Annotated in this window: 54 protein-coding genes (1 of these 54 only partly in view); 28 read left to right on the forward strand and 26 right to left on the reverse strand. The window is 67.8% G+C overall.

The window, feature by feature from the left end; genetic code table 11:
• The 4 genes from A6M56_RS02230 to A6M56_RS02245 form a co-directional block, all read right to left on the reverse strand.
• On the reverse strand, positions 1–989 hold a 989-nt coding region (locus tag A6M56_RS02230), incomplete at its 3' end, for a YheT family hydrolase (protein WP_286757709.1).
• A 36-nt stretch (positions 990–1,025) separates the two neighbouring features.
• On the reverse strand, positions 1,026–1,466 hold the full coding sequence (locus A6M56_RS02235) for a YybH family protein (protein WP_045787788.1): 441 nt from the start codon (positions 1,464–1,466) through the stop codon (positions 1,026–1,028).
• A gap of 47 nt (positions 1,467–1,513) precedes the next feature.
• On the reverse strand, positions 1,514–2,539 hold the full coding sequence (gene waaF, locus A6M56_RS02240; protein ID WP_102080766.1) for a lipopolysaccharide heptosyltransferase II: 1,026 nt from the start codon (positions 2,537–2,539) through the stop codon (positions 1,514–1,516).
• A gap of 61 nt (positions 2,540–2,600) precedes the next feature.
• Positions 2,601–2,798 (reverse strand): zinc-finger domain-containing protein, encoded by a 198-nt coding sequence (locus A6M56_RS02245; protein WP_045786055.1) that lies wholly within the window; start codon positions 2,796–2,798, stop codon positions 2,601–2,603.
• A gap of 322 nt (positions 2,799–3,120) precedes the next feature.
• Between A6M56_RS02245 and A6M56_RS02250 the strand changes: the two genes are divergently transcribed.
• The 11 genes from A6M56_RS02250 to A6M56_RS02300 all read left to right on the forward strand — a co-directional run bounded on the left by A6M56_RS02250 (position 3,121) and on the right by A6M56_RS02300 (position 14,195).
• Positions 3,121–3,915: an AzlC family ABC transporter permease gene (locus A6M56_RS02250; protein WP_286757710.1), complete on the forward strand. Its 795-nt coding sequence runs from the start codon at positions 3,121–3,123 to the stop codon at positions 3,913–3,915.
• A complete protein-coding gene (locus tag A6M56_RS02255; protein WP_045786057.1) occupies positions 3,912–4,235 on the forward strand; it encodes an AzlD domain-containing protein in 324 nt (107 codons plus the stop codon). Before A6M56_RS02250 ends, A6M56_RS02255 begins: the two co-directional genes overlap by 4 nt.
• Before the next feature lie 60 nt (positions 4,236–4,295).
• Complete coding sequence (rarD, locus tag A6M56_RS02260) at positions 4,296–5,192, forward strand: EamA family transporter RarD (RefSeq protein ID WP_102080768.1); 897 nt, start codon at positions 4,296–4,298, stop codon at positions 5,190–5,192.
• Positions 5,193–5,322: 130 nt separating this feature from the next.
• Entirely contained in the window at positions 5,323–6,534 is a 1,212-nt protein-coding gene (locus A6M56_RS02265; protein ID WP_062739019.1) for a phosphoglycerate kinase, read from the forward strand.
• A 48-nt stretch (positions 6,535–6,582) separates the two neighbouring features.
• The gene (gene pyk, locus A6M56_RS02270; RefSeq protein WP_045786060.1) at positions 6,583–8,022 is read left to right on the forward strand and encodes a pyruvate kinase; all 1,440 of its coding nucleotides are present in this window, start codon (positions 6,583–6,585) and stop codon (positions 8,020–8,022) included.
• Between the two features lie 81 nt (positions 8,023–8,103).
• Positions 8,104–9,168, forward strand: a complete 1,065-nt coding sequence (gene fba, locus A6M56_RS02275; RefSeq protein WP_045786061.1) for a class II fructose-bisphosphate aldolase — start codon at positions 8,104–8,106, stop codon at positions 9,166–9,168.
• A 113-nt stretch (positions 9,169–9,281) separates the two neighbouring features.
• Entirely contained in the window at positions 9,282–10,217 is a 936-nt protein-coding gene (locus A6M56_RS02280) for a phosphoribosylaminoimidazolesuccinocarboxamide synthase (RefSeq protein WP_257984091.1), read from the forward strand.
• Between the two features lie 16 nt (positions 10,218–10,233).
• Positions 10,234–10,743: a 5-(carboxyamino)imidazole ribonucleotide mutase gene (gene purE / locus A6M56_RS02285; protein WP_045787789.1), complete on the forward strand. Its 510-nt coding sequence runs from the start codon at positions 10,234–10,236 to the stop codon at positions 10,741–10,743.
• Positions 10,744–10,762: 19 nt separating this feature from the next.
• Positions 10,763–11,998, forward strand: a complete 1,236-nt coding sequence (locus A6M56_RS02290) for a 5-(carboxyamino)imidazole ribonucleotide synthase (protein ID WP_045786063.1) — start codon at positions 10,763–10,765, stop codon at positions 11,996–11,998.
• A 14-nt stretch (positions 11,999–12,012) separates the two neighbouring features.
• Positions 12,013–13,023, forward strand: a complete 1,011-nt coding sequence (locus A6M56_RS02295; RefSeq protein WP_102080770.1) for an L-threonylcarbamoyladenylate synthase — start codon at positions 12,013–12,015, stop codon at positions 13,021–13,023.
• Between the two features lie 140 nt (positions 13,024–13,163).
• Positions 13,164–14,195, forward strand: a complete 1,032-nt coding sequence (locus A6M56_RS02300; protein WP_045786065.1) for an SGNH/GDSL hydrolase family protein — start codon at positions 13,164–13,166, stop codon at positions 14,193–14,195.
• A 73-nt stretch (positions 14,196–14,268) separates the two neighbouring features.
• Here A6M56_RS02300 and mobB read toward each other — a convergent pair whose 3' ends face one another.
• The 4 genes from mobB to ku form a co-directional block, all read right to left on the reverse strand.
• The gene (gene mobB, locus A6M56_RS02305; RefSeq protein WP_045786066.1) at positions 14,269–14,784 is read right to left on the reverse strand and encodes a molybdopterin-guanine dinucleotide biosynthesis protein B; all 516 of its coding nucleotides are present in this window, start codon (positions 14,782–14,784) and stop codon (positions 14,269–14,271) included.
• On the reverse strand, positions 14,781–16,340 hold the full coding sequence (gene dacB, locus A6M56_RS02310) for a D-alanyl-D-alanine carboxypeptidase/D-alanyl-D-alanine endopeptidase (protein WP_286757713.1): 1,560 nt from the start codon (positions 16,338–16,340) through the stop codon (positions 14,781–14,783). Before dacB ends, mobB begins: the two co-directional genes overlap by 4 nt.
• 154 nt (positions 16,341–16,494) lie before the next feature.
• Positions 16,495–19,116 (reverse strand): DNA ligase D, encoded by a 2,622-nt coding sequence (gene ligD, locus A6M56_RS02315; protein ID WP_286757715.1) that lies wholly within the window; start codon positions 19,114–19,116, stop codon positions 16,495–16,497.
• A gap of 18 nt (positions 19,117–19,134) precedes the next feature.
• A complete protein-coding gene (gene ku / locus A6M56_RS02320; protein WP_102080772.1) occupies positions 19,135–20,043 on the reverse strand; it encodes a non-homologous end joining protein Ku in 909 nt (302 codons plus the stop codon).
• A 183-nt stretch (positions 20,044–20,226) separates the two neighbouring features.
• Between ku and A6M56_RS02325 the strand changes: the two genes are divergently transcribed.
• The 3 genes from A6M56_RS02325 (at position 20,227) to A6M56_RS02335 (ending at position 22,792) form a co-directional block, all read left to right on the forward strand.
• Positions 20,227–21,411, forward strand: coding sequence for an MFS transporter (locus A6M56_RS02325; RefSeq protein WP_102080773.1), 1,185 nt, complete (start codon positions 20,227–20,229; stop codon positions 21,409–21,411).
• A gap of 195 nt (positions 21,412–21,606) precedes the next feature.
• Positions 21,607–21,966, forward strand: coding sequence for a hypothetical protein (locus A6M56_RS02330; RefSeq protein WP_045786071.1), 360 nt, complete (start codon positions 21,607–21,609; stop codon positions 21,964–21,966).
• A gap of 19 nt (positions 21,967–21,985) precedes the next feature.
• Positions 21,986–22,792 carry a hypothetical protein gene (locus tag A6M56_RS02335; protein WP_045786072.1) on the forward strand — a complete coding sequence of 269 codons (807 nt, stop codon included), beginning with the start codon at positions 21,986–21,988 and terminating at the stop codon, positions 22,790–22,792.
• On the opposite strand, the gene A6M56_RS02340 is transcribed toward A6M56_RS02335, so the two are convergent.
• From A6M56_RS02340 to A6M56_RS02350, 3 genes are read right to left on the reverse strand one after another with little or no spacing between them, the layout of a single operon-like run.
• A complete protein-coding gene (locus A6M56_RS02340; protein WP_045786073.1) occupies positions 22,789–23,223 on the reverse strand; it encodes an MgtC/SapB family protein in 435 nt (144 codons plus the stop codon). The genes A6M56_RS02335 and A6M56_RS02340 overlap by 4 nt on opposite strands.
• Positions 23,220–23,987 carry a DUF1045 domain-containing protein gene (locus A6M56_RS02345; protein WP_045786074.1) on the reverse strand — a complete coding sequence of 256 codons (768 nt, stop codon included), beginning with the start codon at positions 23,985–23,987 and terminating at the stop codon, positions 23,220–23,222. Before A6M56_RS02345 ends, A6M56_RS02340 begins: the two co-directional genes overlap by 4 nt.
• Positions 23,988–23,992: 5 nt before the next feature.
• Positions 23,993–25,168, reverse strand: a complete 1,176-nt coding sequence (locus A6M56_RS02350) for an alpha-D-ribose 1-methylphosphonate 5-triphosphate diphosphatase (protein ID WP_102080774.1) — start codon at positions 25,166–25,168, stop codon at positions 23,993–23,995.
• A 174-nt stretch (positions 25,169–25,342) separates the two neighbouring features.
• Between A6M56_RS02350 and A6M56_RS02355 the strand changes: the two genes are divergently transcribed.
• Both A6M56_RS02355 and A6M56_RS02360 read left to right on the forward strand, forming a co-directional pair.
• Entirely contained in the window at positions 25,343–28,057 is a 2,715-nt protein-coding gene (locus A6M56_RS02355; RefSeq protein ID WP_045786076.1) for a sensor domain-containing protein, read from the forward strand.
• 124 nt (positions 28,058–28,181) lie between these two features.
• Positions 28,182–29,594: a methyl-accepting chemotaxis protein gene (locus A6M56_RS02360; RefSeq protein ID WP_062739496.1), complete on the forward strand. Its 1,413-nt coding sequence runs from the start codon at positions 28,182–28,184 to the stop codon at positions 29,592–29,594.
• Positions 29,595–29,921: 327 nt separating this feature from the next.
• On the opposite strand, the gene A6M56_RS02365 is transcribed toward A6M56_RS02360, so the two are convergent.
• The 4 genes from A6M56_RS02365 to A6M56_RS02380 all read right to left on the reverse strand — a co-directional run bounded on the left by A6M56_RS02365 (position 29,922) and on the right by A6M56_RS02380 (position 34,219).
• A complete protein-coding gene (locus A6M56_RS02365) occupies positions 29,922–31,244 on the reverse strand; it encodes an MFS transporter (RefSeq protein ID WP_102080776.1) in 1,323 nt (440 codons plus the stop codon).
• A gap of 168 nt (positions 31,245–31,412) precedes the next feature.
• On the reverse strand, positions 31,413–32,759 hold the full coding sequence (locus A6M56_RS02370) for an amidase (protein ID WP_102080777.1): 1,347 nt from the start codon (positions 32,757–32,759) through the stop codon (positions 31,413–31,415).
• Positions 32,760–32,781: 22 nt separating this feature from the next.
• On the reverse strand, positions 32,782–33,459 hold the full coding sequence (locus tag A6M56_RS02375) for a DUF2848 domain-containing protein (protein ID WP_102080778.1): 678 nt from the start codon (positions 33,457–33,459) through the stop codon (positions 32,782–32,784).
• Positions 33,460–33,505: 46 nt separating this feature from the next.
• Complete coding sequence (locus A6M56_RS02380; protein ID WP_045786081.1) at positions 33,506–34,219, reverse strand: GntR family transcriptional regulator; 714 nt, start codon at positions 34,217–34,219, stop codon at positions 33,506–33,508.
• Positions 34,220–34,384: 165 nt separating this feature from the next.
• Between A6M56_RS02380 and A6M56_RS02385 the strand changes: the two genes are divergently transcribed.
• The 3 genes from A6M56_RS02385 to A6M56_RS02395 all read left to right on the forward strand — a co-directional run bounded on the left by A6M56_RS02385 (position 34,385) and on the right by A6M56_RS02395 (position 37,420).
• Positions 34,385–35,662: a flavin-dependent oxidoreductase gene (locus tag A6M56_RS02385; RefSeq protein WP_102080779.1), complete on the forward strand. Its 1,278-nt coding sequence runs from the start codon at positions 34,385–34,387 to the stop codon at positions 35,660–35,662.
• A gap of 31 nt (positions 35,663–35,693) precedes the next feature.
• Positions 35,694–36,827: an ABC transporter substrate-binding protein gene (locus tag A6M56_RS02390; protein ID WP_062739501.1), complete on the forward strand. Its 1,134-nt coding sequence runs from the start codon at positions 35,694–35,696 to the stop codon at positions 36,825–36,827.
• A gap of 74 nt (positions 36,828–36,901) precedes the next feature.
• Positions 36,902–37,420 (forward strand): MarR family winged helix-turn-helix transcriptional regulator, encoded by a 519-nt coding sequence (locus A6M56_RS02395; RefSeq protein ID WP_102080780.1) that lies wholly within the window; start codon positions 36,902–36,904, stop codon positions 37,418–37,420.
• A 43-nt stretch (positions 37,421–37,463) separates the two neighbouring features.
• On the opposite strand, the gene A6M56_RS02400 is transcribed toward A6M56_RS02395, so the two are convergent.
• Positions 37,464–37,814: a hypothetical protein gene (locus tag A6M56_RS02400; RefSeq protein WP_045786085.1), complete on the reverse strand. Its 351-nt coding sequence runs from the start codon at positions 37,812–37,814 to the stop codon at positions 37,464–37,466.
• Between the two features lie 351 nt (positions 37,815–38,165).
• Between A6M56_RS02400 and A6M56_RS02405 the strand changes: the two genes are divergently transcribed.
• A complete protein-coding gene (locus tag A6M56_RS02405) occupies positions 38,166–39,383 on the forward strand; it encodes a cyclic di-GMP phosphodiesterase (protein WP_045786086.1) in 1,218 nt (405 codons plus the stop codon).
• Positions 39,384–39,392: 9 nt separating this feature from the next.
• Here the strand turns inward: A6M56_RS02405 and A6M56_RS02410 are convergent, their stop codons facing one another.
• The gene (locus A6M56_RS02410; protein ID WP_180964283.1) at positions 39,393–39,563 is read right to left on the reverse strand and encodes a hypothetical protein; all 171 of its coding nucleotides are present in this window, start codon (positions 39,561–39,563) and stop codon (positions 39,393–39,395) included.
• A 231-nt stretch (positions 39,564–39,794) separates the two neighbouring features.
• Between A6M56_RS02410 and A6M56_RS02415 the strand changes: the two genes are divergently transcribed.
• The 3 genes from A6M56_RS02415 to A6M56_RS02425 all read left to right on the forward strand — a co-directional run bounded on the left by A6M56_RS02415 (position 39,795) and on the right by A6M56_RS02425 (position 43,559).
• A complete protein-coding gene (locus A6M56_RS02415) occupies positions 39,795–40,781 on the forward strand; it encodes a DUF6685 family protein (RefSeq protein WP_102080781.1) in 987 nt (328 codons plus the stop codon).
• A gap of 145 nt (positions 40,782–40,926) precedes the next feature.
• Positions 40,927–41,298 carry a hypothetical protein gene (locus A6M56_RS02420; RefSeq protein WP_102080973.1) on the forward strand — a complete coding sequence of 124 codons (372 nt, stop codon included), beginning with the start codon at positions 40,927–40,929 and terminating at the stop codon, positions 41,296–41,298.
• An 83-nt stretch (positions 41,299–41,381) separates the two neighbouring features.
• Entirely contained in the window at positions 41,382–43,559 is a 2,178-nt protein-coding gene (locus A6M56_RS02425) for a TonB-dependent receptor (RefSeq protein ID WP_045786088.1), read from the forward strand.
• A 38-nt stretch (positions 43,560–43,597) separates the two neighbouring features.
• Here A6M56_RS02425 and A6M56_RS02430 read toward each other — a convergent pair whose 3' ends face one another.
• Both A6M56_RS02430 and A6M56_RS02435 read right to left on the reverse strand, forming a co-directional pair.
• On the reverse strand, positions 43,598–44,230 hold the full coding sequence (locus tag A6M56_RS02430; protein WP_045786089.1) for a hypothetical protein: 633 nt from the start codon (positions 44,228–44,230) through the stop codon (positions 43,598–43,600).
• 112 nt (positions 44,231–44,342) lie between these two features.
• Positions 44,343–44,927, reverse strand: coding sequence for a hypothetical protein (locus tag A6M56_RS02435; RefSeq protein ID WP_045786090.1), 585 nt, complete (start codon positions 44,925–44,927; stop codon positions 44,343–44,345).
• A gap of 179 nt (positions 44,928–45,106) precedes the next feature.
• Here A6M56_RS02435 and A6M56_RS02440 point away from each other — a divergent pair, with 179 nt between their 5' ends.
• Positions 45,107–45,397, forward strand: a complete 291-nt coding sequence (locus A6M56_RS02440; RefSeq protein WP_062739504.1) for a hypothetical protein — start codon at positions 45,107–45,109, stop codon at positions 45,395–45,397.
• On the forward strand, positions 45,394–45,603 hold the full coding sequence (locus A6M56_RS02445) for a lysozyme family protein (protein WP_045786092.1): 210 nt from the start codon (positions 45,394–45,396) through the stop codon (positions 45,601–45,603). The genes A6M56_RS02440 and A6M56_RS02445 overlap by 4 nt, the downstream gene beginning before the upstream one ends.
• Positions 45,604–45,626: 23 nt before the next feature.
• On the opposite strand, the gene A6M56_RS02450 is transcribed toward A6M56_RS02445, so the two are convergent.
• On the reverse strand, positions 45,627–45,965 hold the full coding sequence (locus tag A6M56_RS02450) for a hypothetical protein (protein WP_238587599.1): 339 nt from the start codon (positions 45,963–45,965) through the stop codon (positions 45,627–45,629).
• Positions 45,966–46,159: 194 nt separating this feature from the next.
• On the opposite strand from A6M56_RS02450, the gene A6M56_RS02455 reads away from it, so the two are divergent.
• Positions 46,160–47,623 carry an aminotransferase-like domain-containing protein gene (locus tag A6M56_RS02455; protein ID WP_045786094.1) on the forward strand — a complete coding sequence of 488 codons (1,464 nt, stop codon included), beginning with the start codon at positions 46,160–46,162 and terminating at the stop codon, positions 47,621–47,623.
• 9 nt (positions 47,624–47,632) lie between these two features.
• Here A6M56_RS02455 and A6M56_RS02460 read toward each other — a convergent pair whose 3' ends face one another.
• Genes A6M56_RS02460 through A6M56_RS02475 form a run of 4 tightly spaced genes read right to left on the reverse strand, consistent with a single transcriptional unit; the run spans position 47,633 to position 51,445 of the window.
• Positions 47,633–48,295, reverse strand: coding sequence for a PqiC family protein (locus A6M56_RS02460; RefSeq protein ID WP_062739506.1), 663 nt, complete (start codon positions 48,293–48,295; stop codon positions 47,633–47,635).
• The gene (locus A6M56_RS02465; RefSeq protein ID WP_045786096.1) at positions 48,292–49,935 is read right to left on the reverse strand and encodes a PqiB family protein; all 1,644 of its coding nucleotides are present in this window, start codon (positions 49,933–49,935) and stop codon (positions 48,292–48,294) included. The genes A6M56_RS02460 and A6M56_RS02465 overlap by 4 nt, the downstream gene beginning before the upstream one ends.
• Entirely contained in the window at positions 49,932–50,669 is a 738-nt protein-coding gene (locus A6M56_RS02470; protein WP_027678083.1) for a paraquat-inducible protein A, read from the reverse strand. The genes A6M56_RS02465 and A6M56_RS02470 overlap by 4 nt, the downstream gene beginning before the upstream one ends.
• A complete protein-coding gene (locus A6M56_RS02475) occupies positions 50,666–51,445 on the reverse strand; it encodes a paraquat-inducible protein A (protein WP_062739507.1) in 780 nt (259 codons plus the stop codon). The genes A6M56_RS02470 and A6M56_RS02475 overlap by 4 nt, the downstream gene beginning before the upstream one ends.
• A 238-nt stretch (positions 51,446–51,683) precedes the next feature.
• Here A6M56_RS02475 and A6M56_RS02480 point away from each other — a divergent pair, with 238 nt between their 5' ends.
• Complete coding sequence (locus A6M56_RS02480) at positions 51,684–52,196, forward strand: hypothetical protein (protein ID WP_045786099.1); 513 nt, start codon at positions 51,684–51,686, stop codon at positions 52,194–52,196.
• A gap of 18 nt (positions 52,197–52,214) precedes the next feature.
• On the opposite strand, the gene fghA is transcribed toward A6M56_RS02480, so the two are convergent.
• Both fghA and A6M56_RS02490 read right to left on the reverse strand, forming a co-directional pair.
• Complete coding sequence (fghA, locus tag A6M56_RS02485) at positions 52,215–53,078, reverse strand: S-formylglutathione hydrolase (RefSeq protein ID WP_045786100.1); 864 nt, start codon at positions 53,076–53,078, stop codon at positions 52,215–52,217.
• Positions 53,079–53,089: 11 nt separating this feature from the next.
• Positions 53,090–54,196, reverse strand: a complete 1,107-nt coding sequence (locus A6M56_RS02490; RefSeq protein WP_102080782.1) for an S-(hydroxymethyl)glutathione dehydrogenase/class III alcohol dehydrogenase — start codon at positions 54,194–54,196, stop codon at positions 53,090–53,092.
• Between the two features lie 228 nt (positions 54,197–54,424).
• Between A6M56_RS02490 and A6M56_RS02495 the strand changes: the two genes are divergently transcribed.
• Positions 54,425–55,698 carry the 5' portion of a methyl-accepting chemotaxis protein gene (locus A6M56_RS02495; protein WP_082063016.1) on the forward strand. Its footprint extends 529 nt past the window's final position, so the window shows 1,274 of its 1,803 coding nt (coding positions 1–1,274); it begins with the start codon at positions 54,425–54,427; its stop codon lies off the right edge, out of view.

Here is a 55,698-nt window from a genome sequence, read left to right on the forward strand (position 1 = left end):
CCTCCGCGGCCGTCGCGCAGCAGGAAGCCGACATGGCCGCCGTGCAGTGGCTGGGCCAGCACGATGTCCGGCGACACGTCCGCCGGGCCGGGCAGGGGGCGACCGGGCAGGAACGGGTCGTTGCGCGCGTTCAGCACCAGCGTCGGCACGCGCACGTCGCGCAGCACGGGCTTGGACGACGCGCGCGTCCAGTAGTCGAGCACATCACGGAAGCCGTGCAATGGCGCGGTGACGAGGTTATCGAACTCGCCGAGCGTGCGTGTAGCCATCATGGCGGCGCGGTCGTACAGGCCCGGGTGCTGCTCCAGCTTGGCATTCGCCTTGGCCTTGAGCGTACGCAGGAACATGCGCGTATAGACCATGTTGAAGACCTTGGACAGCGCCGCGCCTCCAGCGCGCATGTCCAGCGGCGCAGAGACCGTCGCCGCCGCGCTCACACACCGCGCATCGGCACCGTGTTCGCCGAGATAGCGCAGCAGCGCATTGCCGCCCAGCGAGATGCCCACCGCCAGCAGCTTGCGGCCCTGCGGCTGGCAAACCGTCCGATACAGGCGCTCCACGATCCACGCGATCTCCGCGCCATCGCCGCAGTGGTACATGCGCGGCGCGAGGTTCATCTCGCCCGAGCACCCGCGGAAATGCGGGATGACGCCCGGCCACCGGCGCGCACGCAGCGCGTCCATCAGCAGCCGCGCATAATGGCTGCGCGAGTCGCCTTCGAGGCCGTGGAACATGACGACCAGCGGCGCATGGGCATCCGTGCCGTGCGTGGTCCAGTCGAGGTCGATGAAGTCGTGGTCCGGCGTGTCCCACCGCTCGCGCCGATACGTGATGCGCGGAAAGCGCCACAGGCGCGCCGGCACGATCGTCTGCGCATTGCCGCCGATCAGCCACCACGGCGAGCGGAACGCGTGCGGCTCGAACGGCCCCGCAAGCAGGGCGCCCAGATCCAGCTCAAGGGGAGCAGCGTGGCGAGACGGGGGACTCATCGGAAGAAATCGGCTGCCACACCGCGCGCGGCCGGCTCAGTGCAGGGAGTGCGTGACGCTGGAGATGGACGCCGCCACGCGCTCTTCAGCGGCCTGGCTGGAATGCACGTGCGCGATGCGCCAGCCTTCGTGGTTCTGCATCAGCACGTACGTCGTATGCACGTACAGGTCGGCTTCGGTGGCCGTGGCGGAAAAGCGCAGCGCCTCGGTCGACTCGAAGATCGACACGCCCAGCGACGAATGCACCTGCTGGCTGAGGCACTCGATCCACACCGGGTTCTTTTCGACCAGCGCATCCAGGCAGCCGCGCAGTTGCTCATGGCCGTGCAGCCGCTGGCCGTCGGGCAGGATGAAGCTCACCGAGTCTTCGTCCAGCCACAGCTTGAGCGCGCCATCGGCATCGCGGCGCTTGAGCGCTTCGCGATAGGCTTCGAGGATGTCCTCGGCGGCTTCGAACAGGCGGGCAAATCGTGGCATGGTGGTGGCGTGGAAGGAGGCGTGCGGAAAGGCCGCATGCAATGGCGTCAAAGCGGCTGCAGCAGCCGTCGCAGTTCATGAAACACCATCTCGGGGCCGATGTCGCGCAGGCAGCGCAGATGGCCCAGCGGGCATTCACGCGCAAAGCACGGGCTGCACTCCAGATGGAGCCACATGATACTCGCAGCCGGTGACAGCGGCGGGGTGTGGCGCGGGTCGCTCGAGCCGAACACGGCAACCTGCGGGCGCCCCAGGGCGGCGGTCACGTGCATCAGGCCGGAGTCGTTGCAGATGGCGGCCTCGGCGCGGGCAAGCAGTTCGATGGCCTCGTCGAGCGAGGTCTCGCCGCAGAGGTTGCGCACGAACGGGGCGCGCTCGACGATGGCGTCGGCCGTTTCGCGATCCTTGCCGGACCCGAGCGCGACGATCTGCGCATACGGGAACGAGCGGCGCAGCATCTGTGCGAGTTCAGCAAAGTGCTCGGCGGGCCAGCGCTTGGCCGGGCCGTATTCCGCGCCGGGGCAGAAGGCGATCAGCCGTGCATTGCCGGGAATGCCGAACTTGGCCGACGTGGTCGCCACGCGCTGTACATCCACATTCAGCTTCGGATCGGGCAGCGTGTCGGGCAGCTTGGCGCCAGGCTTGAAGGCCAGCGCCGCGTAGTGCTGGACCATGGGCGGGCGCTCGGCCTTGGGCGGATTCGGGTAACGCACGTTGAGCACGCCCAGCCGCGATTCACCCTTGTAGCCAATGCGCAGTGGAATGCCGGCCAGCCACGGAATCAGGGCGCTCTTGAACGAGTTCGGCAGCACGTAGGCCGCGTCGAACGTTTCGTTCTTGAGCTGCTGCGCAAACATCGTGCGGCTGCCGAGCTGCAGCTTGCCGTGCGCCAGGTCGGTCGGTAGCACACGCGCGATTTCCGGCATGCGCGCGAGCACGGGCGCCACCCACTTCGGTGCGATGGCGTGGATCTGCGCGCGCGGGTGCCGCGCCTTCAACTGCGCAAACAGCGGCTGCGCCATCAGCGCGTCGCCGATCCAGTTGGGGGCGATGACCAGAATCTTGCGCATCATCCGTTCGCCACACGGTTTGCCGGACGCGCGTCGCGCCGGAGGTGCTGCAGGGGAAGACGGCTCAATGGTGGCCCTTCAGTTCAACGCCGGGAGCCAGCTTGTAGACGGTGCCGCAGTACGGGCATTTGGCTTCGCCCGTATCGGCGATGTCGAGGAACACGCGCGGGTGGTAGTTCCAGGCCGGCGTCTTGGCGGTCGGGCAGTGCAGCGGCAGGTCGTCTGCGCCGATTTCGATCGTGGAAGCGGTTTGCGTCGTCATGGTGAGTGAGGAGTGCCGGCGTGGTCTGACGGGAGTCAGCCACGCTTGAAGTGCCGACAAAGGCGAAATTGTAAGGGGTGGGCGCGGCCCCGCCAACGCCGATTGTTGCACTGCGTGGTGCACGGCTGAATCGTCACGCGCGGGGGGGCGTCTGCGCATCGGCGTTAAGCAGATGCTTAACATCAAAAGTATAATCGCGTGTTTCCTCCGAGCCTTCCATGTCGCCCCCGACGTTCCCGCCTTTTCCCGTGCATTCGGGCGCTGACTGCGCCCGCAGTACGGTCGCGCAAAAAGAGATGCATTCATCGCTTTTGAGGGCATCATGGCGCTAGTGCGGTGGGGCGCGGCGCTGCAACGCCGCTGGCTGGCGATCGACGCCGACGAGCGCGCCGGTTTCATTGCCGGCGTGCGGGCCTATGCGCCCTCGACGCTGCCGGTCTTTGCGTGGGGTGCGGTGACGGGCGTGGCGATGAGCAAGTCGGTGCTGACCATCCCGCAGGCGATCGGCATGTCGCTGCTGGTGTATGCAGGCTCGTCGCAGCTGGCCGTACTGCCGTTGCTGGCGGCCGGGCTGCCGATCTGGACGGTGCTGCTCACGGCGTTCATCGTCAACGTGCGCTTCATCATCTTCAGCGCGGGGCTGATGCAGCATTTCGGCCATCTGCCCTTTGTGCGGCGCGTGGTGCTCGGGTCGTTCAACGGCGACCTGCCGTTCGTGCTGTTCACCCAGCGGTATCCATCGGCCGCGCGGGAAGCCGGTAAGGAAGGCTATTACTGGGGCATGGTCCTGCTGAATTTCGTGGTGTGGCAGGGGTCGTCCATCCTGGGCATCGTCGCGGCGAGCCTCTTTCCGGATGCGTGGGGCCTGGCGCTGGCCGGGACCCTCGCACTGATTCCTGTCATGGTGTCGACCATTCGTTCCCGTGCCACGCTCATGGCGGTGGCCGTGGCCGCGGTGCTGGCGTTGATCGCCTTCAAGCTGCCATATCGATTGAGCCTGGTGATTGCCGTCACCGGCGCGATGGCGGCCGGTCTGGCGGGCGACGAAGCCGCGGCACGCCTGCAATGGCAGCGCCGCCGCGCCGCACAGGCGAGCGGCGAGCGGGAGGACGCATGAGCACGCTGGAGATCTGGCTGGTCATTCTGGGCATGACGGTGGTGACCATTTTCACGCGCTCGCTTTTTCTGGCGGTGGGCGACCGCATGGCGCTGCCCACGCGCCTGCAGCACGCGCTGCGCTTTGCGCCGGCGGCCGCGCTCATCGCCATCGTGCTGCCCGACCTGCTGTGGAACCAGGGCCATTTCGATCCGAGCTGGAACAACCCGCGCCTGATGGCCGGCATTGCAGCCACGGTGTTTTACGTGGCGACGCGGCGCATGCTGGGCATGATCTTCGTCGGCATGGGCGTGTTTACCGTGCTGCGGCTCTGGGGATAGAAGCTGCGCCCAATCAACGCGTCAATTCCGACGTGAACCGACCCTCATGGAGACACAAGCGTGCCCGCTTCCACCCGCAACGGCGTGATCTTCGCCTTCCTGGCCTACACGATGTGGGGCTTGTTCCCGCTGTACTTCAAGCTGCTCAAGGCGGTGTCGCCGGTGGAGATCCTGTCGCACCGGGTGATCTGGTCGTTGGCGGTGATGGTGGTGATCCTGCTGGTGAAACGGCACTGGGCGTGGCTGTGGGCGTTGCGCGCGCAGCCCCGCGTGGTGGGGCGGTATGCCGCCAGCACGGCATTGCTGGCGGCCAACTGGCTGACGTACATCTGGGCGGTCAACCACGACCACGTGCTGGAGGGGAGCCTCGGCTACTTCATCAACCCGCTGGTGGTTGTGATGCTGGCCGCGCTGGTGCTGGGCGAGCGGCTGCGGCCGGTGCAGTGGATCTCGGTGGCGCTGGCCGCGGCCGGCGTTGCGTGGCTCACCTGGCAGGCTGGGACGCTGCCGTGGATTGCGCTGGCGCTCGCCTTTTCGTTCGGCTTCTATGGCCTGTTGCGCAAGACCTCGCCACTGGGTGCGCTCGAAGGGCTGACGCTCGAGACGCTGCTGCTGTTTCCGCTGGCGCTGGCCTACCTCGGCTGGCTGGCGGCACAGCACCAGAACGCCTTTCTGGCCGCATCGCCGCACGTCCAGCTGCTGCTGGCGCTGGCCGGCCCGCTGACGGCGCTGCCGCTGCTGCTGTTTGGCGCCGGCGCGCGGCGTATTCCGCTGTCGCTGCTGGGCCTGCTCCAATACGTGAGCCCAACGCTGCAGCTGCTGCTCGGCGTGTGGCTGTACAACGAGCCTTTCGCGGGGCCGAAGGTGACGGGCTACGTGCTGATCTGGATCGGCCTGGCCGTGTATTCCGCCGAAAGCTGGATGTGGCTGCGCCGCCGCACGCCGCTGCCGGCATAGCGTCCTGCAGGCTCCCGGCCGATCGGCCTCGGCAGGACGGTGGAGCCGGCAGGACGCCGCCGCGAAACGCACGTTTTGACCAGGCGCATCGGGTAAAATCGCCGTTTTCCGCGATTCTTCCGTAGCTGCCATGCCTCACGTCCTGCGTCTGTCCGATCTCATCTCCGAAGGCAAGCTTGCCGGCAAGCGCGTGTTCATCCGCGCCGACCTGAATGTGCCGCAAGACGATGCCGGCAACATCACCGAAGACACCCGCATCCGCGCCTCCGTGCCGGCCATCCAGGCGGCCCTGGGCGCCGGCGCCGCCGTGATGGTGACCTCGCACCTGGGCCGCCCGACCGAGGGCGAATTCAAGCCGGAAGACTCGCTGGCACCGGTCGCCAAGCGCCTGTCCGAGTTGCTCGGCCGTGACGTGAAGCTCGTCCAGAACTGGGTCGACGGCGTGGATGTCGCGCCCGGCCAGGTCGTGTTGCTGGAAAACTGCCGCGTCAACAAGGGCGAGAAGAAGAACAGCGACGAACTGGCCCAGAAGATGGCCAAGCTGTGCGATCTCTACGTCAACGATGCATTCGGCACCGCCCACCGCGCGGAAGCCACCACCCACGGTATTGCCAAGTTTGCCCCCATCGCCTGCGCCGGCCCGCTGCTGGCGGCTGAGCTCGACGCGCTGGGCAAGGCGCTGGGCCAGCCGGCCCGCCCGCTGGTGGCCATCGTCGCGGGCTCCAAGGTCTCGACCAAGCTCACGATTCTCAAGTCGCTGGCCGACAAGGTGGACAACCTGATCGTCGGCGGCGGCATCGCCAACACGTTCATGCTCGCGGCGGGCCTGAAGATCGGCAAGTCGCTCGCCGAGCCGGACCTGGTGGGCGATGCCAAGGCCATCATCGACCTGATGGCCGCACGCGGCGCGTCGGTGCCCATCCCGGTCGATGTGGTCTGCGCGAAGGAATTCAGTGCCACGGCAGCCGCCACCGTCAAGGACGTGAAGGATGTGGCGGACGACGACATGATCCTCGACATCGGGCCGAAGACGGCCGCGCGGCTCGCCGAGCAGCTGAAGTCCGCCGGCACGATCGTGTGGAACGGTCCGGTCGGCGTGTTCGAGTTCGACCAGTTCGGCAACGGCACCAAGGTGCTGGCCGAGGCCATTGCTGCCTCGTCGGGCTTCTCGATCGCGGGTGGTGGCGACACGCTGGCGGCCATCGCCAAGTACAACATCGCCGATAAGGTGGGCTACATCTCCACCGGCGGCGGCGCATTCCTGGAGTTCCTGGAAGGCAAGACGCTGCCGGCCGTGGAGATCCTGGAGCAGCGTGCCCGAAGCCAGACCGCGCAGGCCTGAGGGCCCCTCGCTTCCTTCGCCCATCCCACCAACGAGACACCGCCGCCCATGACCCGCGCCACCAAGATCGTCGCCACCCTCGGCCCGTCATCCAACACGCTGGAAATCCTCACGCGGATGATCGCGGGCGGTGTGGACGTGGTGCGGCTCAACTTTTCGCACGGCACCGCGCAAGACCACGTGGCACGCGCCGAGCTGGTGCGTGAGGCGGCGCGCTCGGTGGGCCGCGAAGTGGCCATCATGGCCGACCTGCAGGGCCCGAAGATCCGCGTCGGCAAGTTCGAGAACGGCAAGATCACGCTCAACCCCGGCGATCGCTTCACGCTCGATGCGCGTTGCGAACTCGGCAACCAGGAGCGCGTCGGCCTCGACTACAAGGAACTGCCCCGCGACGTCGGCCCCGGCGACCTGCTGCTGCTCAACGACGGCCTGATCGTGCTGCAGGTCGAGCGCGTGGTGGGCGAAGAGATCGAAACCATCGTCAAGGTGGGCGGCGATCTCTCCAACAACAAGGGCATCAACCGCCAGGGCGGCGGCCTGTCGGCGCCGGCGCTGACGGCCAAGGACATGGAAGACATCAAGACCGCGATGGCGCTGGGCGCCGATTACGTCGCGGTCAGCTTCCCGAAGAACGCCACCGACATGGAGATGGCGCGCCAGCTGGCCGCCGTGGCCGGCGCGCCGCACAACCACAAGACCCGCATGATCGCCAAGATCGAGCGTGCCGAGGCCATCCGCCCCGGCGTGCTCGAGGAGATCCTGGCCGCGTCCGACGGCATCATGGTCGCGCGCGGCGACCTAGCCGTGGAGGTGGGCAACGCGGCCGTGCCGGCGCTGCAGAAGCGCATGATCAAGCTGGCGCGCGAAGCCAACAAGCTGACGATCACCGCCACGCAGATGATGGAATCGATGATCGTCAACCCGGTGCCAACGCGCGCCGAGGTGTCCGACGTTGCCAACGCGGTGCTCGACGGCACGGATGCCGTGATGCTGTCGGCCGAAACCGCTGCCGGCCGCTATCCGGTCGAGACGATCGAGGCCATGGCTGCCATCTGCGTGGAAGCGGAAAAGTCGCAGCCGGTGCATCTGGACGCCGACTTCCTCGACCAGACCTTCACCCGCATCGACCAGTCGATCGCCATGGGCGCGCTGTTCACGGCGCACCACCTGCAGGTCAAGGCGATTGCGGCGCTGACCGATTCCGGCGCCACGGCGCTCTGGATGAGCCGTCACGGCATCAACATTCCCATTTATGCGATGACGCCAAACGTGGCATCGCAGCGCAAGATGGCCCTGTACCGCAACGTGCAGTCGCTGCCGCTGGCCAGCAGCATGGACCGCGACGAAGCGCTGCACCAGGCCGAAGAACTGCTGGTCGCGCGTGGCGTCGTGCAGCGCGGCGACTTCATCGTCCTGACCGTCGGCGAGCCGATGGGGCAGGCGGGGGGCACGAACACGCTCAAGATTGTCCGCGTCGGCATGCACTGACGCACACCACGGAACGCTGCTTGCTACGCAAACAAGATGCGTTCCTGAGACCGAATACAGATCGACCCATAGGAGAAAACCATGCCACTCGTCTCGATGCGCCAACTGCTCGACCACGCCGCTGAAAACGGCTACGGCCTGCCGGCGTTCAACGTGAACAACCTGGAACAGGTCCAGGCCGTGATGGAAGCGGCCAAGGAAACCGGCGCGCCGGTGATCCTGCAGGCCAGCGCGGGCGCCCGCAAATACGCCGGCGAATCGTTCATCAAGCACCTGATCCAGGCGGCTGTCGAGGCTTACCCGGAAATCCCGCTGGTCATGCACCAGGACCACGGCCAGAGCCCCGCGATCTGCCAGGGCGCCATCGACCTGGGCTTTGGCTCGGTCATGATGGACGGCTCGCTGCGCGAAGACGGCAAGACCCCGGCCGATTTCAACTACAACGTCGAGGTGACGCGCAAGGTCGTCGAGATGGCGCACAAGGTCGGCGTGACCGTGGAAGGCGAACTCGGCTGCCTGGGCTCTCTGGAAACCGGCATGGCCGGCGAGGAAGACGGCATCGGCGCGGAAGGCAAGCTCGACCATTCGGCGCTGCTGACCGATCCGGAAGAAGCGGCGCAGTTCGTCAAGGCGACGCAGCTCGACGCGCTGGCCATCGCCATCGGCACCAGCCACGGCGCGTACAAGTTCTCGCGCAAGCCCACGGGCGACATCCTGGCGATCAGCCGCGTGAAGGAAATCCACGCGCGCATCCCGAACACCCACCTCGTGATGCACGGCTCGTCGAGCGTGCCGCAGGAGCTGCTGGCCATCATCAACCAGTACGGTGGCAAGATGAAGGAAACGTACGGCGTGCCGGTCGAAGAGATCCAGGAAGCCATCAAGTACGGCGTGCGCAAGATCAACATCGACACCGACATCCGCCTGGCCATGACGGGCGCGGTGCGCAAGTTCCTGGCCGAAAACCCGGACAAGTTCGACGCCCGCGAATGGCTCAAGCCCGCGCGCGAAGCCGCCAAGCAGGTCTGCAAGGCGCGCTACATCCAGTTCGGCTGCGAAGGCCAGGCCGGCAAGATCAAGCCGGTCAGCCTGTCCGTGATGGCGCAGAAGTACCAGAACGGCGAACTGGCGCAAGTGGTGCAATAAGCACGCGCGCCGCGTCAAAGTGAAACGGCTGGCAGTGCGCCAGCCGTTTTGCATGGGGCCCACACGTATAATGTCGGCCTTCCACGTTTTTTGACCTTCCACTGGGTTCCGCCGTGTCCGCCGCATCTGACAACCCCACAGCCGCCTCCGCCCTTTACGAATCGTCGATCACCAGCCTGCCGTTGCTCGGCCGCGGCAAGGTGCGCGAGAACTACGCCGTCGGCGGCGACAAGCTGCTGATGATCACTACCGACCGTCTGTCGGCGTTTGATGTGATTCTCGGCCAGCCGATTCCGGACAAGGGCCGCGTGCTTGCGCAGATGTCGGATTTCTGGTTCAACAGGCTGCGCCACATCGTGCCGACGCACGAAACGGGCATTGCGCCGGAAACCGTGGTCGCCCCGAATGAAGTCGACCAGGTGCGCGGCCGCGCCATCGTGGTCAAGCGCCTGAAGCCGATCCTGGTGGAAGCCGTGGTGCGCGGCTACCTGGCGGGCAGCGGCTGGAAGGACTACCAGGCCACGGGCGCCGTCTGCGGCGTCCAGCTGCCGGCCGGCCTGCAGAATGCGCAGAAGCTGCCCGAGCCCATCTTCACCCCCGCCGCCAAGGCCGCCGTGGGCGAGCACGACGAGAACATCGCCTTCGACGAAGTCGAGCGCCGCATCGGCAAGGAACTGGCCGCGCAGATCCGCGACGTGAGCATCCGCCTGTACAAGGAGGCGGCCGACTTTGCCGCCACGCGCGGCATCATCATCGCCGACACGAAGTTCGAGTTCGGCCTCGACGAGAACGGCACGCTCACGCTGATGGACGAGGCGCTCACCGCCGATTCGTCGCGCTTCTGGCCGGCCGATTCGTACCAGGTGGGCACCAACCCGCCGTCGTTCGACAAGCAGTTCGTGCGCGACTGGCTCGAAGCCGTGCGCATTGACGGCAAGCCGTGGCCGAAGACCGCGCCGGCGCCGCAGCTGCCTGCCGACGTGATCGAAAAAACCGCTGACAAATACCGCGAAGCGCTGACCCGCCTGACCGGGCAGTCGCTGCGCTGATCCTGGAGCCATGACGATGACCGCACAGCAATCTGCTCCGCTCGTTGGCGTGGTGATGGGCTCCAGTTCCGACTGGGACGTGATGCGCCACGCCGTCGACATGCTCACCCAGTTCGGCATTCCGTTCGAGGCGCAGGTCGTCTCGGCGCACCGCATGCCGGACGAGATGTTCCGCTACGCCGAAGCCGCACGCGACCGGGGGTTGCGCGCCATCATTGCCGGTGCCGGCGGGGCGGCGCACCTGCCCGGCATGATCGCCGCCAAAACCATCGTGCCGGTGTTCGGCGTGCCGGTGCCGTCCAAGTATTTGCGCGGCGAAGATTCGCTGCTCTCCATCGTGCAGATGCCCAAGGGCATCCCGGTGTCGACGTTCGCCATTGGCGAAGCGGGCGCGGCCAACGCAGCGCTTGCCGCCATCGCGACCATTGCCACCACCGACCCGGCGCTGGCCGACAAGCTCGAAGCCTTCCGCGCGCAGCAGACCGAAGTGGCGCGCGGCATGACGCTGCCGGTGCACGGTGCTTAAGCCAACCACGACCCGATTCATGGCCGACGACCTGAACCCGCGCCTGGCGCAAGCCCACACGCCGGAATCCCGCGCGCTGAACGTTCCCAACGCGATCCTGCCCGATGCCTGGCTGGGCATGCTAGGCGGCGGCCAGCTCGGCCGCATGTTCACGCATGCCGCACAGGCGATGGGCTACAAGGTCTGCGTGCTCGACCCGGACCCGAACAGCCCCGCCGGCACCATTGCCGAGCGCCACCTGTGCGCCGGCTACACCGACGAGGCGGCGCTGGCCGAAATGGCCGCGCTGTGCCCGGCCGTCACGACCGAATTCGAGAATGTGCCGGCACAGGCCCTGGACCGCCTGGAGCAGCTGGGCGCCTTCGTTGCTCCGCGCGCCAACTGCGTGTCGATCGCGCAGAACCGCATCGCCGAGAAGAAATTCTTCGCGCTGTGCGCCGCGCGCACGGGCATCCAGCCGGCACCGAGCTGGGTGATCCAGCACGATGCCGATATCGACCAGCTGCCCGCTGATCTGCTGCCCGGCATCCTGAAGATCGCCCGCATGGGCTATGACGGCAAGGGCCAGGCACGTGTCTCCACCGTCGAAGAGCTGCGCGCAGCGTGGGGTGCCATGCAGCACGTGCCGTGCGTGCTCGAGAAGAGGCTGCCGCTGGCGTACGAGGTGTCGGTGCTGGCTGCCCGCGCCGCCGACGGCACCACCGCCACGTGGCCGCTGGCCGAGAACGAACACCGTGACGGCATTCTGTTCTCGACCATCATGCCGTCGCGCAGCGTCTCCGACGACATTGCCACGCGCACCCGTGCGGCTGCCGCCATGATCGCCGAAGAGATGGGCTACGTCGGGGTGCTGTGCGTGGAGTTCTTCGTGCTGCAGGACGGCTCGCTGGTCGCCAATGAAATGGCGCCGCGACCGCACAACTCGGGCCACATCACCATGGACGTGTGCGAGACGAGCCAGTTCGAGCAGCAGGTGCGCGCCATGGCACGGCTGCCGCTGGGCAGCACGCGCCAGCATTCGCCAGGCCGCATGCTGAACGTGCTGGGCGACGTGTGGTTCGAATACGGTCTGGAGCGCACGCCGGCCTGGCACGAAGTCATGCGCCACAGCGGCACGAAGGTGCATCTGTACGGCAAGGCCGATGCGCGCCCCGGCCGCAAGATGGGCCACGTGAACTGCGTCGGCACGTCGCCCGAGGTGGTGGACGAGGCGTTCCGCCACGCCGCGCATGTGCTGGGCCTGCGGGCGGAGTGAGCAGGAGCATCGCCATGCACAGGCCGACCGCGCCCATCGTCATGCCCCCGCGCGAACGCCTCGACGAGGCCGCGCGCAGGCTGGAGGCCGGCGAACTGGTTGCTTTCCCGACCGAGACCGTCTACGGCCTCGGCGCCGATGCGGAAAACCCGCAGGCGATCGCGAAGATCTACGCCGCCAAGGGGCGGCCCTCCAACCACCCGGTGATCGTTCACGTGGTGGACGGCGCAGACATCTCGTACTGGGCGGACGAAGTGCCCGGCATTGCGCTGCAGTTGATCGAAGCGTTCTGGCCCGGGCCGCTCACGCTGATTCTCAAGCGCGCGCCGCACATCCCGGCCGCCGTGGCAGGGGGGCAGGACAGCATCGGGCTGCGTTGTCCTTCGCATCCGGTGGCGCAGGCGCTGCTCTCGCGCTTCAAACGCGGACGCGGCGGCATTGCCGCGCCGTCGGCCAACAAGTTCGGCCAGGTGAGCCCCACCACCGCACAGCATGTGCGCGATGAATTCGGCGATGCGGTGTTCGTGCTCGAAGGCGACGGCGTCGACGTCGGGATCGAGTCGACCATCATCGACCTCTCGCGGCTGGACCAGGGCATTGGCCCCGTGTTGCTGCGCCCGGGTGCCATCACACCGGAAGACATCGAACGTGTCACGGGCGAGGTGCCCGCGCTGCCGGATGCTGCCGCGCCGCGCGCGTCGGGCACGCTGAAGGCGCACTATGCGCCGCGCACGCCGCTGTATCTCTTTTCTGCCGCCGAGGTGCCCGCGCGCCTTGCCGCGCTGCCGGCCGGCAAGCGCATCGTCTGGCTCGGTGCGCCGGTGGCGCTGCCCGAGGGTTGCGACCAGCGTGCCGCGCCGGCCACGCCTGCGGCCTACGCCAACGCGCTCTACGCACTCCTGCGCGAGCTCGACCGTGGCGGCTACGACGCCATCTGGGTGGAAACCCTAGCCGATACCGCCGCCTGGGCGGCCGTCAACGACCGCCTGCGTCGCGCGGCCGCCGCGTTCGAAGGCAACCTCTAATTCTTCCGGGGCGGGGTCCCGCCTTCCGCCAGGCAACCTCGCTACACTTGGGCGTTGTGTGTCGTTCCGCGTGCTTCAAGCGCGCGCGCAGGTTTGCACCGCGGCACCACAGACCAAAAAAATCCACACGGGAGACAGACATGAAGTTGCGTCAATGGATGGGCGTCGCGTCGGCGGCACTCGCGCTGGGCCTGGCGGCTTGCGGCGGCGAATCCGATCAGGGTGGCAACAGCAACATCGCGAGGGTGCAGCGCATGGTCGTGTTCGGCGACAGCCTGAGCGACGCCGGCACCTACACGCCAGTCGCGCAGGCTGTGGGCGGCGGGAAGTTCACCACCAACCCTGGCCCGGTCTGGGCGGAAACCGTGGCCTCGCAAATGGGCGTCGCGCTCACGCCGGCCGTGATGGGCTACGCCAACCAGGTGCAGAGCTGCCCGAAACCCGGCTGCTTCGACTATGCACAGGGCGGCTCGCGCGTGACGGACCCGAACGGCATCGGCCACAACAACGGCGCTGGTGCGCTCACGTACCCGATCAAGCAGCAGCTGGCCAACTTCTACGCGGCCAGCAACAACACCTTCAACGGCAACAGCGACGTGGTGTTCGTCTTTGGCGGCAACAACGACATCTTCTACTGGGCCGCCGCCGTGGCGGCCAACCCGACCACCGTCACGCCCACCGTTGCCGCGGCGCAGGTGCAGCAGGCCGCCACGGAACTCGTCGGCTACATCAAAGACATGATCAGCAAGAACGCGACGCAACTGTACGTGTTCAACTTGCCCGACAGCAGCCTCACGCCGCAAGGTGTGGGTCAAGGCCCTGCGGCGCAGGCGCTGTTGCATACGCTGGTGGGCGTGTTCAACACGACGCTGCAGAACGGTCTGGCCGGCACGTCGGCACGCGTGATCGACTTCAACTCGCAACTGACTGCCGTGATCCAGAACGGCGCGATGTTCGGCTTCACCAACACAAGCACGCCGGCGTGCGATCCGAACAAGATGCCGGCGAGCGCGGCAGGCAGCTCGCTGTTCTGCTCGTCGAGCACGCTTGTGGCGACGGGGGCGGACCAGACCTACCTCTTTGCCGATGGCGTGCACCCGACCACCGGCGGCCATCGCCTGATTGCCAGCAACGTGCTGCAACGCCTGCTGGCCGACAACCTGGTGCACTGAGCGCACACCCCATGCCAAACGAAACGCCCGCGATTGCCGCGGGCGTTTTTTGTTGGGCGCAACACCGCGTGGACTACTTCACCAGCGCGGCGGCGAAGCGGTACACCGCATCGACATCGTTCAGGTCGAGCACAGCCACGCCCGCGGGCGGCTGCACGGCATCGCGCGCGTCGGTGGCGACGGCCACCACGCCGCCGATCTCGGGCCATAGCGGGGCGCGGCCGAGCGACGGGCGGAAGACCTCGATCTTCGGGAAGGTGCTGCGCTTGTAGCCTTCGACGATGACGAGGTCGGTTTCGGGCGCCAGTAGCGCCAGCACGTCCGCCAGCTCCGGCTCGTGCGCGTGGGTGTATTCGCGCATCAGCACGAGGCGCTCGCCGCCCACGAGCACCACTTCGGCGCTGCCGGCATCGCGCATCCGATACGAGTCCTTGCCCGGCGAATCGAGATCGAAGCCGTGATGCGTGTGCTTGATGGCCGCGACGCGGCGCCCGTCCTGCACGAAGCGCGCGATCAGCTGCTCGACCAGGGTGGTCTTGCCGCTGCCCGAGGTGCCGGTGATGCCCAGGAGTGCCGCGTGTGTCGTCATCGTTGTGCGCCTTGGTAGATCCATTGCAGCAGGGCATCGTGCGCGGCCTGGCCGGCGCCGGCGTTCGGGTGGTTGATCATGCTGACCACCACGAAGCGCTGGCCGCCTTCGCCTTCCACGTAGCCCGCGATGGCGCGCACGTCATTGAGCGTACCGGTCTTGATCTCGGCATTGCCAGCCACCCCCGCGCGCGCGAGGCGGTTGCGCATGGTGCCGTCGACGCCCACCACCGGCAGGGCATCGCGCAGGATGCCGCCGTTCGGATTGGCATCGGCCTGTTGCAGCAGGCGGCCCATGTTGCGCGCGCTGATGCGCTCGATGCGCGACAGGCCCGATCCGTTCTCGATCACGAGTTCGGGCATCGTCAGGTTCTGCCGCGCGAGCCAGCGCTGGATGACTTCGGTCGACTGCCGCACCGATGCGGGCTTGCGGCCGATCTCCGCGCCGATGGTGAGGAAGAGCTGGCGCGCCATCACGTTGTTCGAATACTTGTCGATGTCGTGCACCACTTCGGCCAGCGTGGGGCCGTAGTGCGTGGCCAGCAGCACGGCCTGGCGCGGTACCTTGCCTTCGCGCAGGCCGGGGGTGAAGCGCGTCGTGCCGCCGGCCTGCTGCCACAGCGCCAGGAAACCGCCCCAGATGAAATCGGCATGCGTGAGCGCCGCGAGGTTGTAGACGCGCTCCCCGCACGCGGCGGCATAGCGGCCGTCGAAGCTCGCGAGCACATGGCCATCGGGCTGCGTGCTGATGCTGGCGCCGGACAGGGTCTTCCAGTCGCCGCAGCCGCCGCGCGTGGCGCGCAGCCGGTTGTCGATCTGCAGTTGCGCCAGCGGCGGCGACACGTCGATGTTCACGGTGTGTGCGCCCGACCCGTCATCGCCCGCCGGCGTGAGCGTGAACGTCAGCGTCTTGAACGAATACAGCAGCGCATCGGGCGCGACGTTGTAGGCGCGCGCACTGTCGCCGTCGAGCGGCGGGGCTTCGGACAGGCCGTTCTCGAAGTACGTGCGATCGAGCACGATGTTGCCGGCCAGCTCGTCCACGCCGGCGCGGCGTATATCGGTCACCAGCTTGATGAGCTCTTCCGGAATCAGCTTCGGGTCGCCCTGTCCGCGCAGGTACAGATTGCCATTGAGCGTGCCGTTGACGGGGGCGCTGTCGGCGTACGCGGACGTCTTCCAGCGGAAGTTCGGTCCGAGCAGATCCAGCCCCGCAAAGGTGGTGAGCAGCTTCATGGTCGACGCCGGATTCATGCCGGTGTCGGCATTCCATTGCAGGATGGGTGTGTCGCTGCCGGTGCGGATAACGAACACGCTCACCGCATCGAGGGGGATGTGGGCGCGCGCAAACGCCAAGGCAACGTTGGCGGGAAGCCCGGCCGGGTTGTGCGCAGCTTGGCGTACCTGGGTCGCGGTGGGCCGCGGCGCAGCATGCGCGCCGTGCGGTTTCGGTTTCTTCGCGTGGGCCAGCGGCGCGGCGGCCACGGTAACGAGCATCGCGCAGGCGAGCACACGGCGCGACAGGAACAGCAAGCGGGTCGGACGAATTCGGGCCATCGGGGGGGGCGGGTTGGGGAGCGCAAGACACGTGTGCCAAGTGCAGACGCAGGCATGTTAACGCAGCAGCCCGACACTTCGGCCGACAAGCACGGGGCCCTTCACCGGCCAATTCGCGCACAACCGCCCAGCTGTGACGGTGGGCCCACCTCGCTCAGGCCTTGAGGCCGATGCGCTTGCGCATCTCCGACGTGACGGACTGGCGCGTGCCGGCGTAATCGGCCCAAGGGTCGTCCTTGAGCTTGGCCAGGCGGTCGGGCAGCGTACGCAGCGTCCACTGCGCAGAAGACTGCAGCGTCTGCAGTTCGTCATGCCGGATCGGCACCGACACCGGCAGCCCCGTGCGTGCGCGCACGGAATACGCCGCGACCGTGCTCGCCCCACGGTTGTTGCGCAGGTAATCGATGAAGATCTTCCCCACGCGGTTCCGCGGCCCCATCTTGGCGACGAAGCGGTCCGGAAAGGTCGCGGCCATGTGCTGGACCGCGGCCTGCGCAAAGCCTTTCAGCGCTTCCCAGCCGGCCGACTCCCGGCGCGTGAGCGGCACCACCACGTGCATGCCATGGCCGCCGCTGGTCTTCAGGAAGCCCTTCAGCCCGAGTTCGTCGAGCATCGCCAGCGTCAGCTGCGTGGCCTCGATGACGCGTGCAAACGGTAGGGCGGGGTCCGGGTCGATGTCGAAGACGATGCGGTCCGGCTGTTCGATGCGATCGGCGAGTGCGTTCCAGGTGTGCAGCTCCACCGTGCCCATCTGCACCGCGCCGACCAGCGCCTCCGCGCAGTTGATCGCCAGCAACGAGGGGTGCCCCGGGTCCAGCGACGCATCGAGCTGCGTGATGCCCTGCAGCTTGAGCGCCGCCGAATGCTTCTGGAAGAAGCGTTCGCCTTCGATGCCGTCGGGCGCGCGCACGAGCGACGTGGGCCGGTTGCGCAAGTGCGGCAGCATCCAGTCGGCGACGCTCGCGTAGTAGCGCGCCAGATCGGCCTTGGTGGTGCCGCTGGCCTTTTCGATGACGCGGTCCGGGTGCGTCACGTCGACGCCCGCGATGCGCTCCGCGCCCGCGCGGATCTTGCGTTCGGCGGGGCGCGTCTGGGCGGTGCTCACGGCGGGTTTCTCCTTGCGGCCGCCTGCACGGGGCGCTCTGGCGGTTTCGCGAACGATGCTGCGAGGCGGCTTGTCGTCACGCAGGCCCTGGAAGACGGCCTGCCGCACGATGCCCTCGCGCGTCCATTCGGCAAAGGCGACCTCGGCCACGCGCTCGGGCCTGACCCATTGCACGTCGCGTGCGTCGGAGCCGGTGGGTGGGTTCACAAACGGGGGCGTGTCGGTCGCCAGGCTGGTGAGTTCGTGATGGAGCGCGCGCAGGCTCGTCTCGTTGAAGCCGCTGCCCACGCGGCCCGCGTACTGGAGCTTGCCCGCGTTGTCGTACACGCCGAGCAGCAGTGCGCCGAAGCCGCTGCGGCTGCCCTTGGGCGCGCTGTAGCCGCCGATCACGAACTCCTGCCGCCGCCCGCACTTGAGCTTGATCCATGCAGGGCTGCGGCCCGAGCGATACGCCGCATCGGCGCGCTTGCCGATCACGCCTTCAAGCGACATGCTGCATGCCGAGGCGAGCAGGTCTTCCGGCGGCGCGTTGAAGGCGCCGGAGAACAGCACGGCCTCGCGGTCCAGGTCACCCGGCGCCGCGTCCAGGATGCGCTGCAGCAGCGCGCGCCGCTCGCGCAGGGGCACGTTGCGCAGGTCCATGCCGTTGCAGAACGGCAGGTCGAAGAGGTAATACGCGATGTGCTCGGCGTGCGACGTTTCGAACGCGTTCTGCAGCGACTGGAAGTCGGGCACGCCGCGCTCGCCCATCACCACGACCTCGCCATCGAGCCATGCCTCGCGCAGGCCCAGCGCGGGCAGAGTGCGCACCTGGCGCGGCAGCTTAGCCGTCCAGTCGCGTCCGTTGCGGCTGAACAGGCGGATGCTCTCGCCGTCGATGCGCGCGAGGATGCGGTAGCCGTCGAACTTGACCTCGTAGTCCCATTCGCCGTGCGCGGGCGGCGCATCGACCAGCGTGGCCAGCTGCGGCTCCAGCGTCTTCGGCAGCGCGGCCGGCACGGCGCCGGCGGGCGGCCGCACCGCGGTATCGGCAGGGGCTCCGGTGGCGGGCGTCCTGGCGGCACGCGCCTGCGGCGCCTCTTCGCCGACATGCCTGCCGCTGATGACGCTGCCGGGCAACGCGCGCGTGATGTCGTAGTCGGCCGCGGCGCGCACGTGGTCGTCATGTTCCTTGATCAGCAGCCACTGCTCCTTCGGCTGCCGGCCGGTGGCGCGCAGATGCGTGCGCACCAGCGCCCACGCGCCGTGCAGCTTTTCACCGTCCAGTTCGAACTTGAGCTTGCCCTCGCGATAGGCCTTGCGCGGATCGCCGTGCGGGCGCCACGTGCCGCGGTCCCACACGATCACGTCGCCGCCGCCGTACTGGCCTTCGGGGATGTGCCCTTCAAAGTCGGCGTAGTCGAGCGGATGGTCTTCGACATGCACCGCGAGGCGCTTGTCGTGCGGGTCGAGGCTCGGGCCCTTCGGTACGGCCCAGCTCTTGAGCGTGCCGTCGAGTTCGAGGCGGAAGTCGTAATGCAGCCGCCGCGCGTCGTGCTTCTGGATGACGAAGTGCAGCGCGCCGTCGTCGCCGCGTCTGCGTTGTTCGTCGGCCTTGCGGCGCGCGCCGGAGGGCTCCTGCGTGAGGGTGAAATCGCGTTTGCGGCGGTAGTCGGCGAGATGGCGTGGCATGGCGTCGGCTCCGGTCGTTCATGCGCGCTTGCGCGCGGCGGTCTTGCGTGCCGTCTTGGCGGCGGCCTTGCGCGGCGCACGCTTGCGCGGCGGCGCCTCGTCTTCCTCGGCTTCGGAAGCGGCCTTGCCCTTGCCGCGCCGCGCGAGGCTCTGGCGCAGCAGGTCGGTCAGGTCGATCACGTTGGTGGCAGCCGGTGCGTGCTCGGCCTCCATCGGCTCGACCGATTCGGTGCGGCCCTCGCGCACCTTGCGGTCGACCAGCGCGAGGATGTCGTCGCGGAACGTGTCGTGGTACTGCGTCGGATCCCAGGTGTCGCTCATGTCTTCGATGAGCTTTTCGGCCATCTCGATCTCCTTGGCCGTGAGCTTGGCGGCCTTGGCGCCTTCGGCCGGCAGGTCGAGTTCCGACCAGTCGCGCACCTCGGTGGACCAGCGCAGCGTGTGCAGCACGAGCACAGGCCCGAGCGGGATCAGCGCGGCCAGGTGCTGCTTGGTGTGCAGCACGACGTTGGCCACCCCGACCTTCTGCGAACGCACCATGGCCTCGCGCAGCAGCGCGTACACCTTTTCGCCGCGCCGGTCGGGCGCCAGGAAGTATGGCGTGTCGAGATAGAGGAACGGGATCTCGGTCGCGTCCACAAAGGCCAGCAGGTCGACGGTTTGCGTGGACACCGGGTTGGCGGCGCGGATGTCGTCGTCGGTGAGGAGGACGTAGCGATCCTTCTCGTAGGCGAAGCCGCGCACGATCTGCTCGCGCGGCACTTCCTTGCCGGTGGCCTTGTTGATGCGCTTGTAGCCGACGCGGTCCATGGTGCGGCGGTCGAGCCAGTCGAAGTCGAGATCGTCGCTGCGGGTGGCCGGATACAGCGCGACGGGAATGTGGACGAGGCCGAAGCTCACGGCGCCTTTCCAGATCACGCGAGGCATGGCGGGTCTCCAGGATGCGGGGGGGCACGGGCGGTGACGCAAGCGGCATACCCGCGCATCGGTCACCTTCGTGACGCGGGCGCCGCCCGGCCGGCCGTCATACGCTCTTGGGCGGCGCGCGGTAGCATGACGGCTTGGCGGCGCAACGGGTTGGCGCCGCGCGTATGTCTTCCAGCCGCTTCCATGTCTTCCGAACTTGTGCAACGCGCCGGCGTCGTCTCGCCACGCCGGCTCCCCCTGTCGGCCCGCGCGGCGACGATGGCTCTCTTTTTCGTCAACGGTGCAACGTTTGCGACGTGGGGGATCCACATTCCCACGGTCAAGGCGCGCTTCGGGTTGTCCGAGGCGTCGCTGTCGCTGGCGATGTTCATGGTGGCGGCAGGCGCCATCGTGGCGATGAAGTTCGCGGGCAGTTGGGCCGCGCGCATCGGCACGCGCCGCGCCAGCGTGCAGGCGGGCGTGGCCTTCGGTGTCATGACGGCGCTCATCATGCTGATGCCGACCTACCCGACGCTGCTGGCTGTGCTGCTGCTGTTCGGCATCACCAACGCGGGTTTCGACGTGGCCATGAACGCGCAGGCGGCTACGGTCGAGGCCAACCACCATAAGCCGATCATTTCGTCTCTGCACGGCATGTTCAGCCTGGGCGGCATGGCGGGTGCGGCGGCAGGCGGCGTGCTGCTCGAGCTTGGTGTGCCGCCGGCGGTGCATTGCGGCGGCATGGCGCTCGTCACCATGGCCACGGCGCTGTGCGCGGGGCCGTTCATGCTGCCCGATCACGTGCATGCCGAAGGCGAGCCGGCCCATCCCACCACGGGGCGCACGCTGTTCGTGCTCGGCCTGCTGGCCTTCTTCGGGCTGGTGGGCGAAGGCGCCATGTACGACTGGACGACCGTGTACATGCGCGAGATTGCGCAATCCCCCGAGGCCATTGCCAGCGCGGGTTATGCAGCGTTCTCGGGCGGCATGGCGCTTGCACGGTTCGGCGGGGATGTCGCCCGCGGCCACTGGGGCAACATGCGCGTGCTCCGTGCCAGCGGTGTGCTGGCCACGGCGGGTATCCTGCTGGCGCTGCTGTGGCCGGCGCCGGCGGCAGTGCTGGCGGGGTTCGGGCTGATGGGCGTGGGTGCGGCCAACATGGTGCCGATCTTCTTCATCACCGCATCGCGCCTGCCGGGTGTGCCGGCGGCCGAGGGCATTGCCGCCGTGGCGCGTTTTGCCTATGTCGGCCTGCTGGTCGGCCCGGTCATCATCGGGTTGATCGCGCACCGCTTGGACCTGCGCTGGGGCCTGTCGGTCGTGGCGCTGACCATGGCGCTGATTGCCGCGGCCGGCCCCCATGCGATCCGCCGGCCGGAACATCGTTAAACGGTGTGCATCGGCCCAAGAAACAGGCGATTCCTGTTCGTTGACTTTCCTGGGCGCTTGCCATAGCTTACGACGAGGAGAGGGGGTTTCCCGGCGCCGCCGCCATGGTCTGGCCGTGAGGTGGCATCGGGGTACGTTCAAAACGAGGCTGCACCACGTGATCAGCCCAAACGACCCATAGGAAAGGAGCTTCAGATGCCGTACAAACGTCTCACCCTCGTGGCAGCGGCTGCTGTCGTGGCAGCCATCGGAAGCATGGCCCACGCGCAGACCGACAAGAAGTTCGACCCCTACACCCAGGGCGCCAAGGCTGGCGACAAGTTCGATCCCTACACCCAAGGCGCCAAGGCGGGCGACAAGTTCGACCCATACAGCCAGGGCGCTAACAAGAACGACAGCACGGCCAGCGCGCTGAACCCGGGCGCACAGCCGGCCAACGTTGAAAAGGGCAAGTACGATACGTACACCCAGGGTGCCAAGGCGGGCGACAAGTTCGACCCGTACAGCCAGGGTGCCAAGGCCACCGACCCGTACACCGACGGCGCGAAGAAGTAAGCCGGTGTCCTCGACGTGCATGAAGACGCTGATGCATCACCCGATGCATCGGCGTTTTTCTTTGTGGGCGGCGGCGGTCCTCGCGTGTGTCGCGCTGCCCGTGCAGGCCGCCGGTCTGTGCACGGCGCCGTGGGTGCACGATGGCACCCGGCTGCGCCTGGACGGCAACGGCAAGACGCCGATGATCGTCGAGTTCACGCTGCACGACGTCAACCACGACATCCAGGATGGCTGCGAGATCGGCCTGCACATCTATGCCAAGTCGGGGCTCGTGGCGCTTGGCGGGCGGCCGGTCGAGACGGTACAGGATCACCAACTGCTCGTGGACGAAGCGGGCGTCGTCACCCGCGTGGTCAGCATCAACGGGCACGTCTTTGCGCAAAGCGAGCACGCCGACCTCGTGGGCACGGTGAGCACCGCCATCTCGGGCATGTTCCTCTACGGCGCCGGGCTTGCACCCGAGGCCGAGATGCTGCCCGGCGATACGTACGAGTCGAGCTTCGATTTCGACGTGGTATCGCCGCGGCTGGGCATTTCCGTGGGCCGCATGCGCGCCGCGCACGCCAGGGTGGAAGTGTCGGAGCGCCAGGTCGGGCCGGCGCAGCCGATGAACACGGTGGTCGGCATCCTGCAATGCCGGCCGATCCGCTACACCCGCACCGCCAGGCTGGGCGTGCTGCGGCTCGGCAACGAAACCATCGAGCCGGAACCGACCGTCGCGCATCTCACCGACTGGTACTGCCCCGAAGCCGGCGTGGTGATGCGGCAGGAGGTCGAGCAGCACGGCCAGACGCAGACCATCGATGTGGTCGATCTCCAGCGCTAGCGCGGGCCGCCGCGCGGTGGCCGCTGGATCCGGCGCTCGATGGGCCCGCCGAGCACCAGCAGCGCCAGCGCCAGCACGAAGCTGATTGCCACCAGCGCGTATTGCCCGCCGCCGCATGCCGCGCCCAGCATGGCGGCAAGCCAGATGGAGGCAGCGGTGGTCAGCCCTTGCACGCGTTCGTTGTGCGGGTGGTGGATGATGACGCCGGCGCCCAGGAAGCCCACGCCGGCCATCACGCCCTGGACGGTGCGCGTCACGCCGTCCGGGCCGAACCCGTTGGCGGAAAACGCCACCGCCAGGGCCGCGCCCAATGACACCAGCCCAAGCGTGCGCACGCCCGCCGACTTGCCATGCAGGCTACGGTTGGCCCCCAGCAGCGCACCCACCAGCAGTGCGGCGGCCATGCGGAGCGCCATGTCGTGGAGCGTCATGCCGCTTCCTGCTCAGGCCCGAACGACTCGACGCTGCCATCGAACCGATAAACGCGCGCCACGGTAAAAGGCGCGCCCGCCTCGGGCTGCGTGAACACGGCGATGTGGTCGACCGGCATGGCCGCCGGCAGCACCACCGGCGTGGCTTCCAGGGCGCGATAGCACGCAAGCTGTTCGGCGTGGCCCAGCTGGCCGGTCAGCGTGATGTGGAACGTGAACGTATCGAAGACGTACGGATACCCCCAGCGCTGCAGGTGGCGTTCCTGCGCCGCCGACAGGCCCACACGGCGGCGGCGTGCCAGTTCTGCGGGCGGGGGTGGGGCCCGGAACGCGTCGAACTCTCGCACGCAGGCGTCTGCGAGGGCATGCAGGGCGTCACGGGCCGGATCGCCATGGCGCAGGCGCCACGCCAGGAAGCCGCGCAACGTGTGCAGCGTGGGTGCAATCGTGAAGGGCTGCTGCTGCGCGGCAAACCGGCGCAGCGCCGCGTCGAGCTCATCCACGGTGTGCTCGGCGGCGAGGCGGAAGGGCGGCTTGAACGTCGCGTGCAGGCCGTACTGGCGCGGCGCGTCTGTCCAGCGGTCGAGCGTGGCGAGGTCGATGCCGGCGTCGCGGGCCAAGGGCTCGCGCAGGTGTGCTTCGATGACGGTATTGCTGCGCGCGCAGCGGCCAAGCCACCGGGTGCCGAGCGTGTACCAGGGTTCGGGCGGCAGCAGATAGAGTGCGTAGCGCCAGGCCGTGGGCAGGGGCGGCAGCGCTTGCATCGCGTTCAGCCGATCAGCGGCAGATGCCCCGCGGCGTGGCGCAGACGGCCGCCCACCACGGCGGCCACCACGCGCGGCAGGCCGGGGCGGCGGTCGTCCACGACGATGGCATCGGCGCGCATGCCTGTGGCGAGCGTCCCGCGGTCGGCCAGCCCTGCCGCTTCGGCGGGATGCGCGGCCACGAGCTTCCACGCCTGCGGCAGGCTTGCCACGCCACGCTCTGCCAGCTTGAAGGGCGCGGCCAGGAGCGCTGGGTAGTAGTAATCCGAGGCCAGCACGGTGCCCAGCCCCGCAGCCACCATGGCCGTGGCATCCGGCGCGCCGTTGTGGCTGCCGCCGCGCACCACGTTGGGCGCCCCGAACACGATGTGGCCCCCGTGTGCGCGCGCGGCGCGGGCGACGGCCTCGGTCAGCGGAAATTCGGTGACGGTGCATCCGTGCGCGTGGAACGCGTCGCGCGTGGCCACGTCGGGCTCGTCATGCGAGGCCATGCGGATGCCGCGCTCGCGGGCGGCCCGGGCCAGCGTGGCGGTCACCGTGTCCACCTTGCCGGCGTTGGCCGCCGCTGCATGGAACCGGACAAGGAACGTGTCGACGTCGCATTCGGCGCGGTCGGCGTACTGCCCGAGCTTGCGCGCGTCGCCCAGCTTGTTGCGCATGACGGGCAGGTGGTCGTTGAACGACAGGAAATGCACGCGCCCGGCCTCCATCCAGACCAGTGCGTCGGCCACGCCGTCGGCATGGTGCAGCTCGAAGCGCAGGTGCATCAGGTGCTGCGCGCCGAGGTGCGGGCGCATGGCGTCGAGCGTATCGAGCATGCGCAGCGCATAGCTGCGGCCGCGCAAGCCGCCTTCCCACGAATACGTGACGCCGTGGAACTCGGTGGTGATGCCGTTGGCCAGTAGTTGGCCGTCGACGTCGGCCAGGGCCGTTTCGTACGGGAAGGCCACGCCGGGGCGCGGCATGACGGCGCGTTCGAAGGCGTCCCCATGCACGTCGACGATGCCGGGCAGCACCAGCAGGTCGCCGCAGTCGATCATGCCGCGCGTCGGCTGGGCGTCACATGCGACGATCCGCCCGTCGCGGAATTGCACGGCCGCGTCCGCCAGGCCGTCGGCGAGGAGGGTGCGGCGCGAAACGAGGCCGGCCACGTGGCCGACAGAGGACGAAAACGATTGCATAGGGCCCACTTCGGTGTGCGCACTTGTTCGGTGTGGTGCCGGCATTGTGCCGCAACCGGCGTGCCGGCTGTCGGCGCCTCGGTCGTTTGTCCCACTCTGTAGTGGGGAGCCCCATCCGAACGCCTTAACTTTCCGGCTGCCTTGGTCGATATCTCAGAAAACAGCCCAGGCCATATGGACGCCACTTCCACCGAGCGGCCTGACCGTCCCGGACAGGATGCGACCGTCCCGGACGCCCCCAGGCCGCTGCCGCTCGCTGACGATCGTTACGAGGCACTCGTCCGGCAAATGCCGGATGCGCTGTACATCGTGGCGGACGACATCATCGTTTTCATCAACGAGGCGGGCGTTCGGCTGTTGGGTGGGCAGAGCGCGCGGGATATCGTCGGCCGCGAGCTCGATGAATTCGTCCACGATAACTCGGTGCAACTGGCCCGCCAGCGGCGCGTCTGGATGGTGGAACACGGCGCGGGTCTGCCGCCGGTGGAGCAGACGCTGCTGCGCTGCGATGGCACGCCGGTGGAGGTGGAGGTGCTCTCCGCCCCGGTGCAGCTTGGCTGGCGCACCGCCATCCAGGTCGTGGCGCGCGACATCACGCAGCGCAAGCAGGCCGAACAGGCGCTGCGCGAATCGGAAGCCAACTACCGCGCCCTGGCCGCGGAAACCGCGCGCGCCAAGGAACTGCTGCGGTGCGAGAAAACCGTGCTCGAACTGAGCTCGCGCAATGTTCCGCTGCCTGACCTGCTCGCCGAGGTATGCCGGCTGGTGGAAGGGCTGCTTGGCGACGGCGCCATGTGTTCCGTGCTGCTGTGCAGCGACGGCGAGCACGTTACGCAAGCCGTCGCGCCGTCGCTGCCGTCCGTGCTCTCGCAGGGGCTCGTGGGCTTGGCGATCGGCCCCGCGCACGGCTCCTGCGGCACCGCCATGTACCTCAACCGGCGCGTGGTGGTGGAGGACATCCTCGCCGATCCACTGTGGGACGACTACCGCGAGCTGGTGGTCCCGCTCGGCTTGCGCGCGTGCTGGTCCACGCCCATCCGCGGCGACAACGCGCAGATGATCGGCGCGATGGGCATCTATTACGACACGCCGCGCGCGCCGACGGCCGATGCGATGGGCCTGCTCGACGCCATCACCGACATCGTCGGCGTGGCGATTCAGAAGGCGCATATCGCGCGCGAGCTGCAGGAGAGCGAAGAGCGCTACCGCCTGGCCGTCGACAACCTGACCGAGGGCATCGTCGTGCAGGCGGCCGACGGCACCATCCTCGCGTGCAACCCGAGCGCGCGGCGCATCCTGCGCGCGGGCCCCGTCTCACCGGTGGGCACCAGCCATCTCGCGCTGATGCGGCGTTCGCTGCGCGAAGACGGCACCGAGATCCCGTTTGACGAGCGCCCCACGCGCGTGGTGCTCAACACCGGACGTCCGCTGCTGGGTCTGACCATCGGTCTCGAACTCGTGGACGGCGAGATCGTATGGGTGCACGAAAACGTGCTGCCGATCATCCGCCCCGGCGACGAGGCTCCATCGGCCGTGCTCATCTCGTTCAACGACATCGGGCCCGCGCGCGCCGCGCAGCAGCAGCTGACGTTCCTGGCGCAGCGCGATGCGCTCACCGGCCTGTACAACCGCGCGTTCTTCTCACAGCGCATGCAGGCCGTGATGGACCGGGCCGCGTCCGAGCACCGCCAGGTGGCCGTGCTGTTTCTCGACCTGGACGGCTTCAAGAAGGTCAACGACACGGCCGGCCATGAGGCCGGAGACCACCTGCTGCGCATCGTCGCGCAACGGCTGTCGGGCTGCGTGCGCGAGAGCGATACGCTGGCCCGCCTCGGCGGCGATGAATTCGTCGTGCTGCTCGACGACGTGCGCTCGCTCGGCGAGGCCGAGCGGCTGGCCAGGCGCATCGTCCGCGCGATCGCGCAGCCGTTTTCCACCGGCGGCATCGAGTACTACCTTGGCGCGTCGATCGGCATTGCGCTGTACCCCGAGCACGGCGCCGATGCCGCCACGCTGCTGCGCAGCGCCGATGCCGCCATGTACAACGCCAAGCAGAACGGGCGCAACCAGCACCGCGTGTACACCGCGCGCCTGTCGCAGCGTGCACAGCGGCGCTTCCAGCTCGAGCACCACCTGCGCCGCGCGCTCGGTGCGGGCGAGCTCTCGCTGCGCTTTCAGCCGATCGTCGACGCCACAGCGATGGACATCGTCGGCGCCGAGGTGCTGCTGCGCTGGCACAGTGCGGAACTCGGCGAGGTGTCGCCCGCGGAGTTCATTCCCGTGGCCGAAGACGCCGGGCTCATCAACGACATCGGCGCGTGGACGCTGGCACAGGCATGCCGCCAGGCTGCGCACTGGCGCGCCACCTGCATGCCGGAGTTCTTCGTGGCGGTGAACCTCTCGCCGCGCCAGTTCGGGGAGGGGCTGGTGCCGACCATCGCGCGTTGCCTGGACGAGGCCGGCCTGCCCGCCAGCGCGCTCGAGATGGAGATCACCGAGGGATTGCTCATGCGCGACACCGCCGCCGTGATGCCGATGCTCGATGCCCTGACGGCGCTGGGCGTGCGCATTTCCATCGACGATTTCGGCACGGGCTACTCCTCGCTGTCGTACCTGCAGCGCTTTCCGATCGACAACCTCAAGGTGGACCGGTCGTTCGTCTCGGGCATTCCGCGCCATCGCGATTCGGTCGTGATCTCGCGCGCGGTGGTGGCGATGGCCGCGTCGCTCGACATGAGCGTCACCGCCGAGGGCGTCGAGACGCTGGAGCAGGCGGAATTCCTGCAGGCCGCCGGCTGCGACAAGCTGCAGGGCTTCCTGTTCGGGCCGCCCATGACGGCCGAGGCCTACGAGGCGCGGCTGCGCCGGGGCCGCGCGGCACTCGCGTAATGCCTGCGTAAGCCCGGGCAGGTAGCGTCACTCAAGTGGGCGCCCGCCGGCGCCGATAACCCCCGTAGAGGGTTGCCCCGCGCCATCGTGGGGCCGACACAACAACAACCGGAGACCAACGCAAGTGAAGCCATTCGCCTGGGGCCGCGGCCCGAATGCCTCTCCTGATCTGGTGGCCCGCATTGCCGAAGAAGCCGGCCGCGTCGGCATCGGCATCTGCGAGGTGTCCGGCAATGTGGAGGACGTGGCTGCGCGCCTGCGCCGCCAGGCCGACGTGTTCGACCAGCTGCGCGCCGCTGCCGATGCCACCATGCGCGGCAACCACGACATCGCCGTGGCAGCGCGCCACGCGCGTGAAGTGGCCTCGCACGCCAGCGAGGAGGTGAGCGGCTCGCGGGCCACGGTCGATGCGTCGCTGCGGGACATCCGTGAACTGGCCGTCGGCGTGGCCAGCATGGAGCAGCAGGTTGCCGCCCTGCGCGAGGCGCTCACGCAGGTGGCCCAGGCTGCAGAACAGATCTCGCAGATTGCCAAGCAGACGAACCTGCTCGCCATCAACGCCGCCATCGAGGCGGCGCGCGCCGGAGAATCGGGCCGCAGCTTCGCGGTGGTGGCCGGTGCCGTCAAGCAGCTGGCAGGACAGACGGCCGACGCCACGCGGCGTATCGAGACCACGCTGGCCGATCTGTCCGGCCAGACCGACAAGCTCATCGGCGACAGCAGCGCCAACGTGTCGCGCGCGCAGCGCGTGGACGCGGGCACGCAGGCCATCGGCGCGGTGATCGGCGTGGCCGGCGAGGCCATCGCACGCTTTGACGCCGAAGCCACCAGCATTGCCGAGTCCACCGCCGCCATCGAGGCGGAATGCGCGTCACTCGCGCACGAGGTGGACGCCATGGCCGAGGGCGTCAAGCAGTCGAGCCACAACATCGACAGCGCGCAGCAGCAGCTGGCCGGTCTGCTGGGCGCTTCGGAAACGCTGATCCGGCTGACGGCGTCGACCGGCGTCAAGAGCGCCGACACGCCCTTCATCGAGGCCGTGCAGGCGGCAGCGCGCAAGATCGGTGTGCTGTTTGAATCGGCGCTGGCGCGTGGCGATATCAGCGAGGCCGACCTGTTCGACCGCGCGTATCAGCCGGTGCCGAATACCGACCCGCCGCAGTACCTGACGCGCTTTACCGCGTTGACCGATCGCGCACTGCCTGCGGTGCAGGAGCCGCTGCTCGCGCTGGACCCGCGGGTGGTGTTCTGTGCCGCGGTGGACAACAACGGCTATCTGCCCACGCACAACCTGAAGTTCTCGCAGCCGCAGGGCAGTGATCCGGCATGGAATGCTGCGAACAGCCGCAACCGGCGGCTCTTTACTGACCGCACGGGGCTGGGGGCTGCGCGCAATACCGAGGCGTTCTTGCTGCAGACCTATCGGCGGGATATGGGGAACGGGACGTTCGTGATGATGAAGGATGTGTCGGCACCGATTTACGTCAGGGGCCGCCACTGGGGTGGGTTCCGGATGGGTTACAAGGTGGCCAGTTGAAGACCGTAACGCGCGGTGGGGTTTGGGACCCCGCTTGCGGGGTTTTGTTGTTGATGGTGCATCGCTTGTTTCGTCCCCTGCCGGGGCCGACTTACTTTCTTTGTCTTGCCAAAGAAAGGTAAGCAAAGAAAGGCGTGCCCGAGATGGCGCCCCACTCCTTGAATTTCTGTTGCAGGGAGGGGAAGGAGGCCTATCTGGGCGCAGCGAGTTTGCCTCCTTCCCCTGCCTGCGACAGAAATTCAAGGCGCCATCTAGGGCAGGAACGTCAACGGCCAAACCATCGCGGCGCGGGGGTTGGCGCGACGATGGTCTGTTTGCTGTTGGGGCTTAGTGTTTGCGCGTGCCCAGGATGACCAGGACGGCGGCGCCCAGCTCCAGCGCGGCTACGAAGTAGAGGCCGGCGGAGAGGTGGCCGGTGCTGGTCTTCAGCCAGCCGATCATGTACGGCGCGACGAAGCCGGCGAGGTTGCCGATGGAGTTGATGAGGGCGATGCCGCCTGCGGCTGCGGTGCCGGCGAGGAAGACAGCGGGGATCGACCAGAACACCGGGAACGCGGCGAGGATACCGATGGCGGCGACGGTCAGGGCCAGCAGCGCCAGCAGCGGAGTGCCGAGCAGCGCGCCGGTGGCGACGAGGCCGGCGCTGGCGATGAGAGCGGCGATGGCACAGTGCATGCGGCGCTCGCCGGTACGGTCGGAATGCGCGCCGTTCCAGACCATCGCAATCGTGCCGGCGATGAACGGAATGGCCGCGATCAGGCCGATCTGCAAATTTCCCTGCACGCCAAGCTCCTTGATGATCGACGGCGTCCAGAAGGCGATGGTGGCGTTGCCGCTGACGACGCAGAAGTAGATCAGCGCGCAGATCCACACGCGGGCGTTGGCCAGCGCCGCGCCAAACGAGGCGTGCTTTGCGGGGTCGCGGTTCTCCACCTCGACGGCGCGGATGACGGCGTCTTGCTCCGCAGCAGACAGCCACTTGGCCTGGCGCGGTGTTTCGGGCAGCCAGGCGAGCACCGCGAAGCCGGCCAGCACCGACGGAATGCCTTCGAGCAGGAACAGCCATTGCCAGTTGGCCAGGTGGCCCACGCCTTCCATGCGGCTCATGATGAAGCCGGCAATCGGGCCGCCCACCACGCCGGCAATTGCAAACGACGTCATGAACAAGCCGTTGATGCGCGCGCGGTGTGCGGAGGGAAACCAGTACGTCAGGTACAGCACCACGCCCGGGAAGAACCCCGCTTCAAAGATGCCGAGCAGGAAGCGCATCACGTAGAACGACGTGGGCGTCTTCACGTAGATCATCGCCATCGAGGCCAGGCCCCACAGAATGGTGATGCGGGCGAGCGTCTTGCGCGCACCGATCTTTTCCAGCAGCAGGTTGCTCGGCACTTCAAACAGGAAGTAGCCGATGAAGAAGATGCCGGCACCCAGGCCGTAGACGGCTTCGCTGAACTGCAGGTCCTGCAGCATCTGCAGCTTGGCGAAGCCGACGTTCACGCGGTCGATCCACGCGAGGATGAACAGGATCACCAGGAAGGGCACGAGCCGCATGGCGATGCGGCGGTAGGTGGCATCCAGCGCGGTGTCTTCAGGGGGGCTGCTGGCCGGATCCGTGGGGTGGGCCGGCAGGGCTTGGGTTTGCGACATGGTTTCCTCCGATAGCGTGAGAGCTTGCCGGCGCTTCGTTGTGCCGCTTTGTGCGACGAAACGCAGGCGTGAGTAGGGCCGGGCGCGTCTGCGGCGCGCCTTTTTCGTGGTGATTGAAGAGAACCGCCTGCGTGGCCCAGCGGCAGGCGGCAGGTTCGTGCTAGCCGATCAACGCAGCGCAGCCTCCACCGCCCGGCCGACACGCAGGACGCGCGCGTCGTCGCCCGCGAGACCACACAGCGACAAGCCCGCCGGCAGTTCGCCAGCGGCGTGGGCAGGCAGCGTCAGCGCGCAGCCGTCCAGGAAATTGATCACGCTCGGGTTGCGCAACGCGAGTGCATTGGTGCGGAAGAACTGCGCGTCGTCGGCTTCGAGCGGGGCGACTTCGGGCGGCACGATGGCCACCGTCGGCATCAGCCACGCATCGAAGTTGGCCAGGCGCTTGCGTGCGGCGGCAATCATGCGTGCGCGTGCCTGCATGACGTCGATGTACGCCGCCGCGCCCATCTGCTCGCCGCGGCGGATGCGTGCGGCCACGCGCGGGTCGTAGTGGGCCTCGGCGGGGGCCAGCAGCGGACGGTGCCACGCCCAGGCCTCGGCGGCCGTGAGCCCGCCGCCGCCGTTGATCTCCGGCAGTTCGAGCAGTTCGGGAAATTCGAAACGCACGATGTGTGCGCCTGCGCGTTCGAGCTGTTCCACGGCGCGGTCGAATGCCCTGGCGACCGTGTCGTCGAGGTCCGCGCCCACGTAGTCCTGCGTGACGCCGAGGCGCAAGCCGGCCAGCGGCACGGCATCGGTGTCGAGCGTCTCGCCACTGAGGATGGCATCGACGATGGCGCAGCAATCGACGGAGTTCGCCAGCGGTCCGGCCGAATCGAGCGAGGTCGACAGTGGCACGCCGCCCGTCATCGGCACGCGGCGCGCCGTGGGTTTGAAGCCGGTCAGATTGCAGAACGCCGACGGAATGCGGATCGACCCGCCCGTGTCGGTGCCCAGCGCCGCGACGGCCATGCCGCCCGCCACGGTGACGGCGCCGCCGGACGTGGAGCCGCCGGCGGCTCGCGCGTTGTCGGCCGGCGTGCGCGGCGTGCCGTAGTGCGGGTTCAGGCCGAGGCCCGAGAACGCGAACTCGCTCATGTTGGTGCGGCCGAGCAGCACCGCACCGGCTGCGCGCAGGCGCGCCACGGCGGCGGCGTCGGCGGTGGCGGGCGGCTGGTCGGCCAGTGCGCGGGAGCCGGCGGCCGTCACCTGGCCGGCCACGTCGAACAGGTCCTTGATCGACACCGGCAGCCCGGCCAGCAGCGAGGGCACATTGCCTGCCGCGCGTGCGGCATCGGCGGCACGCGCCATGGCGAGCGCGGCTTGCGCATCGAGGCTCACGTACGCGGCACCACCGGAGGCGCGGTGCGATTCGGCACGCTCGAGCGCGGCTTCAGTCAAGGCAACGCTGGTGGTGCGGCCGGCAGCCAGGTCGGCGGCGAGTGCGCGGATGGTGTTGGGGCGGGGCGTCGTCATGCGGCAATCTCCGGTGGGCGCTTCAGCCTTCAACAGGCAGGGTGTGGACAGCATAGCGATGGCGCAGCTCGCTGCCCGACACCGGGTCGATCAGCGCCATGTCGAACGCCTCGCCAAAACCGAGTTCGCCGATGATCGGCTGCGTGCCGCAGAACATGGCGGTCCCCACCGGCAGCGTGTCGGCGCCGGTGTAGCGGCGGATGAGGTCGCGCGGGTCGAGCATGCGCGTGACGCTGCCTTCCTGGTACAGCGCGGTCTGGCCGTCGCGTGTGCGCCAGGTCTTCATCTGGAGGCTGTCCCAGTGGTCGGCCAGCGTGTCGAAGCGCCACACGTCGCGGCTCACGGGCTTCGCGCACATCTGCTTGGAGACCGTCACGCCATAGGCTTCGACCTTGCGGTCGGTATGGTCCGACCCGATGCCGACCAGCAGGCCCATCGGCGTGGAATACAACACGAACTCCGCTTCACCGGACGAATCGGCGCCGGGAATCTCGACGCGCGCATCGGTGGTCAAGAGCGACGCCGACACGCGATAGAAGCACGGCACGCGGGCTGGGCGCGCCACGCCGATCGCTTCGAGTTCGGCGATGTGGTGTTCGACGGCCTCGGCGTCGCGGCCGGTCCAGCCGGCAATGACGAGGTGGTCGACAGTCACGTCGATGGGGCCGTGGCCCATGAGGTTCAGGTGCAGCGTGGTCATGCGGAATCCGGAAGAAGCGGGAAAACAAGCCAAGGGGGAATCGAAATCAGAGCGTGCGGATGATCGTGCGGCGGAACTCGTCGATGTGCTCGCGGATGGCCTCCCGCGCGGCGGGCACGTCGCGGCGCTCGAGCGCGTCGAGCACGGCGAGGTGTTCGTCGTACACGTTCTGCAGGTGTTGCGGCTCGGAAAGCGAGAGGAACCAGAAGCGCGCCTGCTTTTCATGCAGCCCGCGCAGCAATTCGGCCAGCACGCGGTTACGCGAGGCAGCCGAAATGGCGAGGTGGAACTTGAGGTCGAGCGCCGCCAGCGCGGCAATGTCGCGCTGCTCGATCAGGGCCGGCGATGCGTCGACGATGGCACGCATGGCTTCCAGGTCGGCGGGGTGGGCGCGCTCGGCGGCCAGCGTCACGCACAGCACTTCGTTGGTCGCGCGCACCTCGATCATGTCGAGCACGTCGTTGAGCGAGAGCGGCGTCACGAGCACGCCCTTGCGCGGCAGGATCTGCACCAGCCCTTCGACTTCAAGCCGATGCAGTGCCTGGTGAATCGGCGTGCGGCCGAGCCCGAGCAGCGCACCGAGCTGCGCCTCGTTGAGCGGCTCGCCGGGGCGGAACTCGCACGCCATGATGCGGCGTTTGATCTCGGCATAGGCGAGCTCGCGCATGGCCGCGCCCTTGGGGGCGTGCGCGGCCGGTTCCACTGCAAACGGGGCAGGGTTGGCGGCGCCGGGAGAAACCAGCTTGATCGGGCGCGACATCGCAGAACCTCGAATCTGTAAAAGTCGAGTGATGGTATTGTGATATCTCACAGAGCGTCAAGCGATCGCGCCATCGCTCCGGGCTAGGGATTGCCCTGATGCACGCGGTCTGGCCATCCGGAAAAATTGTTATAGACTGCAACAAAAATTTGGACGGAGACAGCCATGAAGATCGCCATCATCGGGGCGGGCATCGGCGGGCTCACGCTTGCGTTGATGGCGCAGCGGCAGGGCTTTGAGGTCGAGGTATGGGAGGCGGTGCAGACGCTGCGGCCGCTGGGCGTGGGCATCAACCTGCTGCCGCACGCGGCGCGCCAGCTGTGCGAACTCGGGCTCGAAGACACGCTCGGCGCGCTGGCGATCCGCACGTCGGCGCTGGCGTACTACAACCGCTTCGGCCAGCCGATCTGGCAGGAGCCGCGCGGGCTGGCGGCGGGATATGACTGGCCGCAGTTCTCCATCCACCGCGGCGAATTCCAGATGGCGCTGGCCGATGCCGTGATGGAGCGGCTCGGGCGCGACGCCGTGCATCTCGGCCACAGCTTCGAGGCGGTCCGGTCGACTGGCGAGGGCGGCGGCCCCGTGCGCTTCACGCTGCGCGACCGCGCCAATGACGCCATCGTCGAATCGTCGGCCGACGTGCTGATCGGTGCCGACGGCATCCACTCCGCCGTGCGCCGTCAGTTCTACCCCACGGGCGACGCGCCGCGCTTTGCCGGCCGCATGCTGTGGCGGGCCGTCACCGAAGGGCAACCGTATCTCGATGGCCGCACGATGTTCATGGCCGGCCACCAGGACCAGAAGTTCGTCGCCTACCCCATCTCCGAGCCGCTGCGCCAGCAGGGCCGCTCGCGCATCAACTGGATCGCCGAGCTGCGCGTGCCCGACGAGGCGCCGCCGCGCAGCGACTGGAACCGCGAAGTCGACCGTGCCATCTTTCGCAGCGCCTTTGCCGACTGGAAATGGGATTGGATCGACATCCCCGCGCTCATCGACGGCGCGCAGGCCGTGTACGAATTCCCGCTCGTCGACAAGGATCCGCTGCCGCGCTGGACGTTCGGCCGCGTCACGCTGCTGGGCGACGCGGCGCACCCGATGTACCCGATCGGCTCGAACGGCAGCGCGCAGGCGATTCTCGACGCGCGCGCGCTGATCGATTGCCTGCTGAGCACACGCGAGATCGGCATCGCTCTGCGCGAGTACGAGGCCGATCGCCTGCCGCGCACGGCCGGCATCGTGCTGCGCAATCGTCTGAACGGGCCGGAACAGGTCATGCAGCTTGCGCACGAACGCGCGCCGCAGGGCTTTTCCCGCATCGATGACGTGATCCCACGCGCCGAGCTGGAAGGGATTGCGATACGCTACAAGAAACTCGCCGGTTTCGATCCGCAGTCGCTGCGCGATCAGCCGCCCATGCCCGCCCGCGGCGGCGCGCCGGCCTGACGACAACACCACCAGAAAAGAAGAGGGGACCATGACCATTCGCCGCACCATCTGCGCCGCTGTCGCGCTGCTGCTTGCGACCACTGCCCATGCCGACGTGGTCGTGGGCGTGAGCCTGTCGACCACCGGGCCGTCGGCGTCGCTGGGCATCACGCAGAAGAATTCGCTGGCGTTCTACCCGGACAGCATCGGCGGCGAAAAGCTGCGCCTCGTGGTGGTGGACGACGCGTCGGACCCAACCACCGGCACGCGCATGGCACGCAAGCTCGTGACGGAAGACCACGTCGACATCATCGTCGGCTCGTCGGCGGTGGCGCCGTCGATTGCGATCGCCGAGGTCGCGACCGAATCGCACACGCCGCAGTTGTCGCTCGCGCCGGTCGAGCTGAAGCCGGGCAAGGGCGACTGGACGTATCGCCTCGCGCAGCCGATCTCGCTGATGGCCGAGGCGATTGCCGCGCGCATGGCGGCGTCCGGCGTCAAGACTGTCGGCTTCATCGGCTTTGCCGATGCGTACGGCGAGAGCTGGCTCAAGGATTTCACCGCCGCCGCCACGCCGCGCGGCATCAAGATCGTCGATGTGGAACGCTATGCGCGCGCCGATACCAGCGTGACCGGGCAGGTGGCCAAGCTCGTCAGCATCAAGCCCGATGCGATCCTGGTGGCCGGCGCCGGTACGGGCGCTGCGCTGCCGCATACGTCGCTGCGCGATCGCGGCTATGCGGGCCCGATCTACCAGACGCACGGCGCGGCGACGAAGGACCTGATCCGCATCGGCGGCAAGACGGTCGATGGCGCCATCCTGCCGGCGGGCCCCGTGATCGTGGCCGAGCAGCTGCCCGACAGCCATCCCAGCAAGAAGACGGCGCTCGAGTACGTCACCCGCTACGAAAAGGCCAACGGCCCGGACACGCGCACCCAGTTCGGCGCCCACACGTGGGACGCGCTGCAGGTGCTCAAGCGTATCGTGCCGGTGGCGCTCAAGCAGGCCCGGCCGGGCACGCCCGAGTTCCGTCAGGCGCTGAAGACGGCGCTGGAGTCGGAGCGCGACATCGTCGTCTCGCATGGGGTGCTGAACTACACGGCCGCCGACCACTTCGGCTTTGATGCGCGCGGCCGTGTGCTGCTGACCATCGAGCACGGCAAGTGGAAACTGCTGAACTGAAGCGCGCGTGCGCGCATGGTCAAGCGGCACGCCGCCGACGATCATCCCGAGACTCCGCCACCACCGCAAACGCCATGCCGCGCACGCCCAAAGCCGACGATCTCTACCCCGCCGTGGCCGCATCCGGCCACTTCAACCCGCACCTCGCCGATGTGGAATATGGCGCCCTCGACGGGCTGGTCGGCTATGCGGTGCGGCGCGCGCAGCTGCACATCTACGAAGATTTCGTGCGCTCGCTGCAGGCGTGGAACATCACGCCGCCGCGCTTTTCGGCCATGACCGTCATCGCGCACAACCCGAACCTCAAGCTGACGGAACTGGCGAACATCCTGGGCGTGGCGCGCTCGGGCGCGGTGCTGCTGGTCGACACGCTCGAAGAGATGGGCATGGTCGAGCGCCAGCCGTCCCCGAAGGACAAGCGCGCCTTCCGGCTCGTGCTGACGGCCCGGGGCGCGACGACGCTGGTGGACATCACACGTGCCGTCACCGAGCACGACGCCCGTGTGACGGCACATCTGTCGGGCGACGAACGGCGGACACTGCTCGCGCTGCTCAACAAGCTCGCCGCGGGGCCGGCCGCCGCGCCTGAATGACGAACGGCCCGCATGCGGGCCGTGTCCGGTTTGCCAGGGCGGATCAGCGCTTGTCGGCGTCCATGGCCTTCTGCCACGGATCCTTCTCGGGCGGGTAGAGCGAATCGAAGTATTCGCGCAGCGTGCAGATTTCCTGGACGATCTCGAACGGAAAGCCCTGCCGGCCGCCGCGGTCATCCATCTGCAGGCTGTTCAGGTAGCGCCGGCAGCCGATGAAGTCCACCCACTTGGCGGCGATCGTGTTGATGATGCGCGGGAACCTGCGGCCCAGCTCGATCGGCCGCACTTCGTCGGGCAGGGACGCCAGCCAGCGGATCGCCTCGCGGTTGAGCGCGAAGTCGTCGGGGCCGGGCTGCTTGCGTTGGGACGCGGGATCTGGGGTCATATCGTGCATGCATCCATGAGGGCCTGATCACACTGGAGCCGCATACATGGCCGGTGTGCACCCACCCTGGGCTTAGTGTACGCCGCTTGGCGCCGTCTGCCAGCCCGACACGGGAGGGTCTTGACGCTTTACCCGTTTGAATCGAACAGCCACGCCGCGAGCCTCCCCTTGGCCCTGGGGCATGCGGTCCGCGCCACATTCGCCCTCAAGTTTTTCCGGCTCGTGCCGATAAGCCAAGCGCGGCTCGACTCGCTGTGGCCCAGAGCACCCACGTCAAGGCGAGGACGGCGCCAGCGCCGGCAGGCATGCCGCCCCTTATTTCAATCAGAAAACCGGACTTCGAGCCGAGGTAGGCAGGGTATGAAGCAAATCGATGCGAGCCAATTGCGTGTCGGCATGTTTGTCATGAAGCTGGGTGGGTCATGGCTCAAGCATCCGTTCTGGCGCACGCAGTTCCAGCTGTCGAACCAGGGACAGATCGAGGACATCCGCAAGGCGGGCATCACCGAGGTCTGGATCGATCCGGAACGCGGCGAAGACGTACTGCCTGCCAACCTGATGCCGACCTCTGCGCCAGCGGTGCCCGAGCCTGAACCACTGACGCGCGAGACCCTTGCCGCCCGGCCGCCGATTACACCCACGTCGCTCAAGGAAGAGTGGAAGCACGCTCAGCAGCTGGTGCAGAACGGCAAGGCCACGCTCGGCCACATGTTCGCCGAGGCCCGCATGGGCCGGGCGCTCGAAACCGAGAAGGCGCTGCTGCTGGTGGACGACGTGTCGAATTCGCTGGCACGCAACTCGTATGCGCTCATCGCGCTGGCGCGCCTGAAGACGAAGGACGACTACACGTACCTGCACTCGTTTGCGGTCTGCGCGCTGATGGTCGCGCTGGCCAAGACGCTGGGCCTGCCTGAAGACGAGATCCGCGAATGCGGGCTGGGCGGGCTGGTGCATGACATCGGCAAGTCGGCCATGCCGCGCACGCTGCTCGACAAGAGCACGGCGCTCACCAAGGACGAACTCGCGCTGCTGCAGACGCACGCCGTGGGCGGCCACCACCTGCTGGTGGGCACCGGGCAGTTCAGCGAGATCGCGCGCGAGATCTGCCTGCACCACCACGAGCGCATCGACGGCAGCGGCTACCCCGACGCCCAGAAGGCCGACGGCATCAGCCTGTGGGCCAAGATGGGCGCCATCTGCGATGTGTACGACACGCTCACCTCGAGCAGCCCGTATCACCATGCGTGGTCGCCGGCGCAGGCGCTCAAGTACATGATGGCGCGCACCGACACGCAGTTTGACCGCACCATCTTCCAGGCCTTCACGCGCAGCGTGGGCATCTACCCGGTGGGCACGCTGGTCAAGCTGCGCACCAACCGGCTCGGCGTGGTCGTCAACCAGAACGAGGCCTCCGCGCTCAAGCCGGACGTGGTCGTGTTCTACTCGGGCAACACCAAGACGCGCGTGCGCCCCGAGCGCATCAGCCTCAGCAAGTCGGACGACGCCATCGTCAGCGTGGAAGACGCCACCACGTGGGGTTTGTCCGACGAGGAAGTCTCCGACATGTGCCTGGTCTGAGCGCGCGGCTCAGACGTCTTCCACGGGCGGTTGCTTGCGGTCGGGGTTGTCGGGCCGCGTGTCGGGCGGAACGAGCTTGTCGCCGGGCTGGCGCGGACGCTGCTCGGGCGCGGCGCTGGGTTTGGACGGGGCCGGCGGCTGCGTCGTGTCGGTTTGGGTGCGGCCTGGCTGGGTGGGCATCGCGCTCTCCTGCGGGTGGGGACGCCCCGTCTTCCAGCACGCCGCGCGCCTGGCAAGCCCCCACGCCGTATGTGTATTTTTATTAACACGGACTTCAACAAACTTCATGGCACACCCCTCTAAAGTGGGGTACGTTTGAGTCGTTGTTCCTGACGTTGCCGAACCTGCGCCGCAGAGCCAGAGCGTGGTCGGCCATCCGCAAACGAACGATTCAGTCTTCCGGGGGGTGACATGAACGTTTCCAATCTGCTGCACGCGGCGTCGCATTGGGTGTTGCAGTCGCGCGCTTTCAGCATCACGCAATCGGTTGCGCACCATCGCACGCCAAGCGATGCGCTGTCGCACTGGAAACTCGATATCTGGCACAAGAGCGTGCCGTTCCTGCTTGAGGGCGGCCTCGCCGAGCCGGCGCATCAGCTGTTTCCGAAGCATCTGCCGCACGCTGATTGGGTCGATGAACTGCACCACCATCTAAGCCAGCTTGTGGGCATGCGCCGCGAGCATTGCAAGGTCGATATCCGCGCCGTGACGGGGCTGGCGCAGTCGCCGTGCTCGGTGCATTCGTTCCCGAGCATGCTGGTGTTCGCGCATCAGCATTGCCGCCGCATTCCACACAGCACCGACGCCGACTTTGCTGCCAACCGGCGCCACGTGTTCCGCTACGCAGATCAGGTCAACGTGTTCCGTGCCTACGATTTTGCCGGCGGCGAACTGTTCTACATGAACGAGTGGGGCGCGCACCATTTTGCTGCGCTGGTCTTGCAGGCGCGCACGCAGAACCGCGAACTGCTTGTCGACGCCGAGGTGCGCCACGTGCGCTCGGCGCTCGGGCTGCGCCGGCTGCTCGACAGCTTCCACGTCATCGGTGCCCGCCGCCAGGCGCAGCAGCGCTATGGCACGCGCCTGTCCGAGGCGCTGGCGAGCCACCAGGTGCCGCATCGCTGGATGCATGGCCGCCGCGAGACGGAAGGCTTCGAACTGTGCTTCCTGCCCAAGTCCGACCGCTTCGCCAACTGCGTGGGCGAGCAGCTCGTGCGTGACGGCTGGTTCGACTACGGCGCATGGCTGGCGGGGCTGCACGACGCCGCCGAAGTGGGCGCACCCGCGCAACGCGCCGGGGCAGCCCGCAAGACGCGGGCCAACTGGAAGCGCGTGTCCGTGCCGGGCCTCGGTTTGCCGACCGGTCTGGCTGCGGGGTTTGCGCACACGCGGCTGTAACACAAAGGCGCTACGGTTGCGGGTTGTCCTGCCCCCCGCCTGACGGATTGCTGAATCAGGCGGCCGGTGTCAGAATTCGCAACTTAGTTGCATGTTGGCGCGCGATGCCCTATCGCGTCGGGCGCCGGCATCTGCGTCCCTGACCGTGCGTTCGTTCCGCTCCTCCTTCCTCCAATTCCGTTGGCTGGCCTGCCTGCTGACCGCGTTCCTGCTGTTTGGGCAGCAGGGCGCGCTGCGGCATGCGCTGTCGCATTGGGGCGAGGAAGCCGGCGGCGGCCCCCGCATTGTCAGTACCGCTGCGGCCACGCCCGGCGGCACCGAGCGCAGCCCCGCGCAGGAACATGCCGTCTGCCTGCAATGCGCAGCGTTTGCAGCGCTTGCGGCCGCCTTGCCGATGCTGGCGGCGATGGGCCTGGCCCATACCCGGCGCTGGCACTTTCCGCGCATCGGTTTCCGTGCAGGCGCGCCGGTCTTTCCGGTGGCCGTGTGTTCGCGCGATCCTCCGTTCCCCCTTTGATTCCTGCCTTGCCCGTCGGCTCCGTGTGGTGATGCGCGCGCGAGCCGCTGTCTGACGCATCCGCTCGATTCAAAGGTCTGTCCATGATTCCGTTCCAGCCCGCCAAGCTGGTGATGGCGCTTGCCGCCGTCCTGCCACCTTTTGCGGCCGCTTCCGCCTTCGCGCAGGAAGCCGCCCCGCCTGCCGCCAACGCCGGCAACGCCGCCACGCCGGCCGGCAGTGTCCGCGACCTCAGCGAAACCCGCGTGAGCGCCAAGCGGCTCGATGCCGCGCGCAACGCGCTCTCGCCCGACACCGGCAGCTCCGTCTACAAGTTCGACACCGACGACATCGCCCGCCTGCCCCTGGGCGATGCGACCCCGCTCAACCAGGTGCTGCTGCAGGCTCCGGGCGTGGTGCAGGATTCCTACGGCCAGCTGCACGTGCGCGGCGACCACTCCAACCTGCAGTACCGCATCAACGGCGTGATCATTCCCGAGCCGATCAGCGGCTTCGGCCAGATGCTCGACACGCGCTTCGCCAACCAGATCAACGTGCTGACCGGCGCGCTGCCGGCGCAGTACGGCTATCGCACCGCCGGCATTGTCGACATCACCACCAAGGGCGCTGCCTCCGACGAGGACGGCGAGCCCAAGGCCTTCGGCGGCGAGATCGGCACGGTGCTCGGCAGCAACGCCACGCACGAGGTCAACGCCCAGATCCAGGGCACGAAGGACCGTTTCAGCTATTACCTGTCGGGCGTGTTCCTGGAGAACAACCTCGGCATCGAAAACCCCACGGGCAACCGCAACGCCACGCACGACCACACCACGCAGAACAAGTCGTTCGGCATGCTTTCGTACCTGCTCGACAACGACAGCCGCGTGAGCTTCATGTTCGGCACGTCCAACGGGCGCTTCCAGATTCCCACGCGCCCCGGGCTTGCGCCGCAGTTCACGCTCGATGGCGCGGTACCGCCGGCATCGGAGGCGCTCAATGCGAACCAGCGCGAGAAGACCGACTTCCAGATCCTGACGTACCAGCAGAAGGTGTCGTCCAGGCTGGACTACCAGGTGTCGGTGTTCCGCCGCGCGAGCCGCATCGACTACATGCCCGATCCGATTGGCGACCTCGTCTACAACGGCGTGGCTGCCGACATCACGCGCCGCAACGAGGCGTACGGCGTGCAGGGCGATGCGAGCTACAAGCTCGGTGACAAGCACACGCTGCGCTTCGGCGTCTTCGCGCAGCGCGAGCGCTACGTGGCCGACAACACCTCCAGCGTCTTCCCCGCCGATGACACCGGCGCGCAGACCAGCACCACGCCGTTCACGATCGTCGACAACCACAGCGGCAGCGGCACGACCCTGGGCGTCTACCTGCAGGACGAGTGGAAGCCCACCGACAAGCTGACCGTCAACTACGGCGCACGCTACGATCACGTCAATACCATCGTCAGCGAGCAGCAACTGAGTCCGCGCCTGGGCGTGACGTATGACCTGACGCCGCGCACGCGCGTGCATGCCGGCTATGCGCGGTACTTCACGCCGCCACCCACCGAGAAGTTCGATACCACCTCGGTGCAGGCCTTTGCCGGCACGACGAACGCGCTGCCGTCGGATGCCAACACGGCGGTCAGGTCGGAGCGCTCGAACTACTTCGATATCGGCGTCTCGCACCAGGTCACGCCGCACCTCACGCTCGGGCTCGATGCGTATTACCGCGACGTGCGCCATCTGCAGGACGAAGGCCAGTTCGGCAACGCGCTGCTGTATTCGGCGTTCAACTTCGAGCGCGGCCGCATCTATGGCCTGGAAGGCAGCGCGAACTACCGCAACGGCAACTTCGGTGCGTACCTCAATGTGGCCGTGTCGCGCGCGCAGGGCAAGGGCATCGAGACCGGCCAGTTCAACTTCGACGCCGAGGAGCTGGCCTACATCAACAACCACTGGGTGAACCTCGATCACGACCAGCGCCTGACCGCGTCGGCCGGCGTGTCGTATCGGTATGCCGGCACGACGTACATGACCGATGTGCTGTTCGGCAGCGGCCTGCGCAACGGCTTTGCCAATACCGACCGCCTGCCGGCCTACTGGCAGATGAACGTGGGTGCCGCGCGCGACTTCAACCTGCCGATGCTCGGCAAGTTCAAGACGCGCCTGACGGTGTTGAACGTCTTCGACCGCAGCTACCAGCTGCGCGATGGCACGGGTATCGGCGTGGGTGCGCCGCAGTTCGCGCCGCGCCGCACGTTCCTGCTCTCGGTCAGCAAGCCGTTCTAACAAGGCGGGCCGGCGCGCGAGGCCGGCCCGCGCGGTCCTTACATCGGCGGGACCATCCCGTCCTTGCCCACCAGCACGCGCTGCGCCGTCAGCGTGCCGTGCGCGTCGGCGCGTACGAACATGACGACGTGCGCGCCGGCCTTCAACGCATCACGCCGGCCCGGCGCGAACGTGACGATGGGCACGTCGGCCGGCACCACGATGCGCTGCTCTCCATCCTTGTACTTCACCGACAGCGTGCGGCCCTGGGCAGCCGTCACGGCGCCGGCCTGCTCGACCGTGCCGTTGGTCATGGTGCTGTCGGGGCCGAGGTCGTATGGGCGGTGGCCGTCGCCGGTGCCGCGCATGGCTTCGGGAAACACATGCACTTCCAGCGCGCGCAACGTGCCGTCCGGCTGCTTGACGGCGGCCGTGCCGATGTAGCTGCCGGGGCGGATGGCTGACGGCTCGGTCGGCGCGACTTCGGTCACGCTGAGGTCCGCCGGCAGCGCCACCGTGGCCTGGTTGCCGGCGGTGTCCGTGACGTCGAGGGCGTTGCCGTGGACAGCGTCGATGGTGGCACGCACGCGGGCCGGGGCCTGCGCATTCTGCGCGGAGGCCGCCATCGGGAAGGCGGCGGCCAACGCCGCTGCCAGCGCGGCCGTACGAAGGATGAGGGGAAGACGGATCATCGGGAGGGGCCAGGATGTACGCCCGGCGCGGGCGCGGCGGGCCGCTGCCCGGTTGCGGCGGCCGCCACCAGTCTAGACGCGATGGCTGCCGCGTGCAGACCCATGCCCTTCGCTAGCTGCGGTGCTGACCCGGCACACGCTTGCCTTTGTAAGTCGGGCGGTTCCGGCGCATGTCGTCGGACCAATCGGTGCCGCCGGATGGCGACTGCACCGGCACATCGCGCGTGCCGGGCTGCGGCTCGATGGGCGCTTCGTCCAGGTCGACCGCGTCGGGGGCGTCGGCGTCGTCGTTTTCACCGGCCAGGCCCGTGGCGTGCTCGAAGGCTTCGTCGTCGAGCAGCGTTTCCACGCCCGGGTCGCGCACGTCGCGCACCGTGTCCGGCATCAGGTCGCCGCCCTCGCGGGTGACGAAATCGTGGCCCGCGGCGCGGCGCTCGCCGGTGCCTGTGGAGTCGGTGTCGCTGTCGAGCTCGACGTCGCCCAGGTCTGCGCCGGCCGTGCGGTTGGCCGCGTTGCCATGCGGGTGGACGGCGGGGTCGTCGTCGAAGCGGTCTTCAACATCACTGCCGAGGCCGGGGCCGCCGACCACGTCGCTGCCGGTGTCCGAGCTGTCGGATGGGCCAAGCGCTTCGGTGCCGTGGCCCTTGCCGGTCTGAGCAGGTGCTTCGCCAGTGCGATACAGGTTGCTGGTTGCCATGTGGGATCTCCATGCATGCGAGTGCGCCAGGGCGCGACACCGCAGTTCCAGCAAGGCGGATACCCGCGCGCGCCAACCGGGAGGACTGCTCTGCGCTGTGACGGCGGCACGCGGGTTGCGTGAGGTGTGCGCTGCGGGCACGTCGCCTGAGCGGCCCGCAACCGACAAGGAGTCCGACGATGAAGCAACATGCACAGCAACAGCACAAGCCCACTGCCGAGCCGGCTGACCAGAAGGGCATGCACCAGGGGAACCGCCACACCGAGCACAGCCAGGCGCACGGCGGCACGAAGGACAGTTCAGAGGCGGACCGCGCGCTGCGCTCGCCACGGCAGCACAGCACCGACCAGTCCATCAAGCGCGCCGCTCAAACGCCCACCGAAGACGGCCGCGCCGCCGCGCAAGCGGGCCAGATGCCGCAGAACCAGCAGCGCCTGGGGCAGCATCAGAACAGCCGCAAGCAGCCATGAGCACCGAGAACCGGCCCGGCCACGGCGAGCAGGCGCACCCGGAGCCGTCCGCGGACGAGCCGACCGCCCGGCCCGCGGCCCCGGCGATCCCGAGCGAAAGCGGCGTGGGCGAAGAAGACCCGGGCGACTTCGAGAACGCGTCGATTCGCAAGGATGACGGCAAGCGGCCCCAGGCGCCGCATGCGCCTCCAGGCGAGCGTCGCTAGCGCGGCGTCCTGCCATTGACCACTCAGCCACGCGAGACCCTGCGTGGCTGAGTCGATCTTGCCAGCCACTGCCACATCTGCAGCCAGGTGCGCTGCAGCGCAGGGTGAGCAGGCGGTACCACGCGCAGGTGGACGCCGCTGCGGCCTGCGCTATGCAGGCGCCACCAGCCCGAGGTCTCCAGCATATGCGCGCGCCCGGCGTCGACCGTGTGCCGCACGGGGGCTTGCGTACGCGATGGAGGTTCGAGTTGGGCGCGCCCTTCGAGCACGATCAGCGTGGTCCCGGCCGCGAACCAGTGCAGGCCGTTCTGTGCGGCACCGAGGCGCAGCGCTTCGAGAGAGGGTGTCGTCGTTGCCATCATGTCGATCTCCTGAACATGAAGGCAGCGTAGGGTGGTGCGCCGTGCCGCAACAGGCACAGAGCCGGCCGTGTGGGACGCAACAGCGGCGCACCGGCGTACATCTGTTGCGGTACAGTTTTGTGCTCTCTGTATCTGTTGCGGTGTGGCCGTGCCCGGCATGATGTGCCGTGCACCTCACCGTGTTATCGCCCGCCATGTCCGTCGCCGAGTTGACTCCGCCGCCCGCACAGCCGCTGTATCGCACGTTGGCCGATCACTACCTCGGCGCCATCCGCAGCGGCGTCCTCGCGCCCGGCGAGCGCATGCCGTCAGTGCGCACGTTGATGCGCACGCACGGTGTGAGCCTGTCGACCGCCCTACAGGTATGCCGGCATCTCGAGACAGAAGGCTGGCTCGAGGCGCGGGAGCGCTCCGGCTACTTCGTGCGCCAGCCGCGCCGCGCGTTGCTGGCCCCCGTCAAGGAGCCGGAGGTGGCAACGCCCGACCCCGCCGCCTACGTGGGCGTGCATGCGCGCGTGTCGGCCATCGTGGCGCGCGGGCAGCAGGCTACTCTGCGCGTCGACCTGTCGGGTGCAAGCGGGGCCGCCACCTTGTATCCATCGGCAGCGCTCAACCGGATTGCCTCGCAGATGCTGCGCCGGCATCCGCTCCTGCTCACGCAGGCTGTGCGACCGAACGGGCATCCCGAGTTGCAGACCGCCGTGGCGCGCCGGGCGCTGGACATGGGCGTGCAGATTGCGCCGGACGACGTGGTGGTCACGCACGGCTGCATCGAAGCAGTGAATCTGGCATTGCGCGCCGTCGCCCAGCCCGGCGACACGGTGGCCGTGGAATCGCCCACGTATTACGGGCTGCTGCAGGTGCTGGAAAGCCTTGGCATGCGCGCGGTCGAGATTCCCACCAGCCCGCGCACGGGCATGTCGATCGAGGCGCTGGAGATGGCGGTGCAGGCCTACGGCAACATCCGGGCGGTGGTGGTCGTGCCGAACCTGCAGAACCCGCTGGGCAGCATCATGCCTGACGCGGCCAAGCGGCGGATGGCGGCGTTTTGCGATGCGCATCGCATCGCGCTGATCGAAGACGACACCTACAGCGCACTGGCCGACAGCCCCACGCCGCTGAAGGCAATCAAGGCATGGGACCGCACAGGCAACGTCATCTATTGCGCGTCACTGAGCAAGGTGCTGGCGCCCGGCCTGCGCCTCGGGTGGATGGCGGCGGGCCGCTGGCACGAGCGCGTGCAGATGCTGAAGTTTGCACAGTCGCGACCGAACGAGTCGTGGTCGCAGGTGATGGCCGGGCGCTTCATCGCATCGGGCGCGTACGACCGGCATCTGCGCACGCTTCGGCAGACCTTGCGCGAGCAGCGCGAGCGGATGGCGGAGTCGATCGCGGGATGCTTTCCGGCCGGCACGCGGCTGTCGGTGCCGGCCGGCGGTCTGGCGATGTGGGTGGAACTGCCGGCCAATGTGTCGTCGGTGGCGCTGTTCGATGCGGCGCTGGCGCAGGGCATCCGCATTGCGCCGGGGACGATGTTCTCGAACCTGAACCGGTTCGATCATTACTTCCGGCTGTGCTTCGGGCTGCCGCCTTCGGCTGACCTGGAAGCGGCGCTCACCACGCTCGGCCGGCTCACGCAGCAACTCGCCGAGCGCTGACGCATCGCCTTACCGGCACCACGCCGGCACGGAGGACGGCGATTCGAGCCCCTGCACGCTCTGCGCAATCTGCGCCGACCACTGCTGCACCAGGCGCTGCGTGGCGGACACCACGGCATCGACGCCTGCGTTCTGGTCGCCGGCCACCGGCTCGGTCAGCGCGGTCTGGCACGTGAGTGCGGCGGCTGCGGGCTGCGCCATATCCGGCTTGGCGACGTCGCGCGCGACCCGCCAGGTCAGCAGCGCCGCGACGCGCTGGCCGGGGCGCGCATCGTAGCTGCGCATGTCGGCAGTGATGCGGTAGAGCGGCACGCCGGCGGGCGCCGCGCCGCCGCCGACGTCCACCGCGGCCAGCGCCGCCGCCAGATTGACGGACAACGCATCCCGCAACTCCGCGCCGAACGGTGCGGCCCAACGCTGTTGCTCGAGCGCCTGCACTTCGCTGTCCGATGTGCGCAGCACTATCTGCGGCTTGTCGAGGCGGTCGGGCACCCGCACGCCCGAGAGGCGGAAGGCCCGCTCGAAGCGCACCGTGTCGGCGGCGGCCGGGCGCGCCGACAGCGTGTGCAGCGTCGGCTCGGGCGAGGCGCACGCCGCTACCATTGCAGCCGCGCCGGCCGCGCAGGCCAGGCGCACAGAAGAAGACAGCATCGTCGTTTGCATCGGCATCATTGCGCGTCCTTTGCCTTGCCCCGGATCAGCGCTTCCGGGTGGCGGTCCAGATAGTCGGTCAGCACGCGCACGGACGCGGCGGCCTTGGCCACCTGTTCCAGCGTATCGCGCGCATTGCGTTGCAGCGGGGCATCGTCAGAGAAGACCTGGCGCGCAGAATCCAGCGTGCGGCGGGCCTCGGCCAGCGTCTCCTTCATCTGCGGAGCGAGGTCGCTGTTGACGGTCTTGGCCAACTGCTCGGTCTGCTTGAGCGTGGCGTCGAGCGTGGTCAGCGTGCGGTGGACGTCCTGTCCGATCTGCTCGAACGGCACCTTGTTGAGCTTCTTGGCGATGCCGGCAATCTGCGCCTCGAGGTCGTCGGTCGGGTTGTCGGCAGTCGGGAAGACGTACGCACCGTCACGATCGCGCATGCCGAAGCGCGGCGGAGTCTTGTCGCGGTCCGCTGCGTCGATGAAGTCGAGGTTCACGAACTGCTGGCCTGTCAGCAGGCTCGCGCTCTTCAGCTGCGCGCGCATGCCGTTCTTCACCAGCACATCGAACTGCGTGCGGACGTCTTCGGCGGCGTGCTGCGGATTGTCGTCGCGGATGTCCATGCCGAAGCGGGTCGGGTACAGCGTGGCGGTCACGGGCAGCACGAACTCGTGGCGCTTCTTGCTGTAGTGGATGCCGATCGATTTGATCTCGCCCACGTTGATGCCCTTGAACTCCACCGGCGCCCCCACGTTGAGGCCGCGCAACGAGCGGTGGAAGTACATCACCACGGTCTGCGACAGGTGTTCCGGGTCCTTTAGCGCTGCAGTTTCGTTGCGCACGAGCTGGAACTGCGCGTCGGACGCAGCCGGTTCGTGATCGGCTTCCTCGGGCGTCTGGAACGCGATGCCGCCGAGCGCCACGGTCAGCAGCGATTGCGTATCGACCTTCAGCCCATTGGCGTCGAGCTTCAGGTCGATGCCGCTGGCGTTCCAGAACCGCGTGCCGCGTGCCACAAACTTGTCGAACGGCGCGTTGACGAAGATGTGCAACGTCACGCCCTTGCCGTCGGCGTCGATGTCGTAAGCCGTCACCTGGCCCACGCGCACGCGGCGGAAATACACTGGCGCACCGATGTCGAGCGAGCCCAGGTCGGGTGCGTGCAGCGTGAATTGTTTGCCGGGCGCGTCGGCCGAAATGGCCGGCGGTGTGTCGAGGCCCCTGAAGACGGATTTCTTCTCTTGCGAGCGGCCGCCGTCCACGCCGATATAGGCGCCGGAGAGCAACGTGCCGAGCCCCGAAATGCTGCCGGCCGCCACGCGCGGGCGTACCACCCAGAAGCGCGTGTCCGATGCGGCGAACGCCTTGCCGTCATGCGTGAGTTCGATCAGCACGACGGCGCCGGAGCGGTCGTCGGTCAGCCCGACCGCCTTGACCACGCCGATATCGACGCTCTTGTATTTGACGCGCGTCTTGCCGGCCTCGATGCCCTCGGCCGAGCTGAACGTGACGGTGACCTGCGCGCCGCGCGCCAGGATCACCCGCGCCATGAGTGTGGCGCCCACCACGAGCGCCACGATCGGCACCAGCCAGATCAGCGAGGGCAGCCAGCGCTTGCGCTTCGTGCGGCGCGGCGCCGGAATGTTTTCGTTATCGACGGGGTCGGTCATACATCGGTCTCTTCGGGATCGGGCTCGTCGATGACGTCCCAGATCAGGCGGGGATCAAAACAGCGGGCGGCGAACATGGTCAGCACCACCACGGCGGCAAACGGGCCGACACCAGGGCCGGGCTTGATGATGGCCAGCGTCGAGAGGTGCACAAGACCTGCGAGCAGCGTCACCACAAACACATCGAGCATCGACCACCGGCCGATGATCTCGACCAGCGCATACAGGCGCGTGCGCAGGCGCGGGTTCCAGTGCCAGCGTTGCTGCACCGAAAGGCACAGCACCGCGAGGATGCCGAGCTTGGCCAGCGGCACCAGGAAGCTTGCGATGAACACGATGATGGCCAGGTGCCACGAGCCCGACGTCCAGAGGTAGACGATCCCGCTCATGATGGTGTCCTGCTGCGTGCCGAGGAGGGTGTCGGTAATCATCACCGGCAGCAGGTTGGCCGGCAGGTACATGGCGGCTGCCGCAATCAGCAGCGCCCAGCAGCGCGCCAGGCTGTCGGGCTTGCGCACGTGCAGGGGAGACATGCAGCGCGGGCAGACTGGCGCTGGGGCGGTTTCGTCGGGCGCGTCTTCGTGGGTCAGCACCGCTCGCGTGGCGGCCTCTGATTCGGGCATGCGCGCCAGCAGGCCGCAGCGCTCGCATGTCACCAGGCCATGCGCGGCGGCGCGCAGCGGGCGGGCTTGTTGCGCCGGCTGTGCGGAGGCAGGCGTGGTGGCGCTGCTCATGAGCGCTTCTCCCCAGGCCGGGCGGCGGCATCTACGCCCGTGGGCGCGTCCACTTGCGAGCCCGGCGGCAGCGTCAGGCCGATCTCGCGCCAGAACGGCCGCAGGTCGATCGACAACGCCACCGTCAGGAACACGGTCAGCGCGGCAAACGCCCACAAGCCTGCATCGGCTTCCAGCGACACCATGCGTGCCACTTTGATGAGCGCCACCACCACGCCCAGCATGAAGATCTCGACCATCGCCCACGGGCGAATCAACGCTGCCGCGCGCAGCACCAGCGCGGCGGCCGGATGCTGCCGCCCGCGCCATCGCGCGATGAGCAGCGGCGCCAGCACCGACATGTACATCAGCGGAAAAAACACCGTGGTGAGCGCCACCAGCACGGCAGTGAACAGCATGTCGTAGTCATACAGCGCCACGATGGCACCCCAGAGCGTGGTGGCGTGCCGGTTGCCGCCGCCGTTCATCTCGGCAATCGGAAAGATGTTCGCGACGATGTAGACGATGAGGCCCGTCACCACCAGCGGCAGCAGCACCGACAGCCGCTCGCTCTGGTTGCGGTACAGCTTCACGCCGCAGCGCGTGCAGTGCGCCTCTTCATCGAGCGCAATGACTTCGTGGCGATGCAGGGTGTCGCAATGCTCGCAGGCGATCCAGGCATCCGGATCGCCCGGCAGCGGTTGCGCGACCGGGGCGGCCTTGGCGTCGAGGGCATCGCCCGCTGCGCGCCATGATCGCGGCAGCGGGAAGGGGAATTTCACGGTTAACAGCTCCATCGTCGGGCTGAAGGCGCAGCGGCAGCGTTGAATTCACGCGGGACGGCGCACCGACAGTCGGGCAGGCGATTATACATACAGGGTTGAATGTATAGCTGAGTGCCGGCTTCCGCATTTTGACGCACGGTCACAAGCAAATATCCCGCCAATCAGCGCGTTCGACGATGGGCACCGGGTGATGGCGGAACGGCCCTTGCTGAGTTGGAGGGGCACATCCTCAACCTCAAAGGAGCCATTCATGACGTATCTCCGTGCATCTTCTCTTGTAGTCGCGCTGGCGCTGGCAGGCGGTACCGCGGCGGCGTATGCCCAGACGGGGGCGGCCCAATCGAACAGCACGGCGGGGGGCAGCACCATGTCGCCGGCCGGCGGTACCAGCACCGACGCAACGGCCACGGGCACGGGGGGCACCGCCGTCAATGGCGGCTCGACGGGCAGCGGCCGGGACGCCACCCGTAATCGCAATGCCACCGGCAAGCAAGGGCGCTCCGGCAATACATCGTCGCGCTCCGGTTCCAGCGGCGGCTATGGCGGCAGCGCGAACGATTCGACCGGCAGCACGACCGGCGGCGGTTCTGGCGGGGTCGGGGTCGGCGCCCCGGGTACCGGCGGCTCGATGGGCGCGCCGGGCGGGGGCAATGGCGGCGGTGCTGCCGGCTCGGGCGGTGTCGGTGGCGGCGTCGGTGGCGGAGCAGGCAGCGGGGGCGCCGGCGGCGCCGCGGGCGGCAGCGGCGGTGGGAGCGGCCGCTAACCGCCCGCTAACCTGCTGCTAACGCAGTTGCGCTGCGTGATGCAGCAGGTGATCTTCGATGAAGGTCTCGATGAAGTAGTAGCCGTGGTCGTAGCCGGGGTGGCGGCGCAGTTGCAGCGGCTGCCCGGCTGCGGCGCACGCGGCGGCAAAGTCTTCCGGATACAACTGCTCGGCGAGGAACTTGTCGGCCTCGCCCTGATCGATCAGGATGCCGCCCGGAAACGGGCATGAGGCCAGCCGCATCAATTGCGTAGCGTCGTGCGCCGCCCAGGCGGTGCGGTCCTCCCCGAGATACCCGGTGAAGGCCTTGATGCCCCACGGGCACACCGACGGGTGCGCGATGGGTGCAAACGCCGACACCGAAGCAAAGCGTTCCCGATGGCGCAGGGCCAGCGTCAACGCGCCGTGGCCGCCCATCGAATGCCCAAAGATTCCGATGCGTCCGGGTGCCACGGGAAACGCCACGCGCGCAATGTGATGCAGCTCGTCCGCGACGTAGCTTTCCATACGGTAGTGCTCGCGCCACGGGGCCTGCGTCGCGTCCAGATAAAAACCGGCGGCGATGCCGAAATCCCAGTGGTCGGCTTCGCCGGGGACGTTTGCGCCGCGCGGACTGGTGTCGGGCCCGATCAGGATGAGCCCCTCGCGTGCGGCCACGCGTTGCGCGCCGGCTTTGATGGCGAACGTCTCTTCCGTAGACGTCAGCCCGGCCAGATAGAACAGCGCAGGGCACCGCGTGCCGGCCAGCGCCTGCGGCGGCAGGTAGACCGAGAAGCGCATCGGCAGCCCAATCACCGCTGAGTCATGCCGATAAAACCGCTGCACGCCGCCAAAGCAGGCGTGCTCCGAAATCAGTTCAAGCACGGGTGTCGGACTCGTCATCGCGTGGCGCCTCAGTACAGCACGACGGAGCGGATCGACTCGCCGCGCTTCATCAGGTCAAAGCCCTCGTTGATGCGATCCAGCGGCAGCGTGTGCGTGATGAGGTCGTCGATGTTGAGCTTGCCTTCCATGTACCAGTCGACGATCTTCGGCACGTCGGTGCGGCCTCGCGCGCCCCCAAAGGCCGAGCCTTTCCACTGCCGGCCCGTCACAAGCTGGAACGGGCGTGTACTGATCTCCGCGCCGGCCTCGGCCACGCCGATGATGATCGACTGGCCCCAGCCCTTGTGCGTGCACTCCAGCGCCTGGCGCATGACCTTCGTGTTGCCGATGCATTCGAACGAGTAATCCGCGCCGCCGTCGGTGAGCTGGATGATGTGGTCCACCACGTTTTCCACATGGTTGGGGTTGATGAAATGCGTCATGCCGAACTTGCGTGCCATCGCCTCGCGCGCGGGGTTCAGGTCCACGCCGATGATCTTGTCGGCGCCGACCATCTTGGCGCCCTGGATCACGTTCAGCCCGATGCCGCCCAGACCGAACACGACCACGTTGGCGCCGGCTTCCACCTTGGCCGTGTAGACCACCGCGCCCACGCCCGTTGTCACGCCGCAGCCGATGTAGCAGACCTTGTCGAACGGTGCGTCGGGGCGGATCTTCGCCAGCGCGATCTCCGGCACCACGATGTGATTCGCAAACGTTGACGTGCCCATGTAGTGGAACAGCGGCTTGCCATCGAGCGAGAAGCGCGACGTGCCGTCCGGCATCAGGCCCTTGCCCTGCGTGGCGCGAATCGCCTGGCACAGGTTCGTCTTGCGCGACAGGCAGAACTTGCACTGGCGGCATTCCGGTGTGTAAAGCGGAATCACGTGGTCGCCCGCTTTCAATGACGTCACGCCCGCGCCCACCTCCAGCACCACGCCCGCGCCTTCATGGCCGAGAATCGCCGGGAAGATGCCTTCCGGGTCGGCACCCGAGAGCGTGTAGTAATCGGTATGGCAGATGCCGGTCGCCTTGATCTCGACGAGCACCTCGCCGGCACGCGGGCCTTGCAGGTCGACTTCTTCCACGGTGAGCGGAGCACCGGCTTTCCAGGCGATGGCGGCTTTCGTTTTCATGCGCATTCCTTTTCTTGAAGTGGAGCCAGCCCGACCCGGGCAGCGTAGTGAGTGCGATTGTAGGACGATGTCTGCCGCGGCAACGTGCCAGCAACGTCATGTTCGGCACATCAGACTTCAGATTTTCTTACGACGGCCGTTTCTTGTGCGACGGCAGGCCGACAGGGCCGCGTGCCGCATGCCTTACATGGCGGAACCCCCGCCATGGGCCTCGTAGGAAACCATACCGTGCTTGCATCCATCCGTACTCGCATTTTGCTCACCTGCGTTGCCATCGTGGTCGGCGCATTGACCTTCGCTGGCGGTCTCAACTATCTCGTCACGCGTTCGTACAACGAAGAATCGGCCCGGCTGAGCCTGCAGGCGAACGTGCGCGGCCGGACTTCCGCCATTGACGAGTGGGTCGCCACCAAGACGCAGATGGTTGCGTCGCTGCAGGACGTCGCGCTCAGCGCCGATCCAGTTCCGCTGTTCAAGGCCGTGCATCAGGCTGGCGGCTTCATCAACATCTATGTCGGGTACCCCGACAAGTCGTACAAGTTCTCGAACCCTGAGGGCATTCCGCCCACCTACGACCCGACCGCGCGGCCTTGGTACAAGCAGGCGGTGGAAGCAGGTAAGCCGGTGGTGACGCCGCCGTACGTAAGCGCGAGCACGGGGCAGCTCGTTGTAACCTTTGCGGTGCCTATCCTGCAGGGTGGCGCGCTCAAGGGCGTGATCGGCGGTGATGTGGCCATGGACAGCGTGATCGCGAACGTGAAGTCCATCCGGCCGACCCCTGCCAGCTTTGGCTTCCTCGTCAATGCCGCAGGCAAGATCGTCGCGCATTCCAACGACAAGCTCACCCTCAAGCCGGCGACCGAGTTGTCCGCGGCGCTCACTGAGAGCGCGCTGGCCGCATTGGGGCAGGTCGACAAGCTCACGGAAGTCACGATTGACGGCGTTCCCAAGCTGCTCTGGCGCCAGGGCGTGAAGGGCACCGACTGGAGTCTCATCGTTGCGCTAGACGAGTCCGATGCCACTGCCGGCCTGCGTTCGCTGGTGATGACGTCGATTGGCGCGCTGGTGGGCGTGGCCATCGTTGCGGCACTCATCGTGGGTGCGATGACGGCACGTGCGTTCCGCCGCCTGTCGATGATCCGCGATGCCATGGACGACATCGGCTCGGGCAGCGGCGACCTCACCAAGCGCCTGCCGTCCGACGGCGAAGACGAAGTCGCCCAGATCGCGCGTTCGTTCAATACCTTCGCAGACAAGCTTACCGCGGTGATGCAGCAGATCCGCCTGGGCAGCGATTCGGTGCGCTCGGCCGCGCAGGAGATTGCCGCCGGCAACGCAGACCTCTCGCAGCGCACGGAAGAGCAAGCCAGCTCGCTGGAAGAAACCGCATCGAGCATGGAAGAGCTGACGAGCATCGTGAAGCAGAACGCCGACAACGCGCGTCAGGCCAGCCAGCTTGCCGTGACGGCGTCGGACGTTGCTACGCGCGGCGGCGAGGTGGT

Source organism: Ralstonia sp. RL (genome assembly GCF_001683835.1).
In the GTDB taxonomy this organism is placed as follows: Bacteria; Pseudomonadota; Gammaproteobacteria; order Burkholderiales; family Burkholderiaceae; genus Ralstonia; species Ralstonia mannitolilytica.

Coding starts and splice junctions, on each gene's coding strand:
- fba (WP_045786061.1), top strand. CDS start 8,104: ATGCCACTCGTCTCGATGCGCCAACTGCTCGACCACGCCGCTGAAAAC.
- A6M56_RS02365 (WP_102080776.1), bottom strand. CDS start 31,244: ATGTCGCAAACCCAAGCCCTGCCGGCCCACCCCACGGATCCGGCCAGC.
- mobB (WP_045786066.1), bottom strand. CDS start 14,784: ATGACGACACACGCGGCACTCCTGGGCATCACCGGCACCTCGGGCAGC.
- A6M56_RS02385 (WP_102080779.1), top strand. CDS start 34,385: ATGAAGATCGCCATCATCGGGGCGGGCATCGGCGGGCTCACGCTTGCG.
- A6M56_RS02355 (WP_045786076.1), top strand. CDS start 25,343: ATGGACGCCACTTCCACCGAGCGGCCTGACCGTCCCGGACAGGATGCG.
- A6M56_RS02460 (WP_062739506.1), bottom strand. CDS start 48,295: ATGATGCCGATGCAAACGACGATGCTGTCTTCTTCTGTGCGCCTGGCC.
- A6M56_RS02325 (WP_102080773.1), top strand. CDS start 20,227: ATGTCTTCCGAACTTGTGCAACGCGCCGGCGTCGTCTCGCCACGCCGG.
- A6M56_RS02255 (WP_045786057.1), top strand. CDS start 3,912: ATGAGCACGCTGGAGATCTGGCTGGTCATTCTGGGCATGACGGTGGTG.
- A6M56_RS02250 (WP_286757710.1), top strand. CDS start 3,121: ATGGCGCTAGTGCGGTGGGGCGCGGCGCTGCAACGCCGCTGGCTGGCG.
- A6M56_RS02435 (WP_045786090.1), bottom strand. CDS start 44,927: ATGGCAACCAGCAACCTGTATCGCACTGGCGAAGCACCTGCTCAGACC.
- waaF (WP_102080766.1), bottom strand. CDS start 2,539: ATGATGCGCAAGATTCTGGTCATCGCCCCCAACTGGATCGGCGACGCG.
- dacB (WP_286757713.1), bottom strand. CDS start 16,340: ATGGCCCGAATTCGTCCGACCCGCTTGCTGTTCCTGTCGCGCCGTGTG.
- A6M56_RS02490 (WP_102080782.1), bottom strand. CDS start 54,196: ATGAAAACGAAAGCCGCCATCGCCTGGAAAGCCGGTGCTCCGCTCACC.
- A6M56_RS02470 (WP_027678083.1), bottom strand. CDS start 50,669: ATGAGCAGCGCCACCACGCCTGCCTCCGCACAGCCGGCGCAACAAGCC.
- A6M56_RS02350 (WP_102080774.1), bottom strand. CDS start 25,168: ATGCAATCGTTTTCGTCCTCTGTCGGCCACGTGGCCGGCCTCGTTTCG.
- A6M56_RS02405 (WP_045786086.1), top strand. CDS start 38,166: ATGAAGCAAATCGATGCGAGCCAATTGCGTGTCGGCATGTTTGTCATG.
- A6M56_RS02480 (WP_045786099.1), top strand. CDS start 51,684: ATGACGTATCTCCGTGCATCTTCTCTTGTAGTCGCGCTGGCGCTGGCA.
- pyk (WP_045786060.1), top strand. CDS start 6,583: ATGACCCGCGCCACCAAGATCGTCGCCACCCTCGGCCCGTCATCCAAC.
- A6M56_RS02445 (WP_045786092.1), top strand. CDS start 45,394: ATGAGCACCGAGAACCGGCCCGGCCACGGCGAGCAGGCGCACCCGGAG.
- A6M56_RS02375 (WP_102080778.1), bottom strand. CDS start 33,459: ATGACCACGCTGCACCTGAACCTCATGGGCCACGGCCCCATCGACGTG.
- A6M56_RS02295 (WP_102080770.1), top strand. CDS start 12,013: ATGCACAGGCCGACCGCGCCCATCGTCATGCCCCCGCGCGAACGCCTC.
- A6M56_RS02455 (WP_045786094.1), top strand. CDS start 46,160: ATGTCCGTCGCCGAGTTGACTCCGCCGCCCGCACAGCCGCTGTATCGC.
- A6M56_RS02410 (WP_180964283.1), bottom strand. CDS start 39,563: ATGCCCACCCAGCCAGGCCGCACCCAAACCGACACGACGCAGCCGCCG.
- ligD (WP_286757715.1), bottom strand. CDS start 19,116: ATGCCACGCCATCTCGCCGACTACCGCCGCAAACGCGATTTCACCCTC.
- A6M56_RS02395 (WP_102080780.1), top strand. CDS start 36,902: ATGCCGCGCACGCCCAAAGCCGACGATCTCTACCCCGCCGTGGCCGCA.
- A6M56_RS02400 (WP_045786085.1), bottom strand. CDS start 37,814: ATGCACGATATGACCCCAGATCCCGCGTCCCAACGCAAGCAGCCCGGC.
- A6M56_RS02235 (WP_045787788.1), bottom strand. CDS start 1,466: ATGCCACGATTTGCCCGCCTGTTCGAAGCCGCCGAGGACATCCTCGAA.
- purE (WP_045787789.1), top strand. CDS start 10,234: ATGACCGCACAGCAATCTGCTCCGCTCGTTGGCGTGGTGATGGGCTCC.
- ku (WP_102080772.1), bottom strand. CDS start 20,043: ATGCCTCGCGTGATCTGGAAAGGCGCCGTGAGCTTCGGCCTCGTCCAC.
- A6M56_RS02390 (WP_062739501.1), top strand. CDS start 35,694: ATGACCATTCGCCGCACCATCTGCGCCGCTGTCGCGCTGCTGCTTGCG.
- fghA (WP_045786100.1), bottom strand. CDS start 53,078: ATGACGAGTCCGACACCCGTGCTTGAACTGATTTCGGAGCACGCCTGC.
- A6M56_RS02370 (WP_102080777.1), bottom strand. CDS start 32,759: ATGACGACGCCCCGCCCCAACACCATCCGCGCACTCGCCGCCGACCTG.
- A6M56_RS02465 (WP_045786096.1), bottom strand. CDS start 49,935: ATGACCGACCCCGTCGATAACGAAAACATTCCGGCGCCGCGCCGCACG.
- A6M56_RS02380 (WP_045786081.1), bottom strand. CDS start 34,219: ATGTCGCGCCCGATCAAGCTGGTTTCTCCCGGCGCCGCCAACCCTGCC.
- A6M56_RS02340 (WP_045786073.1), bottom strand. CDS start 23,223: ATGACGCTCCACGACATGGCGCTCCGCATGGCCGCCGCACTGCTGGTG.
- A6M56_RS02335 (WP_045786072.1), top strand. CDS start 21,986: ATGAAGACGCTGATGCATCACCCGATGCATCGGCGTTTTTCTTTGTGG.
- A6M56_RS02475 (WP_062739507.1), bottom strand. CDS start 51,445: ATGGAGCTGTTAACCGTGAAATTCCCCTTCCCGCTGCCGCGATCATGG.
- A6M56_RS02440 (WP_062739504.1), top strand. CDS start 45,107: ATGAAGCAACATGCACAGCAACAGCACAAGCCCACTGCCGAGCCGGCT.
- A6M56_RS02450 (WP_238587599.1), bottom strand. CDS start 45,965: ATGATGGCAACGACGACACCCTCTCTCGAAGCGCTGCGCCTCGGTGCC.
- A6M56_RS02330 (WP_045786071.1), top strand. CDS start 21,607: ATGCCGTACAAACGTCTCACCCTCGTGGCAGCGGCTGCTGTCGTGGCA.
- A6M56_RS02430 (WP_045786089.1), bottom strand. CDS start 44,230: ATGATCCGTCTTCCCCTCATCCTTCGTACGGCCGCGCTGGCAGCGGCG.
- A6M56_RS02345 (WP_045786074.1), bottom strand. CDS start 23,987: ATGCAAGCGCTGCCGCCCCTGCCCACGGCCTGGCGCTACGCACTCTAT.
- A6M56_RS02245 (WP_045786055.1), bottom strand. CDS start 2,798: ATGACGACGCAAACCGCTTCCACGATCGAAATCGGCGCAGACGACCTG.
- A6M56_RS02265 (WP_062739019.1), top strand. CDS start 5,323: ATGCCTCACGTCCTGCGTCTGTCCGATCTCATCTCCGAAGGCAAGCTT.
- A6M56_RS02300 (WP_045786065.1), top strand. CDS start 13,164: ATGAAGTTGCGTCAATGGATGGGCGTCGCGTCGGCGGCACTCGCGCTG.
- A6M56_RS02425 (WP_045786088.1), top strand. CDS start 41,382: ATGATTCCGTTCCAGCCCGCCAAGCTGGTGATGGCGCTTGCCGCCGTC.
- A6M56_RS02415 (WP_102080781.1), top strand. CDS start 39,795: ATGAACGTTTCCAATCTGCTGCACGCGGCGTCGCATTGGGTGTTGCAG.
- A6M56_RS02290 (WP_045786063.1), top strand. CDS start 10,763: ATGGCCGACGACCTGAACCCGCGCCTGGCGCAAGCCCACACGCCGGAA.